Genomic DNA, 57,671 nt, shown 5'->3' on the forward strand with positions numbered 1-57,671 from the left:
CTAAGACCCACAGCGCCGATGGTACTGCATCCGGGAGGATGTGGGAGAGTAGGTCACCGCCGGACAAATTGTGAAGGGTGAGGCCCGTACCAGTGTTGGTACGGGCCTCACCTGTTTAACCCGTCGTTAGTCTTCCGGCGGACCCGGTGCGCAAAATCACGACCCGCCTATACGGGACGAGCCGCTTTAGGCAGACACAGAAGGCCCTGCCGACGACGGCGCTAGCGATTCCAGGATGCCTAGAATCTGGTGCTTCATCCAGATATAGGTTTCGTCGATGAAATGGTACGGCGAAGGGCCCCATTTATGGCTGGTCGTGGACAGTGCCAGCTCTTCCGGGACTGACACCACCCGTATGCCCAGGCTACGCATGTAGGCGTAATACCTGGCGTACAGCTTGTTGGCATGGGAGGCGTCCCAGCCGCGGAACTTTGGTACCACCTCGCCGGTAATCGTGACGTCGGTCCAGGGCACTTCGAAGAGGAGCGCACGGTCCAGGAGGCCGGCTGTTCTGAGCCTGGCGGCCAGGGCATCTGCTGCAGCTTTCCACAGGTTGAAGTGCTCGTCAGTTCCGAACGCAATGACAATGGCCGCCCGGGGGAGCGTTGCGACGAGCCCCGTTTTGGCCAACTCCACCGACTTGGTGATGTATGTGCCTCCGGGAACCCGGTACACCCCGAGTCGTTCGCTCAGGAGGTCGAAGACGAAGAGATCTGTTTTGGGGGCAAATCTGGTGATGCTTGGATGGAGCGAAGATTGCAGGTCGCCACGCACCGACCTGTTTTGAAAGCCTGTGCTTAATGTATCTACGGACAGGATTGTGGTCGCCGGCGATGCGGCGCTGACCAGTGACTGACGGGCGACGTAGTGCACGAGCACGTGGTCGTCTTTCATATGCTCGAATGCGTCACGGGTGACGCAGCCGCCGTAAATGAAGATGTTCGCCACTCTTCTCACTTCCAGATAGCAGGAGGGCAATCCCATCCAGGATTGGCATGGTAGATCAATGCGTGTTCCGGCCCGAAATGCCGTCGGTCACTCACTCCTGACCAACTACTATATGTGTTCGGTTCCAGGCCTACCGCCCGCGTGCTCTCCACGCGCAAAGCCGGTCCCTGTCCACTAGGCTTAGAAGCATGCGTATTGCTCGATTTGTACAGGACAGTGACCCCGCCTACGGCGTGGTTGGCGGAGAAGAAGGCAACGAAGAAATTGCCGTGATCAAGGGAGACCCGTTCTTTTCGGGTGTCCAGCTAACGGGGGAGCGGCACAAGCTCGAGGACGTACGTCTGCTGGCGCCGATTATTCCGCGCAGCAAAGTGGTGGGTATCGGCCGCAACTATGCCGACCACGCTGCGGAGATGGGCAACGACGTCCCTCCCGCGCCGCTGATGTTCCTCAAGCCCAACACCTCGGTCATCGGACCCAACGATCCCGTGGTGCTGCCCTCGTTCTCTGATGAGGTGTCCTATGAAGCCGAGCTCGCCGTCGTCATCGGCCGTATCTGCAAGGACGTCCCGGTCGAACGCGTGAACGAAGTGATTTTCGGCTACACGTGCGCCAATGATCTGACGGCACGCGACGCCCAGCGGACCGACGACCAGTGGGCACGCGCCAAGGGCTTTGATACCTCCTGCCCGCTGGGTCCGTGGATTGAAACCGAACTGGACCCGGAGAACACCGAGGTCCGCGGTTACCTGGACGGCGAGCTGGTGCAGGACGGCAATACGAGTTCGATGATCTGGGGCGTCAAGGAGCTGGTCTCCTACGTCTCCCAGGCCTTCACCCTGCTGCCCGGCGACGTTATTCTCACGGGCACGCCGGCCGGTGTCGGAATCATCAGCGACGGACAGCGCTTTGAGGTCGACATTGAAGGAATCGGCCGGCTGGTAAACACCGTCCGCAGCTGATGCGTCGCGGAGCGGGCAGGGACCGGCATCGGCTTCATGCCGGAGCAACGCCGGCTGCCCTGATATGGTCGGCCGCGCTCCTGGCCGCTCCGTTCCTCAGCTTTGCGCCGGCGCAGGCGCTTCCCTGGGGGCTCGGGGCTGCCCTGCTGTTGGGAGTCTTTCCACCGGTCCTGGTGGCATACCTGAAAAAGCGCAATGACCTGCGCCGGTTCGGTCCGTCGTCGCTGCCTCCGGTAGTGCTGGGCGCGGCCGCGCTGGGCTTTATGCTCCAGCGGCTCATTCTGTGGCTGGACGGGCCGCTGGCGCTTTCCGCAGCCGTGTTTGCGCTGCTGGCGGCCGCTATGGTGCTGCTGGTGGCCAACGCATTCACCGCCTGGTCATGGCTGGATGTCACGCTCGGTGCCGGCATCGTCATGTTCGGGTCGCTGGCCGCGCTGCTCTTCACAGGGCCGGTGGGGACAGCGCTGGCTGCTGCCGTGGTCCTTATACTGCTCGTCGTGATCCTGCGGCGCGCGCGGGCAGGATCTCCGCTGCAGCACCTTGCCGGGGCAGCCGCCGGCACCGCGGCGGGCGGCGGTATCTTCCTTTGGCTCCTCGCCTACGCACGTTAGGCCATGCGTAGAGGCAGAAGAGACTAAACTGGGAAGCATCATGACTAATGCGCCCACACCCTTAGCTGACCTGCCCACCGTTACCGATGCCACGCCCGTGCGCGTGCGTTTCTGCCCGTCCCCCACGGGCACCCCGCACGTCGGCCTGATCCGGACTGCCCTGTTCAATTGGGCCTACGCCAAGCACACCAAGGGCACCATGGTGTTCCGCATCGAAGACACGGATACCGCCCGTGACAGCGAGGAAAGCTACCTCCAGCTCCTCGACGCGCTGAAGTGGCTCGGCATCACCTGGGATGAAGGCGTGGAAGTGGGCGGCCCGCACGAGCCGTACCGCCAGTCCCAGCGGGGTGAGATCTATCAGGACGTTATCGCCAAGCTGCGCGACGCCGGCTACGTCTACGAGTCCTACTCCACGCCGGAGGAGATCGAGGCGCGCCACCGTGCAGCGGGCCGCGATATCAAGCTCGGCTATGACAACTATGACCGCGATCTGACGCCCGAGCAGATCGAAGCCTTCAAAGCCGAAGGCCGTTCCCCGGTGCTGCGCGTGCGGATGCCGGACGAGGACATTACCTTCACTGACTTGGTGCGCGGCGACATCACGTTCAAGGCCGGCACGGTTCCCGACTTTGTGGTGGTCCGCGCCAACGGTGCCCCGCTCTACACCCTCGTGAACCCGGTGGACGATGCCCTGATGGGGATCACCCACGTGCTGCGCGGCGAGGACCTGCTGTCCTCCACACCCCGCCAGATTGCCCTCTACCGGGCACTGATCGACGTCGGCGTCGCCGAATACATGCCGCTGTTCGGACACCTGCCCTACGTGATGGGCGCCGGCAATAAGAAGCTGTCCAAGCGCGATCCGGAGTCCAGCCTCTTCCTGCACCGCGAACGCGGTTTTATCCCCGAGGGCCTGCTGAACTACCTGTCCCTGCTGGGCTGGTCGCTGTCCGCGGATGAGGATATCTTCACCGTGCAGCAGCTGGTGGAAAACTTCGACATCCACGACGTGCTGGCCAACCCGGCGCGGTTCGATTTGAAGAAGGCCGAAGCCATCAACGGCACACACGTGCGGATGCTCGAGGCCGAAGACTTCCGCAACCGGCTGGTCCCGTACCTGCAGCACGCCGGCCTGGTGGGGGAGACGCTGACCGCCCGGGAAGAGGAAATCCTCACCGAAGCCGCCCCGCTGGTCCAGGAAAGGATCACGCTGCTCGGCGAGGGTCCGGACATGCTCGGGTTCCTCTTCAAGGCCGACGACGCCGTTGACGTTGCCGACGACGCGCGCAAGGGACTTCCGGCTAACCTGGCCGAGGTGCTAGATGCGGCACTGACCGCTCTGGACGCAGTGGAGGAGTGGACCGCGGAAAACATCCAGGCGGCACTGCGCCAGGCTCTGGTGGAAGAGATGGGCATCAAGCCGCGGCTGGCCTTCGGACCTGTGCGTACTGCCATTTCCGGACGCCGCATTTCGCCGCCGCTGTTCGAGTCCATGGTCATCCTTGGCCGGGACTCCTCCTTGGCCCGGATTCGTTCCTTCCGCGCCGCCGCGTAGGGACATGAGAATGGCCAGGTCTGTCGACGCGGTGCTGTTCGACATTGATGAAACACTGGTGGACCTGCAGGCTGCCATGGGCACCACGCTCCAGGCAGTCAGTGCGGAAGACCTGGCACATTTCACGGCGGCGGATTGGGACGCGTATACGTCCCTGTTCGCCGCCGACCCGCAAGGTCACTACGACGCTTACCTTGCCGGGCACCTGAGCTTCGCCGACCAGCGGGTGCTCCGGCTGCAGCATGCCCGCGAACGGGCTGGATTGGCACCGCTGGACAGCGATGCCGCGAGGGCCTGGAACGATGCCTATGAGCAGATGCTTCCCCGTCATTTCTGCGCTTTTGATGACGTGGTTCCGCTGCTGGACGCATTGGATGAACGGGGCATCGCCTATGGGGCGGTCAGTAACAACGTCCACGATTACCAGCGTGCCAAGCTGGACGCCGCCGGACTGGAGCGGATCCGGGTGCTGGTTGGCATTGACACCGTCGGTGCCGCCAAACCGGACCCGGCTATCTTCCACGAAGGAGCGCGGCTCGTCGGCAGCCTGCCGGCACGGACGGCGTATGTGGGCGACAACCTGATTGTGGACGCCATCGGCGCGCACGACGCCGGCCTGACGGGCGTCTGGCTGGACCGCACGGACAACCCCTCACCGGTGCGAAGCGGCACCACGGCTGTGCCTACCGGGGTCCGCACTGTCGGGGCACTGGAGGAGGTCCTGGACCTTCTCGGCGAGAGCGATGCCGGGCCCCTATGAAAGGTCTGGGGCCGTTTTGCACATGCCTCAGAACGCGTGTATAGTTATATCTCGTGCTGAGGGGTTGAGCGGCCAGGGAAACCTGGAAACGACTCAACGAAAGCGCATTGGGATATGGTGTAATTGGCAACACAACGGTTTCTGGTACCGTCATTCTAGGTTCGAGTCCTGGTATCCCAGCGGCTACTGATTCTTCGGTGAAAGCTGAAATTGGTATCTAGGCGGAGAGTATGGAATACTCTTCAGGTCGGTTCTTGAAACCGACAAGGAAGTGCACCGGATATTGGCGGGAGCACTGTACACGGCCCCATCGTATAGCGGCCTAGTACGTCGCCCTCTCACGGCGATAACGCGGGTTCGAATCCCGCTGGGGTCACAATGGAAGGTCCTGGACAGAAATGTTCAGGACCTTTTTCTTTAACCAAATCATACAAATACATACGTGACTTAGAACTCTGTATGATGGCAAGGTGCTCGATCAGCACGTCTCGTTCTGCATCAGGAGTTCTCTTTTGATTGATTTTTTCCCACTGCCAACGCCCTATGTTGATTTTGCGATCGTAGCCCTAGCTAGGGAAGACGGAGACATCACGCCGGCGCTTCGCAGATTGGAAGCGCTCGGTTTTTACGTGCGCGTGGTCGGAGATGAAACTACCGGCAGTACCGTTTTTGTCGCAGCATCCAGCCAAGGTGTGAACTCCGATGAATATGGGATCTTTGGAATGTCCGGTATAGGTATGAAAGAACGGGATCTTATTGTCCCGAGTGAGGGCATTTCTCGGGCAGTTTTCGAAAATATTGATCCGGAAACCGGAACATATACAACTTTCGATGTGCGGGCAGGATGCGTAGTTGTCAAAACTGACCTTTTTGGTTATGGTCACAGTTTTACGTCGCAGCATGATGCACTCGCCATCGTGAGCAACAGGCTTCATTTACACAAGATCGTAATGGCGGCCTTTTCACAGAGGATACGTCTCAATCCCGCTGCGGTTATCGCGAACTTTTTTAGTGATCATGGCTTATTCACCCAGCAGTCCGCACTGAAAGAAACACTGATAGACGGCGTCCGTCTCGTCCCGATGTCTAGCGACGTGGTCATCACAAATGCCTCAATTCTGTGGTCTGAAAAAGATGAGTTCGTGCAGGCTGTGGGCCCGCAGAAGAGGTCGTATGCCGAGCTAATCGACGCCGGTACCCAAAAAGTTATCGAGAATAGCCGCGCCGTTGTCAATACTGATCTATTCGATACTATAGTGCTGGACCTGAGCGGGGGTAAAGACAGCCGCCTAGTTTTCGGGGCAGTGACTCGTGTCCCTGGGTGGGAAGAAAAAGCACGAGTGAATACCTCGCGTGTTCCGAACTCTGACGATGTCGAAATAGCGGCAGGCCTTGTGCATGCCTATGGTGCCTCCTATTTCACTGGCGACATGGTGGAACAGCATCCCCTGACTCTGGAAGATAACCTGCGATTCTGGCGTAGCTATTTTTTCGGTGAGTATCATAGAATGGCGGCTGGAGCATGGAGCAATGAAGGTAAGAACCGTACGAGCATAAGTATGGGTGGAGCCAACGGGGAAATATTTCGATCATTCTGGGCCCCTGTTCTTGAACGTCATATAGGTCACGTTGAAGGTACGCGGGAGTTTGCCGAGAGGTTCATAACATCCATAGCGGTCAAAGACCGATATGCACCCGAACAGTTGGGTCAGTTGGTTTCTGCCTTTGCAGAAGAGCTCGAGTCCTATCCCTCTTCTTCTGTGCGTGAAAAGGTCGAAGACCATTATATGTTTAACCGGAATAGATCACATTGCGGACTTCGCGGGTTCACTTTCTATCATGACCGCCTAACTTGGTATCCGCTCCTTTCCGCTGATCTCCTTGCTGCGTCGAGATCACTGAGTTATTCAGAACGTGCGAGTAATCGGGTAATTTACGATGTGCTAGTCGGACTTGATCCTGAACTAGCAACCTTCCGTTTTGATGGCCCCAAAGACCCTTTCGAGGCGCTGCGCGATGAACAGCCCTACCGTGTCGCAGACGAATCAACCGCAGCCTGGGAGGATTCGCAACGTGCGGCCTCAGCGAAGGTTCACGGCCGGCGATCGGGCCGTGAACAAAAAATGGCTTGGCCTGACCTGGCTACATACGTAGCGGCTGAGGCGAGAATGGCGCTGCGTGAGCTTCGCTGTATGGAGCCGAGTATGGCTGACTTGATTCCTCTCGGGTTGGAGGGGCGCTTAGATGAAGCTATGCTGACTCCAAGTATTGGATACCAATTGTCTTCTCGGATTTTGGCGGTCTGGGACGCCGTGAGTCCCGTAGAATTCGATTGAACGGTAGAAGCATGCGGGGCCGGTCTCGCTCTTATATGAAGCTGCGGGAAAAGAGTCAAAATAGGATGTTTTATATGTTCACGTGGGGGTCGAGTTGGAAGCGCCTATGAGCTCGGGATTGACCGGGGATATGCCGATAGCCACTGTTGAAGAAGGGTCCGCGGCCTTCCGTATCCGCGTACCATCGAGCGATGACCATATCGGCAAATATCTCCTTCAATGTGGCGCGTTCTACGAGGCGGAACTGCTACGCGCATTGAAGAGAGTTATAAGGCCTGGGGACACCGTAGTCGATGTGGGAGCAAACATCGGTAACCATACGGTCTTCTTTGCGGGAGTTCTTAAATGCAAAGTCATCGCAGTAGAGCCCGTACCGCTATTAGCGGAGATACTAAGGTCGAACGTTTCCCGGAATAAACTGTCGGATCTCGTGTCGGTCCATCAGGTTGCCTTAGGCTACGAAGAGGCCCTAGCAGAAATAGCGCAGTTCGACGAGAACAATTACGGCGGAACTAGCCTGAGCCTCCGCGTAGATGGAGATATTGAGGTCAAGCCGCTTGACGCCCTCGTTTCCGACACGGTCGGATTGATCAAGATTGACGCGGAGGGCATGGACTATCAAGTGCTACTAGGGGCCCGAGAAGTTCTTGAAAGAGACATGCCCGTTGTTGTCATCGAAGCGATGACCCCTGATGCGGTTGCTCAGATTGAGAGTTTCTTGACTCCACTTGGGTACTCAATATTTGGGGAGTACAACGCCACCCCCACCTATGTCTTTTTCCCAACACGTTCGAGCCAACAGTTGCGTCGCGCCGTCGCATTCCTCGGGCTCACTGTGGCCGAACAGATAGTTACTCAACGCTCGCAGGAGTCGACAATCCGTCAGGTCAGCCGATATGCGGAACGGCTCTCAACTGAGACTTACAATCGCATTATGGCCAAATTGGACGATCAGCGTCCGGCCCCTAGTGCTCAATCTAGGCAGGTCTCTTCGGACAGCGTGACGTCCGCAGTCCTGCAGCTCCGTTTGGACTCGTTGGCCTCGACTCTCGAGATTGAGCGAAAAGCATTTATAGAGCTGTCTGAACAATACAAGGTTGTTACAAGCCGGGCTGAGCGGTTAGAAGGCGACATCAACGCCAGGAGCCGAAGGCTGAAGGGATGGCAGGATCTCGAGGTTGCGGCCAAGTTCCGCGAACAGGAGGGGCTGGAGACCGAATTTCAAGCTCTCACGGGACGTCCCCTCCAGGAAGCGGCTAGCATCGTCCAGCAGCTGCGCACAGAAAATAGCCGGCTCTCAGCATCTCTCCGAATGATTGAAGACGAAAATGCCGATAAAGAAGACGAAGTGCGGAAGCTGATGGTCTCCAGAGGCGAATATGGACGTGAGAATAGAAAGCTCAAACTTCAGCTTGCTGAGATGACAGCAAAGGTTGAGGGACTGCAGCCGGACCACACCAAGCTACAGAGCAATACATCTCGTGCCCCCTCACGACGTGTCCCAGGAGCCCACCGAATTCACGGCATCCTCCGAAAGATCAAGACTAAAATCGCTACCACGGGAAAATAACTTGGCTACCGAAAATGAAAATCTGTCGATAGAACAACTTGGAGCGGAGCTTGCGGCGTCGGAACGCAATGCCGTTCTACTGGCCGAGTTGAACGATCTCAAGGGCCGACTTGGTGCGGCAGCCCGGATCATTGATGCAAAGGATGGAGCCTACGACGCTGAATTGGCACTGCTCCGTGCAGAAAACCATATGCTGCGTGAGGAGTCCAAGGCATTCTCTGGGACGCTAAGCGCCCTAGAGAAGGCCGCGGTACAGTCATGTCCTGATTCAGGCGCGAATTTCGTGGGCAAGTCAAGAAAATCTCCCACCAAAAACGTCAGAAGTCTGCGCGTCGCTGGCATTATGGATGAGTTTACGGGATCGGCTTTCGGGAAGGCCTGTGAGCTATTACAGTTATCCCTCTCAGGCTGGGACGCCCAACTTGAGAAGTTCAAGCCGGATGTACTCGTGGTCGAGTCAGCCTGGCGGGGCAACTCGGGGCAATGGACCGACAAAGTGCACCGCGTCTCGCCTGAGCTGGTGGCGCTGGTGCGCTGGTTTAAGAATGCAGGTCTGCCTACGGTTTTTTGGAACAAGGAAGACCCGGTCCACTACGGATCGTTCATCTCCACGGCGTCGCTTTTCGACTATGTATTTACTACCGATCTTGACTCGGTAGAACGTTACAAGTCCATGCTGAATCACAATAGCGTCTATCTTATGCCGTTCTTCTGTGAGCCTTTGCTTCATTCCCCGGTCCAAGAATACAATCGGCAGCCCACGGCAAGTTTCGCGGGGGCGTATTATGCCCGCTATCCAGACCGCCAAAAAGACTTCGACTCGATTATGACAGGTGTTTCCGCGCTGGGTGATGTTGCGATATTTGATCGCAATTTCGGTAGTGACGACCCTGCATATCTATACCCAGAGAAGTACCGAACAATGATTAAGGGTGGACTGCCATACGCTGACATTGCTAGGTCATACAAGGGATACGACTTTGGCGTAAATTTGAATTCGGTCAAAGAATCACAGAGCATGTTTGCTCGGAGGGTGTTCGACCTTATTCTTTGCGACACTCATGTTGTTAGCAATTACTCACGCGGCCTGCGACTTATGTTTGGTGATTTGGTGATCTCGTCGGATGACGCTGGCACCATCGACGCGTCTATTCAGCAATTGATGGGTAACGACGGTACGGTCCGAGAAAATGCATACGCGGCATACGTCCGTCACCTTGCACTTCGAAAGGTGCTTGCCGAACATACGACAACGTCGCGCCTTGAATATCTCTCTTCCAAGATCTGGCCAGAAGGACCGCAGCGGGCTTTAGGGGGAGTCACAGTCATCTGCCTTGCCAACAGCGTCGATGAGGTGCAGAAGGTTGTTGGACAGTTCGAGAACCAGGTGTGGGCCGAAAAGAAGCTGGTCGTTCTTATCGCTGATGATCTGGATCTCGGATCATGTAGCAAGTCCCGGCAAATACGCTATATCCCGATGAGTACCTCGTCGCTCCGTATCGGCGATTTGAGCGAGACCGCGTACACCGCGTTTTGGGTGTCTGAGGCACATTACGGTTCTCAATATTTGTCAGACGCGATGTACCTCATGCAGCTCGGCGTTTCGTGTGTGGCCCGTGACGGCAGTGATCCGTCTGATCGTTTGGGCCTGAAGTCAGCCTTCAGAAGGCCCTCGTCGTCACTTCTCGCGTCGAGCGTTGTGGCAACACATCATTTTGCTGAGGTAGTGCTTGATACTGCGGAGTCCGCGACTCAGAGGGTAGTAGCGGGTTCAATCCTGGTGGCACCATCATTCGACTTTGCAATGCCGGCACAAGAACTCTTAGACACGCATTTGTGGGACGAGAAGATTAGCCTGGGCATGGCAATCGACGATCTGCTTCGTGCTGCAGAAGAAGTTCCGGTTCAGATGCATGACTATGAGATCTCGAGCGGTATTGCTTCAGATCAGCTGCTGGGTGAATTTCCAGCGCGGGCTATTGCAAAGTCGGTGTGGGTAGATCACTCTGTGAACGGCGCTTTGGTGCGTTCGGAACTCGAAGCTGAAAAGCACGCCTATATCTACGCGCGTACGCCGCTTGACATCGACCAACTTAATCCGGTAAATGAAAGCGTCTCTGTCAACGCTCTGGTTGGCGTTGGTATAATGAGTTCACTAGTCGTCCTGTTTCTAGATGATGCAGGGGCGCGCATTAGTAGTCGGATTCTGGCAGTGAATACTAATCACGAAATTGAGGTGCCGCTAGGGACGGCGCAGGTTCACTTAGGTCTCCGAGTGCAAGGAAGCGGCGTGATGGAGATCCGCGGATTTGCCTTTGCCCCGGTAGAGGCTCCAGCACGCAAAACACCCGTGAAGGTAGCTGGCCGGCATCTGGTGCTCACGAATGTCTATCCCTCCCACGATGATCTGTATAGAAACGCGTTTGTACACAGCCGAGTTCGTAGCTACAGAGCGGCAGGCATTGAACCAGTCGTGTTTTGTCTCAACAGCCGCGGAACTCGAACGAGCTATGAGTTCGAAGGTGTGGACGTGATTGTGGGCGATGAGAGTGATCTGGCTTCCGTCCTGGACGGCAATGATTTTTCGGGCGTGTTAGTGCACTTTCTGGACGCTGCCATGTGGAGTGTCCTTCAGGCGGCGATTCCCCAGGTCCCTGTCATCGTCTGGGTTCACGGAGCAGAGGTACAACCGTGGCACCGGCGGGATTTCAACTTTGAAAACGAAGACCAGCGGACTCAGGCCAAGGCCGCCAGCGAGTCACGAATGACTCTGTGGCGGGACGTATTCGGGAACCTGCACCCTCACCTTCATTTTGTCTTTGTCTCCAAGTACTTTGCATCCGAGGTTATGGAAGATGTAGGCATTGTGCTGCCTAATAACTCCTACTCGGTGATCCATAACTTTATTGACACGGATATATTCGATTACATACCCAAGGATGAAGACGCCAGGTTCAAACTGTTAAGTATTCGACCGTTTGCATCGCGAAAGTATGCTAACGATCTTACGGTTGATGCGATTTTACATCTGCGCGATCACCCGCTATTCGGCTCTGCGCAGTTTAAGATATTGGGTGACGGGCCATTGTTCGATTCCGTGCTGGAGCCATTGCGGTCGCTGGATAACGTCACTATTGAGCGTGGTTTTCTAACTCAAGATTCGATAGCACGTGTCCATAAGGAACACGGAATTTTCCTTACACCGACACGTATGGACTCCCAGGGTGTCTCGCGTGATGAGGCCATGTCCTCGGGATTGGTCCCCGTTACTAACGCTGTAACTGCGATCCCTGAGTTTGTTGACGAAGAATCAGGGATCCTGGCGCCTGGGGATGATGCAAAAGCTATGGCTCAGGGTATAGCGGACCTTTGGGAGGCACCTGAGAGGTTTAAGGAAATGTCTGCTGCTGCTGCGCGAAGGGTGAGACAGCAGACAGCCTTTGACCATACGATGGGTGCGGAGATCAGACTTATACGTCAGATCGACGGACCACAGCTGAAGGGGTAAGCAGCGTTGACATCGACAATTCCTGGACGCCTGGTTGAACGCGATTACAGCAAATGGGGGTCTCGGGTACGCACGTGGGCGTCCTTGAGAGTCTTTGCCGAATCCGGCGAGTGGGGTGAGGGCGTCCACTCTATCTCTCTCGTTGACGGCAATGTCCTGGATGTTTATCTGAGTTCTGCCGTCAATGCCAAATCGGTAGGCCGCACGTTACCCGTCTTTTTTTCGGGGGCTTTGACTAACCGCGAGGGCACTAAACCGCCGTACTTCTCCGGTGCTACTCTAGGTAGCCAACTGGGTGTTCCCTACATGGCAATCTCGGATCCGACTCTGAATTTGTCTGAAGACCTTGGGCTTGCGTGGTATGCCGGCTATGAGGGCGGTAGGGTTCAGGATTCAATTAGGGAACTTTTAGAGTTGCTTTCCGATCGTGCGGCTATGCATCTCCTGCTCATTGGTGGTTCTGGGGGCGGGTTTGCATCCATGTATTATGCAAGTCGTCTAGGAAGCAAGGCATCGGCATTCGTGTGGAATCCCCAGACATCCATTACAGATTATGTGCCCTCGTCCGTTCACGGGTTCCTGAAGGTGGCGCTGCCGAATCATAAGGCCAGTCCTCGAGCTAAAGATGATGTATCCAATCTGTCGGACGCCGGAATTACTTCGAAGAATGTTGATTTCCGCGGACACCGCCTTTTATATCTGCAGAACTACAATGACTGGCACGTAAAGTCTCATCTAGCACCCTACCTAGACTCATCTGGGTTGTCATATAGAGGCAATGGCCTTTATTCGAATTCTTCGAATCAGTCCGTTGTGATATCAGCCTTCGGCGAAGGCCACGCAGTGCCGGAAAAAGCACTGATTGCTTCAGTCATTGGTGAGATGCTGGATCCACAGCGAAGCGTCCGAGTGGTCTACAACAACCTAATTGAACATGGTATTCTCCCCTCTAATTTCAATCGGTTGCCGTTGGACCTCCGTGAAGTATGGCGAGATGCGGTGCCGGTTACCCTCACGGTAAGAGCGAATCCTGCAGGTTCACGCATTGAAGTCGAATTGAACAATTTAGTTGAGGGATTCGGTGGTGTTACCGCTGTAGTGGCGCTCTATAAGGATGGCGTCCGGGTGGCGCTCAGCACGATTGCCAGTGCGACGTTCCGAGTCTTTGAGTGGGTCGAATTCGATACGGTGAAGGCTGACCTGTTTGACGGATTTGGTCATCCTGTGGGTAGTTTATCTACTCGGCCTGGGGCTTCTCCAGTGAGTGTTTGTCCTGACGCGAAAACTCCGCGCGTGTTTATCTACGGTAGCTGTATATCTCGAGATGCTTTTTATGGCGCAGACGGGCCTGAGCTGGTGGATTATGTATCTCGGTCCGCCATGGGAAGTGCATTTTCTGTCCCTCCGGGGAATATTCCGACCGTGGATGTGTCTTTAAATCCAAGCGCTTTTCAACGACGCATGGTGACGTATGACCACGAGAAGTCTCTTGCACATCTTTTAGAAGAGGCATCGTTCGATATCTTGCTAGTTGATTTTATTGACGAGAGGCTGCCGCTTGTTCGAATAAACGGCAGTTATATTACCTACTCGCCGGAGCTCCAGAGATGTGGGTTTACACCCGAGTCCGACGATCTGGTGTTGGTTGGCTCGGATGAGTATTATGGTCTCTTTAAGAAGGGCTTCGAGATGCTACTGCAAAGCGTCGCCGCTGACCGAATTTATGTTAGTCGTGCGTATTGGGCCTCAACTGACGATCGCGGCAATGCTCTTGGTGGCCGATTGGTCGAGTTTCACAACGAGGTTTTGGATCATCTTTACGATATTGCTGCCTCGTATCGGGGCGTTCGATTTATTGAATATTCGAAGGATCACGTCATCGGTGATTCGCTGCATAAGTGGGGACCTTCGCCGTTCCACTACGTTTCAGATTTCTATGACCAGACGCGTAGAGTGCTCCAGGGTAAGTGACCTTCTTGCTGGCGGGCTTCGAGGCGTTTGTTAACTCGGGCCGAGCAAGGGGCAAGTCGGTACGGCCTGGCTGTGACATCCGGCCCGGATAGGGTCGGGGACCGCGAAGGATAAGGATCTGATGTGATTGCGCATCCACTGTGCGTGGGCCAGCTTGGTGAGGCGGAGCTGCTGGAACGGATCTTCCCCAGGCTCGGTCCCACCACCGCCCTCATTGGTCCCGGCGATGACGCTGCGGTGATCGCCGCTCCCGACGGTCGTACGGTGATCTCCATCGACACCCTGGTTCAGGATGCGGATTTCCGCCTGATGTGGCCCTCGGGCTACCGTACCGGCGGATACACAGTCGGCTGGAAATGCGCAGCCCAGAATCTCTCCGACATCAATGCCATGGGTGCTGTGCCCACTTCCCTCGTGGTCAGCCTGACCCTGCCCGGAAGCACGGAGGTCGCGTGGGTGGAGGACCTGGCCAGCGGCCTCGCAGGGGCAGTGACGTCCTTGATGTTCGATACCGGGCGGTGCTCGGTTGTGGGCGGAGACCTCGGCCGCGGCAGCCAGATTGTTGTCACCGCAGCCGTAACCGGTGACCTCGAAGGACGGACACCCGTCCTTCGCTCCGGAGCGCGGCCCGGTGACGTCCTGGGCTTTACCGGAGCGTTGGGGGCCGCAGCCGGTGGGCTGGCAGTGCTGGAGAGCAGTCTGGACTATTCAACCGTCCGGGAAGAGCCGGACCAGCTTCTTGCCACCCTGGTCGCGTCCCAGAACCGGCCGCATCCGCCGATACACCTGGGCCCGCGGGCGGCGGCGGCGGGCGCAACGGCGATGCTGGACGTTTCCGACGGGCTGGTGCGGGACGCCGGCCGGATAGCCCGGGCATCGGGCGTCGGAATTGACCTGGACGCGGAGTACGTCCGTAACCGTGCGGCACTGCTCGCGCCCGCAGCACAGAGGCTGGGAACCGATCCACTGGACTGGGTGCTGGGCGGGGGAGAGGATCATGGCCTGCTGGCCACGTTCCCGCCCGGTGCCGTGCTGCCAAAGGGATTTGTCCGGATGGGCATTGTGCAGGACGGCTGCGGTGTAACGGTAGGCGGCGAGGCGCCCCAGGCCATGGGCTGGGACCACTTCGCCGGCTGAGCTGTGCAGGCCAAACCGATCCAGGCGGTCAGCGCATGATATGCCGCTCCCGGATGCGTCGGGCCAGGGAGTCCAGCTCGTCCCGGGACAGGTCCGGGAGGTGCTCAAGCTCATCCACCAGATCGTTCAGCGAGGTTCGGGAGCGGATTCGGAGCAGTTCATTGTAGAAGCCCACAATGATGCCGGTCAGCAGGGCGACCACCAGGATGCCGTAGAGCGCCACCACTACGGTTATCAGCCGGCCGGCAAAGGTGACCGCTACATAGTCTCCGAACCCGATGGTGGTAAAGGAACTGAAGAGGTACCAGAGGCTGTCCCCGAAATCCGGAATGCCGGGCTCGAACCGGGGCAGCAACAAAGCCGCGGTGCCAAGGGCAATCAGGAAGCCGTAGAGCACGTAATCCGCGTTGGTCACCCGGACAATGTTCCACAGCACGCGCATCCGCTTCATGGTGCCTCCCGTGCATTGGAGGCTCCCAGAATAGGCCTAGTCCGCGTTCTTGCGCAGCGCCTCGGTGAGCTGGGCGCCGGCCTTGGCTACCACTTCGGCGTGGATACGTCCGGGCTGGCGGGTCAGGCGTTCGATCGGGCCGGAAATCGACACAGCGGCGATCACCCGGCCGGACGGTCCACGCACGGGAGCCGAAACCGAGGCAACGCCGGGTTCGCGTTCGCCCAGGCTCTGGGCCCACCCGCGGCGCCGCACGCCGGCCAGCACGGTGGGGGTGAAGCGGGCATTGTGCAGCCCCTCCAGCAGGCGGTCGTGGTCCTCCCACGCCAGCAGGCACTGGGCGGCCGAGCCGGCCTTCATGGAGAGCTGGGTGCCCACGGGGATGGTGTCACGCAGGCCGATGGGCCGCTCCGCTGACGCGACACACACCCGCCATTCACCCTGCCGGCGGAATACCTGCGAGCTTTCGCCGGTGATATCGCGCAGCTGCAGTAATACGGGCCCGGCGGAGGCGATGAGCCGGTCCTCTCCGGCGGCGGAGGCCAGCTCCACGAGGCGTCCGCCCAGGACAAAGCGGCCCTGGATATCGCGTCCCACCAGACGGTGGTGGACCAGCGCCAATGCCAGCCGGTGCACGGTGGGGCGGGCAAGCCCGGTGGCAGACACCAGCTGTGCAAGGGTGGTCGGCCCCGCTTCAAGTGCATCCAGCACCATCGCCGCCTTGTCGATAACGCCTACCCCGCTTGCAGTGTCCATACACTGATACTGCCGTCTCACTATCTGAGATGCAAGTTGAAAAGCTGGACCGCCGGCTCCGTGGGCTGGTTCCCTTAAGGAACGCAGCACAAGATCTCAACGAGGGGTACCGGCATGGCTGAGCATGTAGCAGGCAGGACGCTTGCACAGAAAGTCTGGGATGAGCACGTAGTGCACAAGGGCGAGGACGGCGCCCCCGACCTTCTGTACATTGACCTGCACCTTATCCATGAGGTGACCTCCCCGCAGGCCTTTGAAGGGCTGCGACTGGCCGGCAGGGGGCTGCGCCGCCCGGACCTGACCATCGCCACCGAGGACCACAACACGCCCACGCTGGCCATCGACAAGCCGATCGCAGACCCGGTGAGCCGCACGCAGATTGAAACGCTGCGGGCCAACTGCGCCGAGTTCGGAGTCAGGCTGCATCCCCTCGGGGACGCCGAGCAGGGCATTGTGCACGTGGTCGGCCCCCAGCTGGGCCTGACGCAGCCCGGGCTGACGGTGGTCTGCGGAGACTCGCACACCTCCACGCACGGAGCCTTCGGCGCTCTGGCAATGGGCATTGGAACCTCTGAAGTGGAACACGTCATGGCCACCCAGACACTGTCCCTGAAGCCGTTCAAGACCATGGCCATCAACGTGGAGGGGACTCTGCGTCCCGGGGTGACCTCGAAGGACATCATCCTTGCCGTGATCGCCAAGATCGGCACCGGCGGCGGCCAGGGCTACGTGCTGGAATACCGCGGCTCTGCTATCCGCTCGCTGTCCATGGAAGCACGGATGACCATCTGCAACATGTCCATCGAAGCCGGTGCCCGTGCCGGTATGGTGGCGCCGGATGACACCACCTTCGCCTACCTCAAAGGACGTCCGCACGCACCGCAGGGCCGGGACTGGGACGCCGCCGTCGAGCACTGGAGGTCGCTGGCAACGGATGAAGACGCACAGTTCGACGCTGAGGTGTTCCTGAACGCCGATGAGCTGGAGCCCTTCGTTACCTGGGGAACAAACCCGGGGCAGGGCGTCTCCCTCTCCGACGCCGTGCCTGCCCCGGAGGACTTCGCGGATGAAAACGCCCGTGCCGCGGCCGAACGGGCCCTGACCTACATGGACCTGGCTGCCGGTACGCCCATGAAGGAGATCCGGGTGGACACTGTCTTCCTGGGGTCCTGCACCAACAGCCGCATTGAGGACCTGCGCATTGCCGCCGACATTATCCGCGGCCGGCAGAAGGATCCGGATATCCGCATGATGGTGGTGCCCGGCTCGGCACGGGTGCGGCTGGAGGCGGAGGCCGAAGGGCTGGACCGCGTGTTCAAGGAATTCGGCGCGGAATGGCGTTTCGCCGGGTGCTCCATGTGCCTGGGCATGAACCCGGATCAGCTGGAGCCGGGGGAGCGCTGCGCCTCCACGTCCAACCGGAACTTTGAAGGCCGTCAGGGCAAGGGCGGGCGGACCCACCTGGTCTCGCCGGTGGTGGCAGCCGCCACGGCCGTCCGCGGAACCCTCAGCTCGCCCTCTGACCTGGACCCGCTGCCGGGTGCCGCCGTCGACGCCGTCAGCGCTGCATAGGAGAACCTGTTATGGAAAAGATCACCACACACACCGGCATAGGTGTTCCGCTGCGCCAGAGCAACGTGGACACGGACCAGATCATCCCCGCCGTCTACCTCAAGCGGATCACCCGGACAGGCTTCGAAGACGCCCTCTTTGCCGGCTGGCGGAAGAACGAGGATTTCATCCTCAACCAGGAGCCCTACAGCCGTGGCTCGGTGCTGGTGGCCGGACCGGATTTCGGTACCGGCTCCTCCCGCGAGCATGCCGTATGGGCTTTGAAGGATTACGGGTTCCGCGCCGTCCTCTCCTCCCGGTTCGCCGATATCTTCCGCGGCAACTCCGGCAAACAGGGCCTGGTGGCCGCCCAAGTGGCCCAGGATGACATTGAGCTCATCTGGAAGGTGCTGGAGGAGGCGCCGGGCACGGAAGTCACCGTTGACCTGCAGGCCCGCACCGTGGTCTGCGGCAGCGTCAACGCGCCGTTCGACATTGACGAGTACACTCGCTGGCGGCTGCTCGAAGGCCTGGACGACATCGCGCTGACCCTGCGGCATGAGTCGGAAATCACCAGCTTCGAAGCGCTGCGTCCGTCCTACAAGCCCACCACGCTTCCTGCCCTTTACCAGGGCGTTTTTCCCGGCTAACTGTTCAGCAGGGTACTGCTGATTTGCGCCCCGCCCGGTTTCGTGGGCGTCCCCGGATCTCGATACAATCGATAGGCCCCGCGACGGCGGGGCCTATCTGCTTTCCACTCCGCCAGCCATGACCGGAATCACCCCGGCACGGCCCCTGTCGGGGAGCGGAGTCATTTCAGTAAGTAGGCGCTTCCTCCTATGCTTGGTTGCAGTCTCTTATTGCGTTCGGGGCCAATCTAGTTAAGAAATCAGGTGTTCATGGGTAGCGTCCTTACGATCCGAGGCGGGGTTCCTCTCTCCGGAAAGGTGCCGGTCCGCGGGGCGAAGAATCTTGTCCCCAAGGCCATGGTTGCCGCCCTGCTCGGCAACGGCCCTTCCCTGCTGCGCAACGTTCCGGAAATCAAGGACGTCGAGGTTGTCACATCGCTGCTGAAGCTGCACGGCGTGGAGGTCTCCAAGGACCCCGTCACCGGTGACCTCACCATGGATCCGAAGAACGCCAAGACGGCGGCATCCAAGGACATCGACGCCCACGCCGGGGACTCCCGTATTCCGATCCTGCTCTGCGGACCCCTGATGCACAGCCTTGGCGAGGCATTCATCCCGGACCTGGGCGGCTGCAAAATCGGCGACCGCCCCATTGACTACCACCTGCAGATGCTCCGCAACTTCGGTGCCGTGGTGGAAAAGCGCCCGGGCGGCATTTCCATCTCCGCGCCCAAGGGCCTCACCGGTGCCAAACTGGAACTGCCCTACCCGAGCGTCGGCGCCACCGAACAGGTTCTCCTGACGGCCGTGAAGGCTGTGGGAATCACCGAGCTGCGCGGCGCAGCCGTGGAGCCGGAAATCCTTGACCTGATCGCCATCCTGCAGAAGATGGGCGCCATCATCTCCGTGCAGACGGACAGGGTCATCCGTATTGAAGGTGTCGCAGAGCTGACGGGGTACAACCACCGTGCCCTTCCCGACCGCAACGAGGCCGCGTCCTGGGCCTCGGCGGCCCTGGTCACCAAGGGAGACATCTACGTAGAAGGTGCGGACCAGAAGGACCTCACCGCGTTCCTGAACACCTACCGGAAGATCGGCGGGGCGTTCGACGTCGACGACGGCGGCATCCGCTTCTACCACCCCGGCGGCGCGCTGAACCCGCTGGTGCTGGAAACCGACGTCCACCCGGGCTTTATGACCGACTGGCAGCAGCCGCTTGTCGTGGCGCTGACCCAGGCGGAGGGCGTCTCCATCGTGCACGAGACTGTCTACGAGAACCGCTTCGGCTTCACCGACGCCCTGGTCCGCATGGGTGCCAATATCCAGGTGCACCGTGAATGCCTGGGCAGCGTCCCATGCCGTTTCGGGCAGCGGAACTTCCTGCACTCGGCGGTCATCGCAGGCTCCGTACAGCTGCGCGGTGCCGAAATCGACATTCCGGACCTGCGCGGCGGCTTCAGCCACCTGATCGCCGCGCTGGCGGCCGAGGGCACGTCCCGAGTCACCGGCATCGAGCTCATCAACCGCGGCTACGAACACTTCCAGGGCAAGCTGGAGGGACTCGGCGCTGACTTTGACGTGGCTTCCGGCGTATCCGCCGGACTCCGGTAGCCTGACGCCATGAAGGAATCGAGAAGGTCACGGGTGGTCTTCGCGCTGCTCGCCGGGACCCTGCGCCCGGTGTTTAATGTCTTCCTCAGGAAGCAGTGGCACGGCGCGGAGAACCTTCCCAAGGACACCGGGTTTATTGTCTGCCCGAACCATGTGACTGAAATCGATCCGGTGGTGGTGGGGCATTTCCTCTACAACCAGGGCCACCCACCGCACTTCCTGGCCAAGGCATCGTTGTTCAAGGTCCCCGTGCTGGGCCCGGCGCTCTCGTCCACGAACCAGGTTCCGGTGGAACGCGTGACCGCTGGTGCAGCCGGGTCCCTGGATGCTGCCCGCGAGGCTCTGGCAGCCGGGCGCGCCCTGGTGATCTACCCCGAAGGCACCCTGACCCGCGATCCCGATCTCTGGCCCATGAAAGGCCGGACCGGTGCGGCACGGCTTGCCCTCACCACCGGGGTACCGGTAATCCCCATCGCCCATTGGGGAGACCAGGAACTGCTCCCGCGCTATGCCAAGCGTCCCTCACTCTTCCCGCGTAAACACGTACAGCTGGTGGTGGGCGAGCCGGTGGACCTGTCCGACTTCGCGGACCAGCCGCTGAGTAAGGCCGTCCTGGACGGGGCCACCGACCGGATCATGTCGGACCTGACCGACATGGTCTCCAAACTTCGCGGAGCCGAGCCGCCCAAGGCCCGCTGGGACCCGGTGGCAAACGGCCAGCGGCAGATCGGCCGGTCTTTCGAGACCGGCGGCAACGTCTCCGGCACATCAACCACACACATCAAACCGGAGGCTCCAAAGTGACCGCCCGCAGTGAACACCCCGCCGTTGTCGCCGTCCTGGGCGCAGGAAGCTGGGGTACGGCTTTCGCCAAGATTGCCGCAGATTCCGGTGCCCGCCGCGGCACTGACGTACGGCTGTGGGCCCGCCGCCCCGAAGTGGCCCAGGATATCAACGGACGCCACCGAAACACCCAGTACCTGAAGGACACCGTCCTTCCGGAGAACCTGCGTGCCTCTACCGATCTGGCGGAGGTGCTCACCGGCGCCGATCTGGTGGTCCTAGCCGTCCCGGCACAGTCCCTGCGTGCCCAGCTGCGGGAAGTTGCCGGCCTGATTCCGGATGACGCCGTCGTTGTATCCCTGATGAAGGGGCTGGAGCGGGGCACCGATGCCCGGATGAGCCAGGTAATCGCCGAGGAACTCGGTATGCCGGCAGACCGGATTGCGGTGGTTTCAGGCCCCAACCTGGCCATGGAAATCGCCCGCCAGGAGCCCACTGCCTCCGTGGTGGCCTGCACGGACCTGGACACCGCCGGATGGATTGCCGAAGCCTGCACCGCCCCCTACTTCCGGCCGTACACCAACACCGACGTCGTGGGGACGGAGATCGGCGGCATCGTCAAGAACGTGATCGCCCTGGCCGTCGGCATCTGTGACGGCAAAAAAATGGGTGACAACACCAAGGCATCGGTGATGACGCGGGGACTGGCCGAGACCACCCGGCTGGCACTGGCATTGGGCGGCAGCGCTGAAACCATGTCCGGCCTGGCCGGCATGGGTGACCTGATTGCCACCTGCTCCTCGCCGCTCTCCCGTAACCACACTGCGGGGACCCTGCTGGCCCAGGGCCTGAGCCTCGCCGAGGTCAACGCGTCCATGACGCAGACCGCAGAAGGCATCAAATCAGCCCAGGCCGTCCTGGACCGCGCTACCCAGCTGGGCGTCTACATGCCCATTACCGAAAACGTAGTCGCCGTACTGCAGGGCGCAATTACTGTGGATGAACTGGGCCCGCGGCTGCTGGCCCGCGAACTGAAATCCGAAGGTGTGTCCGCCCAGTGAGTGTTGAATTCCCATCTGCTGCCGCTCCGGCCGGCGCTTCAAACCGGCCGCGCGTAGCCGTGCTCTTCGGCGGCCGCTCCAGCGAACACTCGGTCAGCTGCGTGACTGCAGCGGGAGTGCTGCAGGCCATCGATACCGCCAAGTACGACGTCGTTCCCATCGGCATCGCGAAAAACGGGCAGTGGAGCCTCGTCTCGGCTGATCCGGCGCAGTGGTCCCTGCGCTCGGCAACCCTGCCCGAAGTTCCTGCGTCCGAGGAATCTGTAGTGCTCTCATCCCAGGACAACAGCCGTGAACTGGTGGCCCACGCCCCTGGCAGCCTGCCGCGCAGCCTGGGCCGGATCGACGTTGTGCTGCCGCTGCTGCATGGACCGTTCGGCGAGGACGGCACCCTGCAGGGACTGCTCGAAATGGCTGACGTGCGGTACGTGGGAGCCGGTGTGCTGGCCTCCGCGGTGGGGATGGACAAGCACTACATGAAGGTTGTCTTTGAATCGGCCGGCCTGGCGGTGGGACCCTACGAAGTCATCACCGACCGGCAGTGGCTGCGGGATCCGCAGGCCTGCCTGAACCGTGCAGGTTCTCTCGCCTTCCCGCTGTTCGTGAAGCCGGCCCGGGCGGGATCCTCCATGGGCATCACGCGGGTGACGGATCCGGCGCAGCTGCCGGCGGCCATTGAAGCCGCCCGCCTGCACGATCCCAAAGTTGTTGTAGAAGCCGGGATAGTCGGCCGGGAAATCGAGGTTGCTGTTCTCCAGGGCCGCGGGACGGAAGATCCGCGCACCAGCCAGCCCGGTGAGATCGCCGTCCAGGACGGCGGACACGAGTGGTATGACTTCGAAGCCAAGTACGTTGACGGGACTGCGGTGGAGCTGAGCTGCCCGGCCGATCTGCCGCCGGACATTTCCGCACAGGTCCGCCGGCTGGCCGGAGTCGCCTTCGACGCCGTGGGCGGCGAAGGACTCTCCCGCGTGGACTTCTTCTATACCCCCGGCGGCGAGCTGATCATCAACGAGATCAACACCATGCCCGGGTTCACTCCCATCAGCATGTATCCGCAGATGTGGGCCAAATCCGGGCTGCCGTACACCGAGCTGATCGACGAACTTATTTCGCTGGCACTTGCTCGGCCCACCGGGCTGCGCTAAGACCGGCTCCGGAGCGCGTAGGGCTCCAGTCTTTTAGGGTATTCCTCCCGCTGCAGGTTCCTCTGTTCGGCAGTCCCCGCACGGTTACACTCAGGCCTCTAGGACTGACCGCGGACATGATGCGAGGACCGGACATGATGCAAGGACCCGGCATACGCAAGCGCCTTTCACAGGAAACCACGCCGGCGCCTCCGGAACACGGGCGCCGGCGGATGGGTCTGCGGCGGAAGCGTATCCGCAATACCGCCCTGGCAATGCTGGGTGTGGTGCTGGCCGTAGCTGTCGCCGCCGGAGGATTCCTCTGGTACCTGGGCACTGCCTACGATGAGGGCAGGACCACCATCGCCGGGGCGCTTCCGGTGGATAAACCACCCCGGACAGAAGCCGCAGAGAACGCCCGGAACATTCTCCTGATGGGCAGCGAAACGCGGAACCCGGCCAGTGGGGATGCCACACCGGACATGATGATGCTGCTGCATCTTCCCGGGGACCGCAGCGGTGTCTACGTGCTTTCGATCCTGCCCTACGCCGTGGTGGATGTGCCCGGACATGGCAGCCAGCCGATCGACTCGACCATGAGGCTCGGCGGCGTTTCCCTGACCGTGGAGACGGTGCAGAACCTGTTCAACGTTCCCATCGACCACGTCGCCGTGGTCGACTTCGAGGGCTTCCGCGGCCTGACCAACGCCCTGGGCGGGGTCACATTACATAATGATGCGCCCTTCCACTCCGACGGTCCCGAGGGGGAGTTCTTCGCTGCGGGGCGGATTACGGTTCAGGGGGAGTCGGCGCTGAACTATGTCCGCACCCGGCACACCTTCACCGGTGACAGCGATTCACGCCGGATGAGGAACGAGCAGGCCCTGCTTGCCGGTATCCTTTCCGGACTCCTGGACCGCGGGCAGGTACCCAGCCCGGTGATGATAGGCAATGTGGTCAATGAAATTTCGCCGTACCTCAGCGTGGATGAAGAGTTCGATTCGAGGACGGCAGGGGCACTGGCATTCAGCCTCAGGGAGATCCGGCCCGCGGACATACACATGTACACGCTTCCCGTCCAAGGCGGGGGAGTCTCGGCAGCCGGGCTGCCGGCGGCGGTCCCGGACGCCGCGGCAGTAGCGGACATCACTGCGGCTCTTGCGGCGGATAATCTGGCGGGCTACCTGCCGGCGAGAGCTCCCGCCGGCTAACCGCGATTCCCGGAACTAACTGCCTTCCAGGTCCAAAGTGTCTTCGGGGCTGAGACATTCCCTGGTGGGCTCAATATTGGATACTGCGTTCTGCAGCTGAACCAGCACCGTCGACGAGGCTACTTCATTCGGGTTGAAAATCACTTCGACGGCGGGATCCCGGCCGTAGGTGGTGGCGGTCCACGTTTCTTCGCCTTCGCGCAGGAGCCAGTCCACGCCGTTCACCGTGGCACACTGGTCCGTTGTGGGACCCGGCACGGCAACTCCGCAGCGCAGGATGGCCTTGGACGGGTTGCCCCATGCCGCAGTTGCCTGGCTGTCAGTGTCCCTGAGCTCGTACCCGGCCATTTCCCCGGGCAAGGCAACCATCACGGCAGCACACTCCGGGTTTGCCGCGTCCGGTGCGGAATCGACATCGGCTACCGGAGTGCAGCCCGTCGCCACAGCCGCAACGAGCAAGGACACGGCGGGGAGTGCAGAGAACTTCATGAACCAAGGATATCCGGCATGCGCGGTACCACCGGAATCGGTCCACGGTGGCGGGGTGTATAGACTCATACCGCCCCCGACCTGAGGACACAACGTGAGCGACCATCCATTTACCTTCGACGACTACCCGGAGCAGCGGCCCCGCAAGGGCCGCCGGCCGGTGCGGACCGTGCTGCTCGTGATGCTGAGCCTGGTCCTGGTGGCCGCGCTGGCCGCTGGAGGCTACCTCTGGAACCTGGCACGGACCTTTGACTCCGGTAAACAGGTGATCGCCAATGCGCTTCCAGCGGACAAGCCGGAAAAATCCGAAGCAGCCAAGGACTCGCAGAACATCCTGCTGATCGGAAGTGACAGCAGGGATCCCGCGGCCGGAGACGCGCAGTCAGACACCATGATGCTCCTGCACATCCCGGGGGACCGCCACGGTATCTACGTCACGTCGATCATGCGGGACACCTGGGTGGACATCCCCGGGTACGGCGAGCACAAGATCAACGCCGCGTCGGCCTTCGGAGGCATTCAGCTCAGCGTGGCCACCGTGCAGTCCCTCTTCGATATTCCTATTGACCATGTGGCAGTCATTGACTTCGAGGGATTCAAAGGCCTGACGGAGGCCCTGGGCGGAGTCACCGTAAACAATGAGGTGGCCTTCCAATCTGAAGGAGCGCAAGGAGAGTATTTCGATGCAGGACCCATCCGGATCGAGGGCGATTCGGCATTGAAATACGTCCGCGAACGGTATGCCTTTACTGATGGGGATTACCAGCGGGTTAAAAACCAGCAGGCTTTTCTGTCCGGTCTCATTTCCGGAATCCTGGCCAGAGACACCCTGACCAATCCTGTTCGGATCAACAACATGGTGGGCGAAATTTCCCCCTATCTCCGCGTCGACGAGGAACTTGATGCCGCCGCCGTCGGAAGCCTTGGGCTGAGCCTGCGCAGCGTGCGCTCTGCGGACGTGCACATGTTTACGCTGCCCAATGCGGGAATTGGCACCTCCGCGGACGGACAATCGATTATCATTCCCGATACCGGTGCCATTGCTGACATGGGGGCCGCTCTGGACGCAGACGACGTGGCCGGATATCTGGACACCATCGAGGAGCGGAACTAAGGATCATGAGTAATTTCAGGCAGCGTGCTGCGGCAGCAGGGGCTGCGGCGGTCATCGCCGGGCTCCTTGCGGCAGGTCCGGCTTCGGCAACAGGATCGGAGGAACCTCCCTCCGATCCGGGCGTCACTGCACCACCCCCGGGGGAAGGTGGTCAGGAGCAGCCAGCCGATCCGCCGCCTGTGACGCAGCCTGCACCCCAGCCTGCCCCCGCGCCACCGCCCCAGCAGCCGGCCCCAAATCCGGGTATCCCAGAACCCGCTCCGGTGATCCCGTCGGCTCCGTCCGAGCAGGCTCCGGCGCCCCGAGGAACGGATCCCGCGACCGGCTACCAGGTGGATAACTCCACCGGATACCTCATTCACCCGGACACCGGCTACTTCATTGAACCGGTCACCGGCAATCTGGTTGACCCGGCGACGTGGGAGTACACCGGCCTGGTCTGGGACCCGGAGACCGGAGAGGCCCGCGACCCGAGCGCAGAGCCCTCGCCCACCCCTACTCCCACCCCGTCCGCCACACCGCCAGCTTCCGCTTCACCCTCGTCCTCGCCCAGTGCCACCACTGAGGTTGCCCCCACTGCCACACCCAGCGCTACCCCGCTTTCCGCGGACGCAGCAAATTCCAGCAGCGGAACCGGGTGGGTGGTACGGGGAGGCGTAATTGTCCTCCTTATTGGTGCCGGAGCACTGTATTATCTAAAACTTCGGGGAACCGGCTCGGCCCTTCCGGTCGAGTCAGGTAAAACCAAGGAGTAGACTAGGCTCCGTCTTTCTGTCGTGAAGTGCGCGGCGGTGTTTTTGGTATGGGGGAATATCCGTGCGGGTTCAGTTACTTACCCATTCATATACGCCGGAACATAGCCCGCCCCAGCGCCGCTGGACCCAATTCAACAGGTATTTCCGAAGCCTCGATTGGGAGATTTTAGTTATTACGCCGGTTGCCCACGCACCCAACGGACGGCGGACACTCCCCAAATCCGAAGCCGGCCGTGCTTTCCGCTGGGACGTTGGCATGTTCGGAGAACGGATTCTGCGGGTTCCCTATCTCTGGCACCGCACCACGCGGCTGGGGCGGCTGATGGACCACTGTTTCAGCGCTGCGGCATCAGTAGCGGCCGGCATGCTGACCCGGCGGCCCGACGCGGTCATTGTTACTGTTCCCAGTCTCCCCATCCTTGGCGCCGGATACCTGCTGTCCCGGATTCGACGTGTTCCCTTCGTCGTGGACATGCGCGATGCATGGCCGGATATTGCCCGCGATGCCCGGATTGTCCGGGGAAGTGCCAAAAGCCTGACGGAACGGGCAGTAGTCACGTTCCAGGAACGTGCCGACCTGGTGGTGACCGTGACTTACGGCTTCGCCTCCACGCTGCGGGAACGCGGTTTGAAGAACGTGGCCACGGTTGTTAACGGCGTCGATATTTCGGTACGGGAGTTGCTGCCTCCACCGCCGGAAAAACGGGAGCGGCTGGAGGTGCTTTACCTCGGCAATCACGGTGAAAGCCAACGGCTGGACCTCGTGATACGGGCCGCTGCGCTGGCCCGTGACTACGTCCACCTGACGATGGTGGGCCACGGCGTCCAGCGCCGGCAGCTGATGACGCTGGCGCGGGAACTCAATGCACCCGTGAGCTTCCATGGCCCGGCCCGGCGGCGTGAAGTCATGGAGTACTACCGGGCGGCGGACACCTGCGTGGTGTCCCTCCGCGATGACTGGAAATCCTTTGAAACCACCATCCCGTCCAAGACCTACGAAGTTCTGGCAGTAGGCCGGCACGTCACCGCCGTCGTTCGCGGCGAGGCACGTTCGATCATCGAGGAATCGGGCGCCGGCGACGTTGTGGAGTCTTCCCCTGAATCGATAGCCCAGCTGTGGAAGGAACTTCACGGTGACAGGAGCCGGCTCCTTACGGGTACATCCGGTCGGGACTGGGTACAGGACAATGCCGACGTGGATTCACTGGCGGTGGCCTATGCTGATCTGCTGCGCAGCGTGGCGGGAGGCCGGCCGCAAGCATGAAGTTTCGGACAGCGGCCCGTAATGCCTCCCTGGCGGCAGGCACCGTACTTGAGCATCTGGGCGATGACCCGGTGGTCCTGGGACTGCAGGTGTCCCGACGAATACCCGGCCGGGTGCTGGATCCGTTGGTACGGACAGTGGAAAGAGTTGCCGCAAGGACAGTCCTGGGACCGCTGGCCGCCGTCGTACGGGGTGAAAAGGAAACCGCCGAACGCCGGCTTACCGCGGCCTCATCCGAAGGGGCTGCAGGCCGGCGGGCCCTGCACCTCGCGGACGTTGCTACCGCTGCCGGGTTCGGGGACCTGGCTGACCGGCTCCTTGCCGCAGCGGAACCCGGCACCCGCGGTTTGCCCGGGACGCTCGCGCGCCGCCGATGGTACGACGGCGACATGACCGGTGCTGTGGAGGTACTCGAGTCCGGGAGCCGGGCCGAGCGTAGACAGCAGCGCCGGCTCGCCTCGGAGCTCGCCGTTTTTGAAGGATGGCAGCCGATCCTGGATCCGGTGAAGGGCTACGTGCCGAATCCGGAGACTGTACTGCATATTCTCACCAACAGCCTCCCGCATACCGGCAGCGGTTATGCCCAGCGCACGCACTCAATCCTGAAGGCACAGTCCGAGCGTGGCTGGACGGTCCATGCGGTCACCCGGCCGGGCTACCCCGTGCAGGTGGGCAAGCTGCTGGCACGGGACATAGATCGCATTGACGGCGTCACCTATAACAGGCTGCTGCCTGCGCGGCTGCCCTTTGGCATGCAGCAACGGCTGCAGCAGCAGGCCGAACTGACACTCGCCCTGGCCTTGAAGACGCGGCCGGCGGTTCTGCATACCACCACGCATTTCGTCAACGGACTGGTGACCGCCGCCGTTGCCGAGGCTCTCGGCATTCCCTGGATCTACGAGGTCCGCGGCCAGCTCGCCGACACGTGGTCCTCGACCCGTCCTGAGGAAGCACGCCGCAGCGAACGGTACCGGCTGTTTCGTGCCTGTGAGGCCCGGGTTATGGCACGGGCCGACCTCGTGCCCACGCTTGGCACGGTCATGGCCGGGGAAATCGCGGAAAGCGGATTGGCACCGGAACGGATCCGGCTCCTGCCCAACGCAGTGGGGGAGAGCTACCTCGAAGAACCGCTGGCTGCAGCCGCCGCCCGGCGCCGCCTTGGACTCGATACCGACACGGAATTGATCGGAACGGTCAGCAGTCTGGTTGACTATGAAGGGCTCGATGACCTCATTACTGCCTTTTCGCGTATTGCCGGCCAGCTGCCCAACCTCAACTGCCTGATTGTCGGCGACGGCGCGGCCGGACCCCGGCTGCGGGCGATGGCAGAGGATCTGGGGCTGACGGACCGCGTCATCTTCACCGGCCGGGTGCCCCGGGAACAGGCCCATTTGTACCATCAGGCACTCGACGTTTTTGTGGTGCCTCGGAAGGATTTGAACGTGACACGAGCGGTAACTCCGCTGAAGCCGGTGGAGGCCATGGCCTGCGCACGGCCGGTGATAGCCAGTGCCCTGCCTGCGCTTGAGGAACTGGTCCAGGACAAGGTCACCGGCCTTCTGGTGGGCCCGTCGGACCCCCGGAGCCTGGCTGAGGGGATCAGCACACTGATGGCCGATCCCTCACTGCGCGGGAACCTGGGACGCCGCGGCCGACGGCACGTGTTGGAGACCCGTACCTGGGGATCCGTGGCTGAGTCCACGGTGGAAATGTACAGCGAAGTTGGAGCCGGATCATGACCCAGGCTTCCGCCGACATCGAAGCCGGCAAAAAGACCGTCACTGTCTCGGTTGACCTGCGCAAGGTATCAAGGGTCGGAGCGAAACCGCCCCTGCTGGACTATCTGGTGTCGCTCTGGGACTACCGGCACTTTATGGCGTACGACGCCAAGGCCAGGGTGCAGACCGGCAACAGCCGAGACCGGCTTGGCAGCGCCTGGCTATTGCTGGATCCACTCCTCAACGGGCTGGCGTACTTCGCGATCTTCGGACTTCTGCTGGGAGCCGGACGGGGCATAGAGAACTTCATTGGCTACCTCATCATCGGTATTTTCCTGTTTCAGATGAGCTCCCGTGCCATCCTGAACGGTGCCAAGGTGATCCGGACCAACCGGAACGTCATCCAGGCCTTTAGTTTCCCGCGCGCAACCTTGGCTGTGGCCGTAAACATCCGCGAGCTGCTCGCCAACATACCGGTCCTCATCATGATGTTCCTGCTGGTTATCATTTTGGCGCCTACGGAGGAAATCACCTGGCGGTGGCTGCTGGTGCTGCCCGCCGTCCTTCTGCAGGTCCTCTTCAACCTCGGGGCCGGGCTGATCTTGGCGCCAATGGTGGCCAAGGTCAATGACCTGGTCCACGTCCTCTCCTTTGGAATGCGGTTCTGGATGTTTACCTCCTGCGTCATGTTCAGCATCGAGCGCTACAACAGCGTTCCGTGGCTGAAATCAATGGTGGAAGCCAATCCGCTGTACCTGCTCCTGTCCATCGTGCGCGACTCCGTTCTCTATGCGTCCACACCTGCCTGGCAGAGCTGGGCCGGGCTGGCAGCGTGGGCGCTGGGCGCGCTCATTGTTGGAGTTGTTTTCTTCTGGAAGAGGGAAGAGTCCTATGCCGGAAACGATTGAGTTCGATCGGTTAGCGAGTTCGCCGGCCGTAGTGGTGGACAGAGTCGAAATGACCTATCGCCTTTCCTCAACGGCGTCCAAGTCTCCGTCAGGTGACGTTCCGGAAGGCACTGCGCGGGGTTTGAGGCGCTTCCGGCGGCCTGCATCGTCGGTGAAGGTCCACGCGCTGGCACCTTTGTCCTTTGTGGCCGAACAGGGTGAAGCGATTGGCGTCATTGGCCTCAACGGGTCCGGAAAAAGCACGCTGATGAATCTTCTGTGCGGGAAACTCCAGCCCACGGCCGGGACGGTCTACGCGTCATCAACGCCCACCATGCTCGGGGTTTCGGCTGCATTGGTGCCGGACCTGTCCGGGGCACAGAACATCATGCTCGGATGCCTGGCACTCGGCATGAACCATGCGCAGATCCGGGCCAAATATGAGTCAATCCTTGAACTTTCCGGACTTGAGGAGGCGATAAGCCTCCCGATGCGTTCGTACTCGTCCGGCATGGCATCCCGGCTACGGTTCGCCATTGCGACTGCCATCGACCCCGAAATCCTCATTATTGACGAGGCACTAAATACGGGCGATGACGAATTCCGCGACCGTACCAAACGCCGCATGGACGATCTTCGGGAACAGGCCGGCTGCGTGTTCCTGGTCAGCCACAGCCTCAAGACCATCCAGGACCTGTGCACCCGGGTTATCTGGCTGGATAAGGGCGATCTGCTCTTTGACGGAGATCCCGCCGTGGCGCTTGCCTGGTACCGGCGGTACACCAAGGAACTGGCCAACAAGGACCGTTTCGCAGCCGCCAAGCTGCGCAGACGGATGCTCAAGGACCTGCGCCCCGTAACCATCCAGCCGCTGGCTCCGGGACGGAGGAAGTCGGACGCATGAGCAGACTGATACAGGAAGCCAGAGCAGCCGCGTGGCATTTCCGGCGGAACGGCTTCGAAGGGCTCCGGGAAAACCAGCGACGACTCCGTGGTGAAAAGAACCGCTATAACGGTGCCGTTACTGGCGCGCAGCCGCTGAAGGCGGGCCGCTTCCGCAAACGCCTGCGGTTTGACGCGTATGAGGCGGAGCAGGTTGATCCCCGGCGCGCAGACCTCACAGTTGGGGTGATCCTGGACGAGTTCTCGCTGGCAGCGCTGCAGTTTGAATGGAACCAGGTGGCCCTCTCGCGTGCCGGCTGGCGACGGGAACTCGCTGAGGCTCAGCCGGACCTGATTTTCATCGAGTCGGCCTGGGCCGGAAACGGAGGCCAGTGGCGATATCAGCTTGCCGGCGAATCCGGTCCCAAGGCCGACTTTGTCGAGCTGATGGAGACCTGCCGGTCCCTGGGAATTCCCACGGTGTTTTGGAACAAGGAGGATCCGCCGCATTATTCGGATTTCCTGGAGACCGCGAGGCTCTTCGACTGGGTTTATACCAGCGATTCCGGACGCATTGAGTCCTACATCAGGGATTTGGGCCACGAACGCATTGGTGTCCTCCAGTTTGCGGCGCAGCCGGTCCTGCATAATCCCGTGCGTCCGCGCCAGGGCTGGCATCACCGCGATGTGGCTTTCGCCGGGATGTACTTCGCCCACAAGTATCCGGAACGCCGGGCACAGATGGACGTGCTGTTGGGTGGTGCCCATGACGCCGGTGTGGAAAAGGGAATCGGGTTGGACATCTTCTCCCGGCACGCGGGCCAGGATCCGAACTATCGCTTCCCTGAACCGTTCAGCAAACACGTCGCGGGTTCCCTGGCCTACAACCAGATGCTTACCGCCTATAAGGGTTACAAGGCCTTCCTGAACGTGAACTCCGTTGTTGATTCGCCGAGTATGTGCGCCCGCCGGATCTTTGAAATCACGGCTGCAGGGACATCTGTGGTGAGCACTCCGAGCCTGGCACTGTCCACCCAGTGGGAACCCGGGGAACAGTTCATTGTCACGTCGCGGGAGGAGACCAAGGAAACCCTTCTCGCCATAACCCGGAATCCGCAGCTTTCTGAACGCCAGCTGCATTTGGCCCAGCGGCGGATCTGGTCCGCCCATACATATGCTCACCGGGTTGAATCCGTGGTCGAGGCTGCGCTGCCTGCTGCAACCCGTCCCGTTGCACTTCCGTCCGTGTCGCTGCTTGTGTCGACCATCCGGCCCGACCGTCTGGAAGCTGTTTTCCGGACGGCCGGGGCGCTGCAGGGCCCAAAAACTGAACTGGTGCTGTGTACCCATGGCTTTGAAGCGGACGATGTCGAGGTGAAGCGTCTCAGTCTCCGCTACGGACTGGAAAACGTTGTTGTCTTTACGCGTCCGCGCAGCGAGTCCCTGGGGGAGTGCCTCAACGCCTGTGTGGCCGCCGCCAGCGGGCAGGTGCTCACCAAGATGGATGACGATGATTTCTATGCGCCCAATTACCTGCGCGATCTGGTCCACGCCCTGGCCTATTCCCGCGCCGACGTCGTAGGAAAACAGGCCCACTACATGTACGTTGCAGGGCACGATGCGACGCTGCTTCGATTCGCCGACCGTGAGCACAGATTCACTGCTTCGGTGATGGGCCCCACGATCACCGCCCGTCGGGAAGTGTTTGAGTCAGTTCCATTCACTGCCCTGAACAGGGGTGAGGACACCCGGTTCCTGAACGACATACGGGCGGACGGAGGCCGGATTTATGCCTCCGACCGTTTCAACTACGCACAGTTCCGTGGCTTGAACAACCACACCTGGAAAATTTCCGATACCGCTTTGCTGGCGTCGGGTGACATCCAGTTCTTCGGCAAACCCGATGAACAGATCGCACTATAGGGGAAATGAATATGAAGGAAATCAAGGACGTAGCTGTTATCGGCTTGGGCTACATCGGCTTGCCGACCGCCGCAGTGTTGGCGACCAACGGTTTGAACGTCATTGGAGTTGACGTCAAGGAAGCCAACGTTGAAGCCATCAACCGGGGGGAAGTCCCGTTTGTTGAGCCCGACCTCGGCGTGCACGTTGCAGGCGCCGTCAGTCAGGGAATGCTGAAGGCAACAACGGACACCCCGGTGGCGGATGCCTACATTGTGGCTGTTCCGACGCCGTTTAATGCTGACAGGACTGCCGATCTGTCCTATATCGAAGCGGCGGCCCGTGGCATAGCGCCGCAGCTGTCCGGTGACGAACTCATTATTCTGGAGTCGACCTCTCCTCCCGGCGCCACACGGCACCTGGGCGAGTACCTCGTGGCACTTCGCCCGGATCTGTCTCTGGATCCGGATACCGGGCTGCCGCTCATCCATGTTGCCCACTGTCCTGAGCGGGTACTTCCGGGCCGTGTGATGATCGAGCTCGTCACCAACGACCGCATCATCGGCGGCCTGACTCCGCTTGCAGCCGAGCGGGCGAGGGATCTCTACAGCGTTTTCTGCCAAGGAGGCATGCACCTCACTGACGCGACGACGGCAGAGATGGCCAAACTGGTGGAGAACTCCTACCGGGACGTGAATATTGCGTTTGCGAATGAGCTCTCAGTAATCAGCGACAAGCTGAACATCGATGTCTGGGAACTGATCGAGCTTGCGAACCACCATCCGCGCGTGAATATCCTGCAGCCCGGACCGGGCGTGGGCGGTCACTGCATCGCGGTGGATCCCTGGTTTATCGTGTCGAGCGCTCCCGAGGAAGCCAACCTGATCCGCCAGGCGCGCGAAACCAATGATGCCAAACCGCTCTGGGTCCTGGACCGGGTTGAACAGCTCAGCGCAGGCAAGGCTGCACCGAAGATTGCCGCACTGGGTCTGGCCTTTAAGGCCAACATTGATGACCTGCGGGAATCACCCGCAGTTTCCATCGTTGCCGACCTCAGCACCAGAATGCCGGCCGCAACAATCGGTGTAGTGGAACCACACGTCGCGGAACTGCCGCGCGCACTCGCCAGCTGCGCCAACGTGACACTGGAATCCGCCGAGGACGCTATCGGAGACGCGGACATCGTACTCCTGCTGGTAGACCATGATGCCTTCAAGGCTCTCGACCGCGCCCTGCTCACAGGCCGCGAGGTCATCGATACGCGGGGAATCTGGCGCTAGCCCTTTCACGTACCCATCCCGCTCAACAAAGCCGAAAGACCATGACGCACCACGCAGATGAACAGCAGGCCTTTTCCCCGGCCGAACACGCCAGGCGGCAGCGATATGCAGCCGATATCGATGCGCTTATTGCCGACTACGAACGTGTACTGGCTCAAAGCAAGCGGGACGCCGGGGAACTCCTGTCGCTTGGCAGCGAGTTTCACGACGTGCGCCTGGAGCTTGAGCAGGTTCGTGCGGAACTGCAGGCCTCCAAAGTGGAAGCCCAGCGGTTGCGGAAAACCCTGACTGCTTTGCGGGCATCATCGACGCTGCGGGCAGGAAAGGCAATTACGCTGCCTGTCCGCAGCGTCCGTAAAGCGGTGCAGCAAATGAAGCAGATGGGTGGTACCGCTCTTTTAGCCGGGCGGGTACCCGCGCTCGAAACACCGAGCCCGACAGAAGAGCAGGGCACGCGCAGGGAGCTTCGCGCACTCCAACGTACGTATGTGGAGCGGGCTAACGCGGAGCCTTCCATCCGCAACGTTTTGCAGGCCGTCTCTCACGGTTATTACGTCCTGGGGGACCTCGAAGAACCCGCAAGGCTGGTTCGCCGGCACTTATCTGGCGTTGAAACCCTTACCGGAAGCGATAAGAGGACCGTTGAGGCCGTGCTGGGGATGGCCCGGATTGCGGACCGCCTGCCGCCGCTCGGGCCCCGCCAGCCCAATCCCGGCTATCTGACGGAAAGAGGCCGGATTCTCTATTGCGCCCACAGTACGGGCCACTTCAACAGCAACGGGTATTCGACACGGACGGCAGAGCTCAGCCTGGGTTTGCGGCAGGGCGGAATGGATGTGCTTGTCGCCGCCCGTCCGGGATATCCCTGGGACGCTGCAACCGATGCGCCGGCCCCCGCCACTGAACGTTTAGTCCAAACAATCCGTGGCGTGAAGCATGTTTTTAATCCCGGCCCCAGTTGGACTGACCAAGCCTTGGACCACTACTGGACGGAAGCGACGGACATATATGTCCGTGAAGCCCAGCAGGCGCGTGTCCAAGCGATTCATGCAGCCTCGAACCATGTGACTGCCCTTCCGGCGCTGGCCGCCGCCCGGCGGCTTGGCTTGCCGTTTTCCTATGAGGTGAGGGGGCTGTGGGAGGTTACCGAGGCCTCCGGTAAACCCGGCTGGGAAGAATCCGAGCGTTATCGGCTCGCTGAAAAGCTGGAAAGCCATGTAGCGCGGGCCGCAGACACGGTGTTTGCGATCACGGAGCAGGTGAAGGACGAGTTGGTCCGCCGCGGCGTACATCCTGACCGAATCCATCTCCTTCCCAACGGCGTGGACACCGACAGCTTCACCCCGATGCCGCCGTCCGAAAGGGTGCGGACCAAGCTTCAGCTGCCCGCAGACATCCCTGTGGTGGGCTATGCCGGGAGCCTTGTCCACTATGAAGGCGTAGCTGATCTCCTGAGATCATTCGCGATCCTTAAGGAGCAGGGGGTTGGGTTTCGGGCAGTGATTGTTGGCGACGGTGCTGAGCTGAGCAACCTGCAACGGGAGGCAGAGATCCTGCGGATCGATGATCTCGTAGAGTTCACCGGGCGGGTAAGTGCCCAAGAGGTCGCGGAGTACATCAGTGTTTTTGATGTGATGCCCTGCCCTCGGCGGCGGATGGCGGTTACGGAACTGGTCTCGCCGCTAAAGCCGTTGGAGGCCATGGCGGCCGGTAAGCCTATGGTTCTGACAGATCTGGGCCCGCTGCGGACATTTGCGGGGGAGTCCCAGGAACGTGCCCTCCTGGCCGAACCGTCTAATCCCCAGTCGCTGGCCCAAAATCTCAGGATCCTTCTCGAAGACCCGGAGCGTCGCCTGGAAATGGGGCGGCGGGCAAGGCTGTGGGTGCTCCGCCACCGCAGCTGGTCCACCCTGGCGGGCCGGACAGCGAAGGAGCTCAGTGCCTCTTTCGCCGCCGCGAAGGCCGCTGCTCCCGCCGGCACGTCCCTGCAGCAGGTTACCGCGGGCCTGATTGCCGACACCTTTACTACCGAAGGCCTGCGCCCGGAGGTACTCGTGAACGAACTGCATCCTGATACGTGGCGGACACAGATGCAGGAGCACCCCATTGATGTCCTTTTCGTGGAATCAGCATGGGAAGGCCGCGATGGCGAGTGGCGCCAGAAGGTCGGTTTTTACGACGACGAGCGTTTCGGTCCGTTGCGTGAATTAGTCGATTACTGCGGGCAGAACGCCATCCCGACGATCTTCTGGAACAAGGAGGACCCGGTTCATTTCAACCGTTTCCGGCGTACTGCTGCAATTTTTGACCATGTTTTCACCACTGACGCCAACTGTCTTCGTGATTACGGCGCGGACACGGAAACCCAAACAAAAACCATCGCCTCGCTGCCCTTTTACGCGCAGCCGAAACTTCATAATCCCCTGCCGGCAGACCGTCCGTATTCGCATACCGTTGCCTACGCCGGTTCGTACTACGGTGACCGTTACCCCAAGCGTTCCCAGGAACTTGCAGGGCTGCTCGAAGCTGCCCGGCCGCACGGGCTGACCATCTTCGACCGGCAGCATCTAAACCCGGAAAGCCCGTATCGATTCCCGGGTTCCCTCCGGCCATTTGTCCAGGGCGGCTTGCCGTACCTGGAGATGGTCGATGCTTACAAGAGTCACCCCGTGCACATCAACGTCAACTCAGTAGACGCCTCACCGACCATGTTCTCGCGGCGTGTTGTTGAACTGGCGGCCTCCGGAACCGCCGTGATGAGCGGCAAGGGGCAGGGGGTGGAACGGGTCCTGGCCGGACTGGTCCATACCGTCAGTGAGAGAAACGAGACCAGTGCCCTGCTGGAACGGTGGATGACTGACGAACGGGCCCGGCTCGAGGACGTCTGGCTGGCCTACAGGCTCATTCACCGGGGGCACACCGCGGCACACCGGCTGGCATACGCGTTCAGGTGCGCCGGTCTGATCATCACCGCGCCTGAGCCCTCTGCCTATGCAGTGAGGATCCGAACCGCCAGAGCCGAGCTGCTGCGGAGCCTGGAAGCGCAGACGGTGCGGCCCGCCGTCGTAGTCATCGGGGACGGTTCCTCCGATGCGGATACCACGCTGCCGTGTCTACCGGCAGGCGACGCAACACAGGCGGCCCTTTCAGCGCTCGGTGTCACCTGGACTGCGGAGCTGCCGGACAGAGCGGTGGACCGAACCTTTTTTGAGGATCTGCTGACGGCCGAGTCTTTCGGAGAATGGTCGGAAATTGCCGTCTGCACGGAAATCGCGGGCCTCCACCCCGGTACCGGACTGGCCTCACTTGGGCGGCCTGGCGGGGAAAGCGTCCGGCTGGCCCGGCTTCAGCCGGAGGCAACGGATCGCCCGGCAATGTACTTCCACCGGCCGGGGTCGGTCTCTGCACCCGCCGCGCCGAATCCCGTGGCGGGTCCCGCCGCACCGGCGAAGACCATTTTGGTAGCCGGGCATGACCTCAAATTTGCCGGCGGAATCGTTGAGGAGCTGAAAAAAGCCGGCCACACGGTGATGATTGACCAGTGGCTGGACCATAACCGGCACAACGAGGAGCAGAGCAGGATCATGCTGGCCGCCGCCGACATAATATTCTGCGAATGGACGCTCGGGAACGCGGCCTGGTACTCGCAGAACGTGGGACCACATCAGCGGTTAGTGACCCGAATGCACTCCCAGGAGCTGTTTACCCGATATCCGCAGGCACTGGCTATCTCCAATGTCCAGTCCGTCATTTTTGTTGGCCGGCATGTGGCCGACCGCGCCATCCGCGATCAGGGGATTCCTTCCGACAAGGCGATTGTCATTCCGAATCCGGTGGACACGGCAGGTCTGGAGCTGACGAAGCCCGATGACGCCCGCCACCGTCTCGGGCTGGTCGGAATTGTGCCGGCACAAAAGCACCTCGACCGTGCCTTGGATGTGTTGGCCCTTCTGCGCAAACAGGATCGGCGCTATGAGTTGCACATCAAGGGCAAACGTCCGCAGGATTACCCCTGGATGGCCAACAGGCCCGAAGAAATGGCGTTCTATCAAAAACAGGAGGAGCGCATTGCCAGCGACCCGAACCTGCAGGGAGCGGTTCATTTTGACGGTCATGGGAACGATATGGCCGGGTGGTACCGGAAGGTTGGCGTTGTCCTCTCGGTCAGCGACTTCGAGTCCTTCCACCTGACCTTGGCAGACGGAGGAGCCAGCGGCTGTGTTGCCGTCAGTCTGCCGTGGGCAGGAGCAGACCAGATTTACCCGCCCGACTGGATCCAGCCCGGGATTGGGGACATGGCAGATTACATATTGGATGTGACATCATCCGATGACCGCTGGCGGACAGCGGGGGACGCCGCGAAATCCTTCGTCCAGGAACAGTTCGATCAGGAGAAGATTATTCCCCGCATTCTCGCCACCATTCTGGGATACGAAACGGCGTGACTATCGGCAATGCGTTTGCTCGCTTCGCTGCCCGCATGTCGTCTGCCTTGAGTGCGGTCGAGACACGGGCTGCCGCCAGGGTCCTGTCCGCTCCCTCGGCCGGTCCCAGGAAGCCTGCGGGGAAGAATCGGGCTGGTACGGGGGACTTCACGTTCTCGCTGACCAACGAACCGCTGACATGGTCGATTCCGGCCCGCTACCGCATCGAAGGTCATGGTCACTCGTTCGTGCTGGTGAGCCGGTGGTCACGGCCGGCCGACCTGTTGCTTGAAGCGAACGCGCCACTGAAGCTCCGTTTCGGTACGGAACCTGCGGGTATGTTCTTCAAATACCGCCGCGTTACGCTCGTTGGTGCTCCCGGCACCGAGGTTACTGTACGGATAGGGCACAACCTGGTGGCAGACCGCGGCGTAGGCGCCCCCGGCAGTGGTTGGAAAGTATGGCACGGACCGCGTCAACTCACCTATTTCCTGGAAGAGCCGCTGACAGAGGCAGGCAAAAACAAGCTCTGCGTTGCCTTTTCCGCCATCGGCGCGCCCTATAACTTCACCTACAATTACAGGTCCTCACTGGCCCCTGTGGATTCGTACCGCCTGTACGTGCTTGATGACTTTGGGTCCCGCGGCTCCTACTACTACGCAGACCACCGGGACAGGAACATTTTTTCCGCGGTGCAATCATTCCTGCAGGAACTAGCTGGGAACCTGTCCATCAGCCCTGCGGACATGGTTTTCCTCGGGTCATCGAAGGGAGGCACCGCTGCCCTCGTGCACGGCTTGCGGCTGGGAGCCGGACAGATCATCGCCGGAGCGCCGCAGTGCTTCCCTGGCGCCTATTTACGCGGAGCCGCACCGGAGATCCTGAACTTCATCGCCGGAGACGGCCCGGACGACCCCGCTGAATGGCTTGACCGGATGCTCCCCGACGCCATCGGGAACGTACGGGGAAATCCGGCCATCACCCTGCTCGTCGGGGAGAAGGACAGTCACAGACACGTCCACGTCGAGCCGTTCGTTAAGATGGCTGCCACCGCAGGTCTTCAAACCCGCACCCTGGTTGTCAAAAACGTTTCCCACAAAGATATTGGCCGCGCCTTCGGCCCTTATGTGAAAGCGATCCTGCGCCCCGGCGCGGACCGGGCAGAAAAACTGATCCCTTATCAGCTGGCGCCTCGGGAGGGCGAAGCGAACACAGTCCAGCTGCGGCTGTGGCTCCCAGCCGGGGAGGTAGCCGCGGTTGAGGTATGGACTCCGGAAGAGCGAATCCTTACCGAGGAATTTTCTCCGGAAACATATTTTCAATTCCATGCTCCCGCGGGCCAGTCTGTACGGGCCAAAATCACACGGAGGTGCGAGGCAAAGAGCACAGAGCTCAGCTTCGCTACGGAATGGCTTACGATCCCCGAATAACGGGCCGGGTAAATCTCAGGCTGTAGGGTTTGCGGAAGCCGCAAGGAGGTCCGCATACCTATCCCGGGGCCATGATTGCAACGGCGACCCCCAACCATCCAAGGCCAGATCGATAAAGCGGTTGAGCACCAACCGGTACGGCATATTGTGTCCCTCAGCGAACCTGTCAACCACTAACTGGACATTGCCGTTTGCGGACACCCCGGACCGCGGCTTCATCCCGAGAGCCGCGGCGAACGGCGCCAGGTGTTTCTCCAGATGGAAAGCATCGTCATCGTTCTGGACATATATGACCTGGTAATCGGCTGCTTTATCCGCTCTGGCCCGCGTAACTGCGCTCACCCGGGAGCCCAAAGTATCCAGTGCGGACACGGAATCAAAGCCCGGAAACAGGGTCTGCTGATACTTCGTGACGGCCCTGTTCCAGTACTTCCGGATGGCTGTCTGCGGATTAAAAACGAGGGCACGTGACTCCGGAAGGGACGCAGCAAATGCCAGCGAGGCGAAGCCTCCTCCTGATCCGCCCATAAACAGGACCCGGCGCACGCCCAGCTGATCCGCGATGGCGCTGACCATGCCGCTGAACCTGCGCGTCATGTCGTCACCGGCGTCTCCGGTAAACCAGGCAAGGTCCAGATCCGGATGGGCCTCCAAAGCACCGTCGGCTAGGAAGAGCAGGTTTTCGGGACGCTCCTCCAACGTCGCAAGCCACTCAAAGCGGGGAACCTGGTACTTGCCGCGCGGCAAGGCCCCGTGGCTGATTACCAGCAAGGTGTCTGAGCCGGTGTTTTGGAGAAGGAACCTTGCCTTGAACCGTTCACCCGCCTTCGTCCGCGGAAGAACAACATGTGCCGTGCGTCCGGGAGCAGGATGTATCTGGGAGGGATCGGTCCAATGAAAGATGGGGGCCCTATGCCGTTCATCCCAATTCCAATGCCGGGCGTTGCCGCTGTGGTGATGGTTCGCTCCGGAGGCTGCGGCCAACCGGGCGGAAACCTCGTGGTAGCAGGAATCAAGCAGGTTGAACGGTGCCCGGCCGGAAGCATGCCCCGCGGCAGCGGTGGTTCCGGGAACAGAGACCACGGAAATGCCCAAACTGCGCAGATAGCGGTAGTAGGGCCGCAAGAGGGCGTTCATTTCCTCCGAATCCGGACCGTACCCCAATTCCACGCCGGCGCCGGATTCATCCGTAGAAGCCCACGGCAGGTCCAGAACGTAGGTGCGGGACGTCAGCTCCAGGCCCGCAAGCAAGCCGGCAAAACGGTCGGCTGCTTCCCGCCACAACTCCAAGTGATCCTGCGAGCCAAAGGCCAGGCGGCGGAGCACATCGGCTCCTGCGATCGTGGCCCGGGCCAACTGGGGGGAGTTGGTGAGGAAACTGCCGTCACTCAGCTGGCTGACGCCGAAGCGTTCGTCCGCCAGATCCCAGAGCACCAGGTCGACAGCGCCTGCACTCTTGCGCAGGGCCCCGGGCAGCGACGATGCCGCGTCAGCCTCCACGTGCCCGGCAGCGGAGACCGTCAGCCCCGCGGGCAAACCCAACGTTGCGGCACTGGCCTTGTTCATGGCGCTGATCAATGACTGTCTGGCAACAAAACCTGACCGCTTAACGTCGGACGTGTACGTCGAGACAAGTGCGGAGGCGGCATTGCTGCCGTAAACGAAAACCTGTCTAGGCATACGTGAAATCGGCTGTCCGTGTCCCCAACCCGAGCAGCTGCTCAATCGCCGCGACGGTACGCTCGGCCGCCTGCCCGTCTCCGTAGGGGTTCACTGCATTCGCCATGGAGTCGAAGTAGTCCTGTTCATGCAGCAGGCGGGTCACCTCAGTGACAATGCGGTCTTCATCGGTGCCGATCAGCTTGACCGTACCGGCGATAACCGCTTCCGGCCGCTCGGTGTTTTCGCGCATGACCAGAACGGGCTTTCCCAGGCTTGGAGCTTCTTCCTGCACTCCGCCGGAATCAGTCAGCACCAGATGGGAGATGGAGAGCATCCGGGTGAATTCACCGTAGGCAAGGGGCTCCGTCACCAGGATGTTGGGGCGCCCCTCGATAGCCGGCATTACCGCCTCGCGCACTACGGGGTTCCGGTGGAGCGGCACAACCACGGTGAGGTCCGGTTCAGCATCGGCGATGCGCGCCAGCGCCTTACCGATCCCACGCATGGCCTCGCCCTGGTTCTCGCGGCGGTGAGTGGTGGACAGAAGAATACGGCCGCCGGCAGCAGCCAGCTCCTCGAGCAACGGATCCGTAAACGGCACGTTCTTGTCCACGGTCATAAAGAGTGCATCGATGACACTGTTGCCGGTTACCGCGATATCGGCGGCCGGAATGTTCTCCGCCAACAGGTTGTCCCTGCTGGTGGACGTGGGGGCAAGGTGGAGGCTGGCGATCTGGGAGGTCATTTTCCGGTTCGCCTCCTCCGGGAACGGGGAAAAGAGGTCACCGCTTCGAAGCCCGGCTTCCACATGGACAACCGGAATGCCGTGGTAAAAGGCCGCAATCGCGCCTGCGGTGGAGGTGGTGGTGTCACCCTGAACAACTACGGCATCTGGTTTGTTCACCGAGAACAGCTTGTCCAGACCATCGATGGTTTTGGTGAGAATGCCGTTCAGCGACTGTCCGGGCTCGAAAATGTTCAGATCGTGATCCGGAACAATTCCGAACAATCCGTTGACCTGGTCGAGCATGGACCGGTGCTGGCCGGTAACGGTGACAAAACAGTCCAGGCTGGACGAGGCCTGGAGGGCGGCAACGATGGGAGCCATTTTGATGGCCTCCGGTCGGGTTCCATAAATCGGCATAACGACCGGCATCAAAATTCCCCTAATTACGCTTGACTATCAAAAATTAGTTACCAGTGTAGCCGAAACGGGATTTTAGTCGCGATGGCGGGAATATAGCCTCACATGCCTGGGCTGCCTGTGGGCTAGCCGAAGTAGACCAGAAGTGCCACCAGCCCCGGTACGGAAAGGGCCACGGTGACGCTCAAAATCAGCGCAATGATCCGCTTCTTTTGGTAGCTCCCATCCTTTTTGGGGGAGCCGCCGATGGCTGCGACCGGCCGCCGGCGAGCAGCGCGGGCAGGTTTGACCGCACCATTGGACCTGGTATCCGGTCCTTGCGGCATTTCTCTTAGGTGGCGGGCAGCTGCCACGTCCGGGTACTGCTTGTTAGGCATGTACCAAGCTTTCCATACCCTGGCCGCACTGGGTTCGTAGCGCGCCGGGACGGGCCTACTACCTGCGGCCGCGGGCGCGGCTACCTGAACCGTTGCGGAGGCTACTTGCGCCCTCTATAAGCCGCGGACAACTACGGTCCAAAACCCATAAAACCACGCGTACAGTGGCCCCGATCGCGCCGTTGTGGACTGGCACAACCGCATTCTTCAGGGGGGATGATCATGCGGCTTTTAGTGATGACGCATTCCTATGCACCTGAGCACACACCGCCTCAGCGCCGCTGGACACAGTTCATCCGGTATTTCAGCAGCTTGGGCTGGGACGTGGACGTCATCACCCCGGTAGCGCATGAACCGCACGGCCGGCGGACCCTGGACAGGCGGCTGGCAGGGCGTGCCTTCCGGCGGGACATCGGCAGTTCCGGCGAGCAGATCCTCAGGGTGCCGTATCTGCGGCATCCGGTAACACGCTGGGGGCGGCTGGCCGACCATTGCTTCAGCGCCGCCGCGTCCGTGGTGGCCGGCACGATCAGCCGGCGTCCCGACGTCGTCGTCGTGACAGTGCCGAGTCTGCCGCTGCTGGCCGCCGGGTACCTGGTGTCCCGCCTGAGGCGGGCGCCGCTGGTGGTGGACATGCGTGATGCGTGGCCTGATATTGCCCGGGACGCGAGGATTGTCCGCGGTGCCGGCCGGGGGCTCACCGAACGCGTCGTGTCCGGTTGCCAGGCGCGGGCTGACCTCGTAGTCACTGTTACCTACGGCTTTGCCGAGATTCTCCGCAACTGCGGACTTCACAACGTCGAGACGGTAACCAACGGAATCGATACCACTGTCCGCCCTCTGCTGCCCCCGCCACCGGCAGACCGCGAGCACTTGAACGTTCTTTACCTTGGAAACCATGGCGAGAGCCAGCGGCTTGAGCTGATGATTCACGCCGCGGCCCTGGCCCGTGACTACGTGCACCTGACCATGGTGGGACACGGTGTGGAGCGACGACACCTGATTGCCCTGGCACAACGGCTGGAAGTGCCTGTCACCTTCCACGAGCCGGTCCAGGGCCCGGAGGTTTCGGAGTTTTACCTCGACGCAGACACCTGCGTGGTTTCCCTGCGTGAAGATTGGAAGTCCTTTGACGCGACCATTCCTTCCAAGACCTATGAAGTTCTCGCCGTGGGCCGCCACATCACAGCTGTGGTGAGAGGCGAAGCCCGCCGAGTCATCGAGGAATCCGGGGCCGGAGATGTCGTGGACCCAGACCCGGAGGCTATTGCCGCCTTGTGGAAGGAACTGCACGCAGACCGGACAAGACTGGCAACGGGCACCTCTGGCAGGGACTGGCTTCAGTCACACGCGGATCTGGACGGGTTGTCGCAGACCTACGCCCATCTGCTGCGTGCTCTGACACCACACGGCGGAGCCGCATGAGCGGGGAACACGGCCACGGGGGCAGTTCGCTGGCGACAGTGCCTCCCGCGGAAAACCCGCCCCGGGTCCGGCCGGTGACGCTGACCACCCGCAGGCTGCACCGGGTGGGAGCGCGGCCCGGGTATGCCGAGTACCTCTACCGGATCTGGACCTACCGGCGCTTTATTGCCTATGACGCCAGGTCCCGGGCCCTGAACGGCAACCGCAGGGACCGGCTGGGCAGTGCCTGGCTGATCCTCAACCCCATCCTCAACGGCCTGACCTACTACCTGATCTTCGGCCTGTTCCTGCGGACAGGAGCCGGCATAGAGAACTTTCTCGGGTACCTGATCATCGGTATCTTCCTTTTCCAGTTCAGCGCACGCTCAATCACCAACAGCGGGCGGTCCATCCAACAGAACCGCAATGTTGTCCAGGCCTTCAGCTTTCCCCGGGCCGCACTGCCTTTGGCAGCGAATCTGCGCGAACTCATAGCGGCCATTCCCGTCCTGACCGTCATGCTGCTGCTGGTGCTGCTTCTTCCGCCCACCGAGGACGTCACCTGGAAATGGCTATTGATTTTTCCTGCCGTTGCCCTCCAATGGACCTTCAACCTGGGCATAGGGCTGATCCTCGCCCGGATTATTTCCAAAACGAACGACGTGGTTCATCTGCTCGGATTCGCCCTTCGCGCCTGGATGTACGCAAGCGCAGTCTTTTATTCCTATGAGCGTTTCATCGACCACCCGGTGCTGTTGCAGGTGGTGCAGCTGAATCCGCTTTTTAAGGTCCTGGATATCGTGCGCGACTGCCTGCTCTACAATCAGCTGCCGTCCTGGCAATCGTGGGCCGTTCTGGGCGGCTGGTCTGCGGGAACCCTGATTGTGGGCAGCATCTTCTTTTGGCGCGCAGAGGAGACATACGGCCGTGGATGACCTTATCTCCGAAGCTGATCTGTGCGTCGCAGTGGACGGTGTGAGTATGCAATACCGCGTACCCTCCAGCGAGCGCAGCCCGGAGCGCCCGCGGGGCATCAGCGGGCAGATCCGCCGGGCAGCCGGCAAACAGCAGCTGGTAACCGTACGTGCCCTGAACTCCTTTTCGATGCTTGCAGGGAAAGGCGAGTCCATCGGCATCGTAGGACGTAACGGATCCGGAAAAAGCACCCTCCTGAAGCTCATCAGTGGACAGGTGCCGCCGGACAGCGGTGCCGTATATGCCTCCAGCACTCCCGTGCTGCTGGGAGTGAATGCGGCGCTGGTGCCGGAGCTGTCAGGGGATCACAACGTGGTGCTCGGCTGCCTCGCGATGGGGCTGACCGAGGAGCAGATAGCCCAACGTTTTGACTCGATCGTGGAACTGTCCGGCCTGGAAAAGGCGATTCACCTGCCGATGCGTTCCTATTCCAGCGGTATGGCCTCCAGACTGAGGTTCGCCATCGCCGCCAGCATTGACCCCGAGATACTGCTGATCGACGAGGCGCTGAACACCGGCGATGCGCAGTTCACCGACCGCAGCCGCCGGCGCATGGATGAACTGCGTGCCAACGCAGGCTGCGTCTTCCTGGTGAGCCACAGCCTGAAGACCATCACCGGCATGTGTACCCGTGTGCTGTGGCTGGACCAGGGGGATCTGCTGATGGATGCAGCGCCGGATGACGCGGTCAAGGCGTACAGGGAGTTCACCAAGGCGCTCGCAGATGAAAACAACCAACGCGCAGCCGCACTCCGTCAGGAAGCCCTGGACTCCCTGACCGTCGCCCGGGTTCTCGAGCCCCCGGCCGGCAGGCGCGGGAGAGGAAAGCACTAGATGATCACTTTGCAGGGATTCCGTACCGCTCTTCGGCCCCCGGGTCCTGACGGAGGCCTGCGTGCCCTTGCCCGCTCCCTGCACCCCGCGCTGAACGCAACCCTGCGCCGGATGGCCACGCCCGGACCCCGGGACGCCGACCTGCTGAGCGTCATCATTCCCATGCACAATGTCGCACCGTACCTCGACCGGTGCCTCCGCAGCATCATCAGCCAAACCTACCGGCGGCTCGAGATCATCCTGGTGGATGACGGGTCAACGGATGCAACTGCGGCAATCGCTGCCGGGTATGCACGGTATGACCGGCGCATCCGGATGCTTCGCCAGCCGCACCGGGGAAACGGAGAGGCCCGCAACACGGCTATCGCAGCAGCCCGCGGCCGGTTCCTCACCTTCGCAGACGCCGACGACGTTGTTCCCCCAGGAGCGTATGCAGCTATGGTGCAGAACCTGCTCAGGACGGGCTCGGACTTTTGTGTGGGCTCCTACGGCAGGATCCGGGGCAGCAAACGGAGCCCGGTCCGTCTTGCCGATGGTCTGCACGCCCGGCCCCGATTGGGGACCACGCTGGCGGAGTGTCCCCGGATACTGGATGACGTCTTTTTGTGGAACAAGGTTTTTGTGCGCGACTTCTGGGCCCGGGAGGTAGGCCGGATCCCGGAGGGGGTGCGGTATGAGGACCAGGAAACCACTGCCAGGGCATATCTCCGCGCTGCTTCATTCGACGTCCTCACCGAGGGCGTGTACTGGTGGCGGATTCGTGAAGACGGCTCCTCACTGACCCAGGGCAAGCACCGGACGGAGGACCTGAGGGACCGGTTGGCGGTGACCCGCTCCGTAGCCGCCCTGCTGCACACCGAAGCGCCCTCCTTTGTGCTGGCCCATTGGTACGGCCGCCTGTTGGGAGTTGATCTGATCCCGTACATAGAACAGATCCCCGACGCACCTGACGAGTACTGGCAGATGCTCAGCTCCGGGATCAGGGAGTACCTGGCCGCCGGAGAAGAGTTTCTCTCCGGTACTGACCCGCAGTCCCGCGTCCTGCTGCACCTGACGGCCGGCGGCCACCGGGACGATGTTCGCCGGGCCGTCATCGACAGGATCAATAACGGGACGGCCAGTCCGCTGCGTTTTGATGCCGGACGGATCTTCGCGCAGCCGTTGCTCTTGGATGCCGTGAATGCGCCAATAGGACGGGAGCTGCTCGAGGTTATGCCGGAGCAGCTGGAGATGGTGGCTGTCCTTGATGCCCCGCTGCCTGCCACCGGGGAAACAGCAACGGTTCACGGCTTCGCCTACCTGCGCAACGTGGACCTGCGTACCACCCCACTCGTCCTGACAATCGAGGTTGCTGTGAGCGGCGGAGTACCCCGGCAGGAGGTTCCGGTCCGGAGGTTTTCAAACCCGCAGATCGACCTTCTCTCCGGAGACCGGAACTGCAGCTACGCTGCCTCGGCTTTCTCGGTAGAGCTCGGTCTGCCGCTTCCTCAGGAGCTGACAATCCGGCTGGAGGTGGACGGGCATCGCATTGAATGCACCGTTCCGGTTCCGGCTCCGGACAGCGGACCAGGCGACGGAGCCGACGGCGGACCAGGCGACGCTCCCCGCCCCGCTCCCGTGAGCGGGAAGCGGGCTCCTCTGGTCACGCGGTTCAGCGTCCATACCCGGGAAGGGGCGGATGAACTGCGGTTCGAGGTAGCCAAGGCGCCGCCGGGTGTCGCGTTTGCGCTGGTAACCGCCCGGCATCGGCTTCCTGCCAAGGTGCAGGCGATGCCGGGCGGGAGTCTGCTGCTGCGGGTACCCCTGACCGTGGAGTCCTGGGATGCCAAACTGTCCGCACCGCCGTCGGGGTCCTATACGCTGCGCTGGAATTCGGCAGGCCGGGCCGCAGGACCGGGAGACCCGGCCGTCCCGGCAGGAGAATCAGCGCTGCGGGGCCTCACACCGATACTGCTCCCGGCCTGCCGCGTCCGCGGCACGCGAACCGATTCAGGGGCCATGGCGGTCACCCTCGGAGCTCCCCTCACCGATGATGAGGCCGGAACATTCCACCAGTACCGGCTGCGGCGTGCCGCGTTCACCTGCCCGAAGCCGGCATCACACGGCATGTTTTTTGAAAGTTTCGGAGGGAAAAGCTGCACCGACAGCCCCCGGGCGATCTCGGATTACCTGGCAGAACAGGGCTTCGACGAGCCGATCTACTGGTCCGTAGCGGACCGCTCCGTACCGGTGCCCGCCTATGCTGTGCCGTTGCTGCAGGGGACGGCGGACTGGTATGACAAGCTCTCAACCACGTCCCGGCTGGTCAACAACAACAACTTTCCCTGGTATTTCCGTAAGTCACCGGGGCAGTTCTATCTGCAAACCTGGCACGGAAAGCCGCTGAAAAAGATCGGGCGGGACATCCCGCAGCGCCTGCTTGCCCTGTCCTATCGGGACCTGATGGAACGCGAGGCGCAGTGGTGGGACCTGCTCCTGGCACCGGATGAGAGGACCGGCTCCATCCTGTGCCGGGCACTCGGATATACGGGGGAGGTCCTTGCTTCCGGCTACCCCCGCAACGAGGCATTGCTCGGCACGGATACCCGGGTACGAACCCGGGAGCTGTTGGGAATCCGCCCCGGGCAGAAGACCATCCTGTACGCACCCACATGGAGGGACGCAGCGCGTGACGGCACGGGGCGTCCTGTCTGGGCCGGCTTTCTCGAGGTGCAGGAAGCGAGCCGGCTTCTCGGGCCGGACTACGTGTTCCTCATCAGGGGCCACCATAACGTCGCTGCCCAACGTCGGATCGAGGACCATCCGCGCGCACTGGACGTTACCGACTATCCGGAAGTGAATGACCTGTACCACGCTGCGGACGCCTTGGTGACTGACTACTCATCGACGCTTTTCGATTACGAGATGCTCGGGCGGCCCACGTTCATCCTGGCACCGGATCTGGAGGAGTTCAGCCGCTCGAGGGGTCTGTATCTGGACCCTGCATCGGACCTCGCCCACATCCCGTTGGCGACGACGACGGCGGACCTGGCCGATGCGCTGCGGCACGGTCTTACCGTACGGCCCCGGGCAGGCGAAGCAGCACCCCTTGTGCCCGGTGAAAGCACAAAGTCCGCCGCCGATGCGCTGCTGGCCCATGTTCCGGCAGGAGTCCAACCAAATGACTGGAGACAAGATGGCTAAGGGCCGGTTCTCCCTTGTAATAGCGCTGTACAACGCTGCCGAATACCTGCCGGCCTTCCTGGAATCCCTGCGGACCCAGACCTATCCGCTCCGGGACCTGGACATAGTGGTGGTCGACGACGGTTCCACGGATGACTCGGCGGATCTGGTGGAGCGCTGGCGGGGAAACCACCACGCGGGACTGCGGCTGATCCGCCAGGACAATGCCGGCCCCGGAGCAGCCCGAAATGCGGGGCTGCGGCGGGCGGGAAACGAGTGGGTGACCTTCTGCGACCCGGATGATGTTTTTCATCCCGGATACTTCTCAGCGGTCGCGGATTTCCTCTCAGGCGACGTGAACGGCTCCGCCCAGCTGCTGGCGACACGGCTCGTGCAGTTCCGCGACGGCACAGCGGCAGTGAATCACTCCCACCCCCTGGGCAGGAAATTCCGCCTTGGCAACGTCCTGGTGAACCTGGACGCAAACCCGGAGTATATCCAGCTCCACGGGCCTACCGCCTTCCTGAAGCGGGCCGCCCTGCAGGAACACGGGCTGTGGTTTGACGAGCGGATCCGCCCCAAGTTCGAGGATTCGAACCTTATTGGGCGTTATCTCGCCGCCGTGGAGGCCCCTGTCCTCGGCATAGTGGCCAGTGCCAGGTATTTGTACCGCCGCAACCGGCGCAACGGGGCGTCACTGGTGAAAGGCGCCTGGGGGGATCCCCGTGCGTACAACGAGCTTCCCCGGTACGGCTACCTCGGCATGCTCTCCGACATCCGGGAGCGGCTTGGACGGGTGCCGCACTGGGCCCAGTACATGGTGCTCTATGACCTGGTGTGGCTGTACGTCGATGACAAGCGGATGCACAGCCAGACCGCCGGCGCCACGCCGGAACAACGGGAGAGCATTCACCGGCTGCTCGAACAGATCATTGAGCTGATCGACGAGGACGTTATCCGGACGTTCAGCGTGGTCAGCCAGGGCTGGATTTTCCACAACATCCTGCTCAGCTATTACAAGAAGGACCACAACCCGCTCATCCAGGAATGGGAGCGGGATGAGCACCGCGGTACGGTGCGTTTCTCCTACCTGTTTCAGGGCACCTGTCCCGAGGAGAAAATCTACCTGCGGGGTGCCCCCGTTGTTCCGGTGGCGGCCAAAACCCGGGAGCACCGGGTGGTGGGAAAAACCCTTATTAGGGAACGGATTCTGGTCCTTCCCGACGACGGCGTTCCCGACATTGTCCTGGACGGCACCCCTGCGCAAATCACCTCGGACCGGGGCGTTCCGCTGCAGGAAGGGCGCGTACCCGAACAGCAACCCGGTTTTCAGCTCCGACCACCGGCGGTGCCGGTTAAGGGCGGACAGTGGTACGGAAAAGGTGTGTGGTCCGCTGTTGGCATTCAGGTTGGCAGGTTCCGGGCCAATCGCATCCTCCGCAGAGCCCTCACCGGCGCGGGCCCGCTGGAGGAAATACGGGACAGCGCCGTGCGTTTGCTCAAGCGGGCACGGAGGCGCCGAAGCGCAGCCGTGCGTGCAAAGGCGGACCATCGGCTGGTGGAGCGTGCCGGACGGGAACCAGCGGTATCCAGGTACAAGGATGCATGGCTGCTCATGGACCGTGTAGACCGCGCCGACGATAACGCGGAACATCTCTACCGGTATCTTCTTCGCGAACGCCCGGATATCAATGCCTGGTTTGTCCTTAACCGGACCAGCCGCGACTGGGACCGGCTGGCAGCAGATGGCTTCCGGCTGGTCGCGTACGGCTCCGATGAACTGGTCCTTCTGGCGCTCAACGCGTCCTTCCGGATCTCATCCCATTTGAACGCCAACATTGAATATCCGGTGAGTAGGCGGCGCTACGGGGCGGGCAACAGCCGGTTTGTTTTTCTGCAGCACGGGGTCATCAAGGATGACATGTCCAGCTGGCTGAACCTGAAGAACATATCCCTCATGATCACGGCTACGCATGCCGAACATGAATCCATCGCCGGTGACGGCAGCCTCTATAAACTCACGCCCCACGAGGTGAAGCTCATCGGCTTTCCGCGCCATGACAGCCTGCGGAGGGCAGCCGACGCGGTTCCGCTGCAGCGCCGCCGCCGGATCCTGATGGCACCGACCTGGCGGGAGTACCTGCGGGACGAACTGGCTGGTGCGGATTCCGCCGCCGGGCGGGTGGAGCGGTTTGAACAGAGCGAATTCGGCCGGAACTGGCTGCAGGTGCTGCGCTCGCCGAAGCTACGGATGCTGTGCCTGGAGAAGGGGTACGAAGTGGTGTTCCTCCCACACCCCGAACTTGAGTCCATGGTTCCCCTCCTGAACCTGCCGCCCCATGTCCGTGCAGCTGCCTATTCCGAGATCCGGGTGCAGGATCAGCTCGTACAGGCCCACACCTTGGTGACCGACCATTCTTCCCTGGCATTCGACGCCGCCTATGCCGGGACGAAGCTCGTCTACTTCCAGTTCGACGGCGACGAAATCTTCGGCGGCGGGCATGTGTACCGGAAGGGGTACTTTGATTACGGCCGCGATGGTTTGGGACCGGTGGTAACCCGGGCCGGGGACGTCGTGGAGGAACTTATCCGGGCTGACGGGTTGCCCAGGGAAGCACGGTTTGAAGACCGCGTGCGGGGAAGCTTCCCGCACTGGGATTCACGCTCCTCCGCCCGTACCACATCCGCCATCGAAGACCTGTGGCTGTCTGTTTCAGCCGGGACCGAATAGCCGTGGTCAGGGCCGGAGCGCGGGTACATCGACTGGTTGCCGGGATGCGGCGGCGCGGTAAGGCCCTGGTGTCGCCGAACAGCTCACCCCGGGGTCCGGCGCCGGCACTGCTAAGTGTGGTCCTGCTTCCCGGTGGAAGTGAGCCAGAAACAGCCGCAACGCTGACGGCCCTCCTCGCCCAGAAGTACCGGCCAATGGAGTTGCTGGTTGCTGCGGCCGGGGGCGGCCGCGGGGAGGCACTGAGACAGGCCGCAGGGACGGACCCGAGGGTGCGGATGGTGGCTCCCGGAAAGAACGGACAGCTGCAGGCCTGCCTCCGGGCGGCGGGCGGAAACGTTGTGGTCCTGGTCGAACCCGGCGCCCGGCCGGACGCCGGCCTGTACGGCGGCATGGTTGCCGCACTCGCGACGTCGGAAGCAGGTTTTGTCTCGGCGGCGCCGCGAAGCACGTCCGGACCCGGGAGGCCCGCGGCGTTGCTGCAGGCATCCGGCCGAACGGGACTGCGCCTGACCGACGTCCCGTCCGCCGTCGCCGATTCGGCCCTCTGGAACAAGGCCTACCGCCGGACCTGCCTGGATCGGATCACAGCCGATCTTCCGGCCAACGCCTCGCCCATGGACATAGCCGTTAGGGGTTACCTGCGTGCCGATTCCTTCGACTATCTCGGGATCCCCGGCGGACGCGGGCCCAAAGCGCCGGCTGCGTCGGCTGCCCGGTTGGGTGAGGACCTGGCCGCCTGCATCCGCATCGCGCCTCTGCTGGCCACCGAGGCGGCGGGGGAGTGCCGCGGCTTTTGGTACGCCGCGGGACTCGGTTCCCGATGGCGGACTTACCTCAGGGACGTTCCTCGCTCCGGGCCTGAACACTGGCAGCTTGTCCGGCAGGCAGCAGCATTGCTGACTGCAACCAGCGGAGGGCTTGACCGGTTCCGGCTCCATGACCGTGTGCTCGCAGCGCTCGCAGCAGCGGGCGACCGTGCCGGCATCGACATCGTCCTTGCAGAATTGCAGGACCAGGGGCCAGGCTACCGCGTTCTGGCTGACGACAGCGCCTATTACGCCGTCCCCACCTACCGGCCACTGCTTAACGAACGGGTGGAACCCGGCATGTTTCGTCTGCACGCGGCTGATCTGCAGATGCGCTCCCTGCTGCGCGGTTTTCGCTGGGACGGGGATGTCCTGGAACTGAGCGGGGCGGCATATGTCGAGGGACTGGACACCCGGATCTACCCTGCGCTGATCCGCGCCGAACTTGTGGACCGCTCCACTGATCAGCGATATCCGCTTACTGTGCTGCAGTGTGCGGATTCCGCGATCGATGAAAAAGCCGGGGACCGCTTCAACACCTACGCCGGCGCCGGATTCTCCATCCGGCTGGACACCGGTGACCTGCTTCGTTCAACGGAGCCAGGCCGCGGCCGGGAGTGGTACGTGGGAATCTCGATGGATATCGGCGGGATTCACATCGCGGACCGGCTCCAGGGAAGAGACGAGGACCTGGTGCCGCGCCGGCTTCCATTGGGCCCGGCGGTGGGGGAGCGCCGCATTGCCGGGCTCATGGACGCGGTGCACGGCCTGCGGCTGGCCGCTGTTTCCTACCGGTTTCTGGTCGATGATGTGCGTGCGGAAGGCGAGACGCTGCGGGTACATTTCGCCGGAGCGATGCCGGAACGGGTACACCTGCAGCTGCCGGACGGTGGATGGGCCGGATGCAGGCGATGCCCGGATCAGCCGGGAACCTTTGTTGTGGAGCTGGCAGGCATTCAAACGGGGCCGAAAGCCCGGGAATCCATCTTCCCGCTCCGCGCCGGTGCCGGTTCCGGCCAGTTCCAATATGCGGGCTGGACAGGAACCGACGAGGAGCTGGAATCCCGGAGGTCAGCGGACGGCTTCCAGCTCCGGACCACAGGTTACGGATTCCTTTCCGTCATTCGGCCGGCTGCCCGCGCCGCCGTGACCGGCTGGACTCTGTGCCTGAGCGGTGAGCGTTTAAGCATCAGCGGCCACTGGCTGGACAGCCATAAGGACGGAACCGGGGAAATCGTCCTGGCGGGACCCCACGAACTGATCCGGCCGCAACATGTGGACACCAGCGAGAACGGGCACTTCCTGGCCGAATATGACCTCCGTCGGGACCTCTGGGGGGCCGGAAAAGCGTGGCCGGAGAGCGGCACGTACCGCCTGGTTTCGCAGTCCGGAGATGGCGGCACGCCGGGGCCGGTTTCCGTAACCGCGGGTTTGGCGCAGAAACTCCCCATGGACGCATCACGGAGTTCTGTCCGCGTGGCTGCTCCGGCGAGCGGAACCGGTGAACCGTTTCGCCTCCGAATACTGTCTCCGCTCGGCCCCGAGGAACGCGGACTCTATAACCGTCAACGCCTCGTCGAGTCCTATGCGGCGACCACTGCACCTTTGGTCAGCGCCGTTTTCTTCGAGAGTTTTGCCGGCACATCAGCCACGGACAATGTTCGAGCCGTCTGCCGGGAAATTGCCGCCAGATACCCGGAGCTGCGGCGGTACTGGTCCGTTGCGGACTCGTCGGTCATTGTCCCGGCAGGTTGCACGCCCCTCATCCGGTTCTCCAAAGAGTGGTTCCGGATGCTGGCGACGGCGCAGTATCTCATCAACAACAACACCTTTCCGGTCTTCTTCCGCAAACGTCCGGGGCAGATCTACGCACAGACGTGGCATGGAACGCCCTTGAAACGGATCGGCTTCGACACACCCGCAACCAGGGTGACTCCTTCGTACCGGCGCACGCTGGAACGTGAGCCCCAGAGCTGGGACGTGCTGCTTGCCCAAAGTCCCTACGCCGCGCAGACCCTGGCGTCGGCATTCAGGTACCCCGGGCCTGTCATTACAGCGGGTTACCCGCGCAACGATCCGCTGCTGCACGAGGATGCCCCGGCCCGACGAATGGCGATCCGCAGCAGCCTCGGTATTCCCGCGTCCAGTATGGTCCTGTTGTACGCACCGACCTGGCGGGATACGGCACGGACCCGCGGAGACAAATTCGCCGTGGTAAATCACTTGGACATTCCCGAACTGGGGGAGAGGCTTGGCCGCGACTACACGTTTCTGTTCCGGGGACATCACAACGTCGCTGCCCAGCGCGGCACCAATACCGGCGGGGCGCTGGACGTCACGGCTTACCCCGAGATCACGGACCTATACCTCGCTGCCGACCTGCTGGTCACTGACTATTCCTCGGTGATGTTCGATTTCGCCGTGACGGGCAAGCCCATCTATCTGCTCGCACCGGACCTGGACGAATACCGCGATGTCATCCGCGGCTTTTATTTCGATGTCACTGCGGAAAGACCTGGCCCCCTCGCCAGCACCTCCGCCGAACTCGCCTCACACATCGCATCCCGGCTGGCGCGGGGCTACCCGGACTTTGCCCGCCGGTATGCCCCCCTGGACGACGGGCAGGCGACCTCTCGGTTTGTAGACAGTATCTTCGGCAATCGGTCCCGCTGACCGTGCGCCAAAACTACGTAAATGCAGGCACCGGATTTACTCTTGCGCATTCCCGTTGCACATGTATTCTTCCCACCGGGGGGCCGCAGAGGGGCCATACGGCGGTATAGCTGTCAGTTTTGGAACGGCATTCCCTTCGATATCTTCCCGAGGGACAGGACAACCAAAAATGACTGTGCAAACCGTAATTCTCGCAGCAGGCATGGGAACCAGATTGGCACGCCCCCATCCCAAGTCTTTAACGGAATTAAATGACGGCCGTACAATCATGCGGCAACAGGTCGAGAACCTCCAGGGTGCATTCGGTGAGCAGCTGCGCCTGACCATTGTTGTCGGTTACAAAATGGATGAAATCATGAACCATGTGCCCGATGCATCGTTTGTTTACAACGAGGCATTTGCGCGCACGAATACCTCAAAAAGCCTGCTCAAGGCATTACGCAGTTCAGTCGAAGGTTGCGGCGTCCTATGGATGAATGGCGACGTCGTCTTTGAGCCCGGGATGTTGGAATACCTTTATAACCTGGTTGCCGATGACAGATCGTTTATAGCCGTGGATACATCATCGGTCTCCGAAGAAGAGGTCAAGTACACAATCGACGAGCACGGCTTCATTAACAGTCTGTCCAAGAGGGTCGAGAACGGACTGGGCGAAGCCATCGGCATCAACTATGTTTCCTCCGCCGACAAGCACTCGCTGATCAGCCGGCTGGGGCTCGTCCCGGATGACGAGTACTTCGAACGGGGAATCGAGCTGGCCATCGCCGAAGACGGCGCCCGGTATCTGCCGGCGGACATCAGCAGCTTCTATGCCGTGGAAGTTGATTTTGCCGAGGACCTCGTACGGGCCAACGAGCGCATAGCCATTGCGAAATCCGTCCCGGCCTAGGCGCTCCCGGGGTTGGGGCAGAGGCATCGTGGGACTTCGAGTGGGGGAAAGATGATTGGATGGCAGGCGGTCTACGCGCACGCTTTAAACCTGGAAAAGAAGAATGACTGGACCGGGGCGGCCGACGCGTACACCCGCCTGATGCAGGGCGGTGAAGAGAACAACCCGAAAGTGGTGTTTAGGCTGGGGCATGCCTTGTTCCGGTTGGAGCGGCTCGACGAAGCACTTCCGCATCTCCGGCGGGCAGTGGATCTGAACCCCGGAAACGCGTCCTGGCACTACCGGCTGGGGTTTGTCCTGGAGAGGCAAAAAAAATACGGCGATGCAC

Annotated in this window: 41 protein-coding genes and 2 tRNA genes (1 of these 43 running past the window's edge); 36 read left to right on the plus strand and 7 right to left on the minus strand. The window is 61.5% G+C overall.

What is annotated here, in order from left to right; genetic code table 11:
- Positions 1-186: 186 nt before the first annotated feature.
- Complete coding sequence (locus QWJ37_RS06610) at positions 187-948, minus strand: DUF6270 domain-containing protein (protein ID WP_290244845.1); 762 nt, start codon at positions 946-948, stop codon at positions 187-189.
- Positions 949-1,136: 188 nt separating this feature from the next.
- On the opposite strand from QWJ37_RS06610, the gene QWJ37_RS06615 reads away from it, so the two are divergent.
- The 11 genes from QWJ37_RS06615 to thiL all read left to right on the plus strand — a co-directional run bounded on the left by QWJ37_RS06615 (position 1,137) and on the right by thiL (position 15,361).
- Positions 1,137-1,910: a fumarylacetoacetate hydrolase family protein gene (locus QWJ37_RS06615; RefSeq protein WP_227927595.1), complete on the plus strand. Its 774-nt coding sequence runs from the start codon at positions 1,137-1,139 to the stop codon at positions 1,908-1,910.
- A complete protein-coding gene (locus tag QWJ37_RS06620) occupies positions 1,910-2,521 on the plus strand; it encodes a hypothetical protein (protein ID WP_290244846.1) in 612 nt (203 codons plus the stop codon). Before QWJ37_RS06615 ends, QWJ37_RS06620 begins: the two co-directional genes overlap by 1 nt.
- Before the next feature lie 40 nt (positions 2,522-2,561).
- Positions 2,562-4,079 (plus strand): glutamate--tRNA ligase, encoded by a 1,518-nt coding sequence (gltX, locus tag QWJ37_RS06625; RefSeq protein ID WP_290244847.1) that lies wholly within the window; start codon positions 2,562-2,564, stop codon positions 4,077-4,079.
- A 10-nt stretch (positions 4,080-4,089) separates the two neighbouring features.
- Positions 4,090-4,839 carry an HAD family hydrolase gene (locus QWJ37_RS06630; protein ID WP_290244848.1) on the plus strand — a complete coding sequence of 250 codons (750 nt, stop codon included), beginning with the start codon at positions 4,090-4,092 and terminating at the stop codon, positions 4,837-4,839.
- Positions 4,840-4,947: 108 nt separating this feature from the next.
- Positions 4,948-5,019, plus strand: a tRNA-Gln gene (locus QWJ37_RS06635).
- A gap of 123 nt (positions 5,020-5,142) precedes the next feature.
- Positions 5,143-5,215 (plus strand) — tRNA-Glu (locus tag QWJ37_RS06640).
- 94 nt (positions 5,216-5,309) lie between these two features.
- Complete coding sequence (locus tag QWJ37_RS06645; protein ID WP_290244849.1) at positions 5,310-7,175, plus strand: hypothetical protein; 1,866 nt, start codon at positions 5,310-5,312, stop codon at positions 7,173-7,175.
- A gap of 106 nt (positions 7,176-7,281) precedes the next feature.
- Positions 7,282-8,745: an FkbM family methyltransferase gene (locus tag QWJ37_RS06650; protein WP_290244850.1), complete on the plus strand. Its 1,464-nt coding sequence runs from the start codon at positions 7,282-7,284 to the stop codon at positions 8,743-8,745.
- Position 8,746: 1 nt separating this feature from the next.
- Positions 8,747-12,253, plus strand: a complete 3,507-nt coding sequence (locus tag QWJ37_RS06655) for a glycosyltransferase (RefSeq protein WP_290244851.1) — start codon at positions 8,747-8,749, stop codon at positions 12,251-12,253.
- 6 nt (positions 12,254-12,259) lie between these two features.
- On the plus strand, positions 12,260-14,224 hold the full coding sequence (locus tag QWJ37_RS06660; RefSeq protein ID WP_290244852.1) for a DUF6270 domain-containing protein: 1,965 nt from the start codon (positions 12,260-12,262) through the stop codon (positions 14,222-14,224).
- Between the two features lie 123 nt (positions 14,225-14,347).
- Positions 14,348-15,361 (plus strand): thiamine-phosphate kinase, encoded by a 1,014-nt coding sequence (gene thiL / locus QWJ37_RS06665; RefSeq protein ID WP_290244853.1) that lies wholly within the window; start codon positions 14,348-14,350, stop codon positions 15,359-15,361.
- Positions 15,362-15,389: 28 nt separating this feature from the next.
- Here thiL and QWJ37_RS06670 read toward each other — a convergent pair whose 3' ends face one another.
- A complete protein-coding gene (locus QWJ37_RS06670) occupies positions 15,390-15,812 on the minus strand; it encodes a potassium channel family protein (RefSeq protein WP_290244854.1) in 423 nt (140 codons plus the stop codon).
- Positions 15,813-15,848: 36 nt separating this feature from the next.
- Positions 15,849-16,568, minus strand: a complete 720-nt coding sequence (locus QWJ37_RS06675; RefSeq protein ID WP_227901426.1) for an IclR family transcriptional regulator — start codon at positions 16,566-16,568, stop codon at positions 15,849-15,851.
- 114 nt (positions 16,569-16,682) lie between these two features.
- Between QWJ37_RS06675 and leuC the strand changes: the two genes are divergently transcribed.
- The 7 genes from leuC to QWJ37_RS06710 all read left to right on the plus strand — a co-directional run bounded on the left by leuC (position 16,683) and on the right by QWJ37_RS06710 (position 24,541).
- Positions 16,683-18,140, plus strand: a complete 1,458-nt coding sequence (gene leuC / locus QWJ37_RS06680) for a 3-isopropylmalate dehydratase large subunit (protein ID WP_290244855.1) — start codon at positions 16,683-16,685, stop codon at positions 18,138-18,140.
- Between the two features lie 11 nt (positions 18,141-18,151).
- Positions 18,152-18,769: a 3-isopropylmalate dehydratase small subunit gene (gene leuD, locus QWJ37_RS06685; RefSeq protein ID WP_290244856.1), complete on the plus strand. Its 618-nt coding sequence runs from the start codon at positions 18,152-18,154 to the stop codon at positions 18,767-18,769.
- A 249-nt stretch (positions 18,770-19,018) separates the two neighbouring features.
- The gene (murA, locus tag QWJ37_RS06690) at positions 19,019-20,359 is read left to right on the plus strand and encodes a UDP-N-acetylglucosamine 1-carboxyvinyltransferase (protein WP_227901429.1); all 1,341 of its coding nucleotides are present in this window, start codon (positions 19,019-19,021) and stop codon (positions 20,357-20,359) included.
- A 9-nt stretch (positions 20,360-20,368) separates the two neighbouring features.
- A complete protein-coding gene (locus QWJ37_RS06695; RefSeq protein WP_290244857.1) occupies positions 20,369-21,163 on the plus strand; it encodes a lysophospholipid acyltransferase family protein in 795 nt (264 codons plus the stop codon).
- Positions 21,160-22,203: an NAD(P)H-dependent glycerol-3-phosphate dehydrogenase gene (locus QWJ37_RS06700; protein ID WP_290244858.1), complete on the plus strand. Its 1,044-nt coding sequence runs from the start codon at positions 21,160-21,162 to the stop codon at positions 22,201-22,203. Before QWJ37_RS06695 ends, QWJ37_RS06700 begins: the two co-directional genes overlap by 4 nt.
- Complete coding sequence (locus tag QWJ37_RS06705; RefSeq protein WP_290244859.1) at positions 22,200-23,351, plus strand: D-alanine--D-alanine ligase family protein; 1,152 nt, start codon at positions 22,200-22,202, stop codon at positions 23,349-23,351. The genes QWJ37_RS06700 and QWJ37_RS06705 overlap by 4 nt, the downstream gene beginning before the upstream one ends.
- A 134-nt stretch (positions 23,352-23,485) precedes the next feature.
- On the plus strand, positions 23,486-24,541 hold the full coding sequence (locus QWJ37_RS06710; protein ID WP_290244860.1) for an LCP family protein: 1,056 nt from the start codon (positions 23,486-23,488) through the stop codon (positions 24,539-24,541).
- Positions 24,542-24,556: 15 nt separating this feature from the next.
- On the opposite strand, the gene QWJ37_RS06715 is transcribed toward QWJ37_RS06710, so the two are convergent.
- A complete protein-coding gene (locus QWJ37_RS06715) occupies positions 24,557-25,030 on the minus strand; it encodes a DUF3515 domain-containing protein (protein WP_227901434.1) in 474 nt (157 codons plus the stop codon).
- A 94-nt stretch (positions 25,031-25,124) separates the two neighbouring features.
- On the opposite strand from QWJ37_RS06715, the gene QWJ37_RS06720 reads away from it, so the two are divergent.
- The 10 genes from QWJ37_RS06720 to QWJ37_RS06765 all read left to right on the plus strand — a co-directional run bounded on the left by QWJ37_RS06720 (position 25,125) and on the right by QWJ37_RS06765 (position 40,686).
- Positions 25,125-26,144, plus strand: coding sequence for an LCP family protein (locus tag QWJ37_RS06720; protein WP_290244861.1), 1,020 nt, complete (start codon positions 25,125-25,127; stop codon positions 26,142-26,144).
- Between the two features lie 5 nt (positions 26,145-26,149).
- A complete protein-coding gene (locus QWJ37_RS16175; protein ID WP_356881567.1) occupies positions 26,150-26,899 on the plus strand; it encodes an OCRE domain-containing protein in 750 nt (249 codons plus the stop codon).
- Between the two features lie 61 nt (positions 26,900-26,960).
- Positions 26,961-28,163 (plus strand): glycosyltransferase family 4 protein, encoded by a 1,203-nt coding sequence (locus QWJ37_RS06730; RefSeq protein WP_290244863.1) that lies wholly within the window; start codon positions 26,961-26,963, stop codon positions 28,161-28,163.
- Positions 28,160-29,902, plus strand: a complete 1,743-nt coding sequence (locus tag QWJ37_RS06735; RefSeq protein ID WP_290244864.1) for a glycosyltransferase — start codon at positions 28,160-28,162, stop codon at positions 29,900-29,902. Before QWJ37_RS06730 ends, QWJ37_RS06735 begins: the two co-directional genes overlap by 4 nt.
- Positions 29,899-30,789 carry an ABC transporter permease gene (locus QWJ37_RS06740; protein ID WP_227901439.1) on the plus strand — a complete coding sequence of 297 codons (891 nt, stop codon included), beginning with the start codon at positions 29,899-29,901 and terminating at the stop codon, positions 30,787-30,789. The genes QWJ37_RS06735 and QWJ37_RS06740 overlap by 4 nt, the downstream gene beginning before the upstream one ends.
- Before the next feature lie 49 nt (positions 30,790-30,838).
- Positions 30,839-31,672, plus strand: a complete 834-nt coding sequence (locus QWJ37_RS06745) for an ABC transporter ATP-binding protein (protein WP_227901440.1) — start codon at positions 30,839-30,841, stop codon at positions 31,670-31,672.
- On the plus strand, positions 31,669-33,573 hold the full coding sequence (locus QWJ37_RS06750; RefSeq protein WP_290244865.1) for a glycosyltransferase: 1,905 nt from the start codon (positions 31,669-31,671) through the stop codon (positions 33,571-33,573). The genes QWJ37_RS06745 and QWJ37_RS06750 overlap by 4 nt, the downstream gene beginning before the upstream one ends.
- Positions 33,574-33,584: 11 nt before the next feature.
- Positions 33,585-34,832 (plus strand): UDP-N-acetyl-D-mannosamine dehydrogenase, encoded by a 1,248-nt coding sequence (wecC, locus tag QWJ37_RS06755; protein WP_290244866.1) that lies wholly within the window; start codon positions 33,585-33,587, stop codon positions 34,830-34,832.
- Between the two features lie 41 nt (positions 34,833-34,873).
- Positions 34,874-39,277 (plus strand): glycosyltransferase, encoded by a 4,404-nt coding sequence (locus QWJ37_RS06760; protein WP_290244867.1) that lies wholly within the window; start codon positions 34,874-34,876, stop codon positions 39,275-39,277.
- Positions 39,274-40,686, plus strand: coding sequence for a hypothetical protein (locus QWJ37_RS06765; RefSeq protein ID WP_290244868.1), 1,413 nt, complete (start codon positions 39,274-39,276; stop codon positions 40,684-40,686). The genes QWJ37_RS06760 and QWJ37_RS06765 overlap by 4 nt, the downstream gene beginning before the upstream one ends.
- A gap of 15 nt (positions 40,687-40,701) precedes the next feature.
- Here QWJ37_RS06765 and QWJ37_RS06770 read toward each other — a convergent pair whose 3' ends face one another.
- The 3 genes from QWJ37_RS06770 to QWJ37_RS06780 all read right to left on the minus strand — a co-directional run bounded on the left by QWJ37_RS06770 (position 40,702) and on the right by QWJ37_RS06780 (position 43,869).
- Positions 40,702-42,366, minus strand: a complete 1,665-nt coding sequence (locus QWJ37_RS06770) for a DUF6270 domain-containing protein (protein WP_290244869.1) — start codon at positions 42,364-42,366, stop codon at positions 40,702-40,704.
- The gene (gene wecB, locus QWJ37_RS06775; RefSeq protein WP_290244870.1) at positions 42,359-43,504 is read right to left on the minus strand and encodes a UDP-N-acetylglucosamine 2-epimerase (non-hydrolyzing); all 1,146 of its coding nucleotides are present in this window, start codon (positions 43,502-43,504) and stop codon (positions 42,359-42,361) included. The genes QWJ37_RS06770 and wecB overlap by 8 nt, the downstream gene beginning before the upstream one ends.
- A 113-nt stretch (positions 43,505-43,617) precedes the next feature.
- Entirely contained in the window at positions 43,618-43,869 is a 252-nt protein-coding gene (locus QWJ37_RS06780; protein ID WP_290244871.1) for a hypothetical protein, read from the minus strand.
- Positions 43,870-44,106: 237 nt separating this feature from the next.
- Between QWJ37_RS06780 and QWJ37_RS06785 the strand changes: the two genes are divergently transcribed.
- From QWJ37_RS06785 to QWJ37_RS06820, 8 genes are all read left to right on the plus strand, one after another.
- Positions 44,107-45,294 (plus strand): glycosyltransferase family 4 protein, encoded by a 1,188-nt coding sequence (locus tag QWJ37_RS06785; protein WP_290244872.1) that lies wholly within the window; start codon positions 44,107-44,109, stop codon positions 45,292-45,294.
- On the plus strand, positions 45,291-46,208 hold the full coding sequence (locus tag QWJ37_RS06790) for an ABC transporter permease (protein ID WP_290244873.1): 918 nt from the start codon (positions 45,291-45,293) through the stop codon (positions 46,206-46,208). The genes QWJ37_RS06785 and QWJ37_RS06790 overlap by 4 nt, the downstream gene beginning before the upstream one ends.
- Positions 46,201-47,082 (plus strand): ABC transporter ATP-binding protein, encoded by an 882-nt coding sequence (locus QWJ37_RS06795; protein WP_290244874.1) that lies wholly within the window; start codon positions 46,201-46,203, stop codon positions 47,080-47,082. Before QWJ37_RS06790 ends, QWJ37_RS06795 begins: the two co-directional genes overlap by 8 nt.
- The gene (locus QWJ37_RS06800) at positions 47,083-50,265 is read left to right on the plus strand and encodes a CDP-glycerol glycerophosphotransferase family protein (protein WP_290244875.1); all 3,183 of its coding nucleotides are present in this window, start codon (positions 47,083-47,085) and stop codon (positions 50,263-50,265) included.
- Positions 50,243-52,975 (plus strand): glycosyltransferase, encoded by a 2,733-nt coding sequence (locus tag QWJ37_RS06805; RefSeq protein WP_290244876.1) that lies wholly within the window; start codon positions 50,243-50,245, stop codon positions 52,973-52,975. The genes QWJ37_RS06800 and QWJ37_RS06805 overlap by 23 nt, the downstream gene beginning before the upstream one ends.
- A 194-nt stretch (positions 52,976-53,169) precedes the next feature.
- Entirely contained in the window at positions 53,170-56,454 is a 3,285-nt protein-coding gene (locus tag QWJ37_RS06810) for a CDP-glycerol glycerophosphotransferase family protein (RefSeq protein ID WP_290244877.1), read from the plus strand.
- Between the two features lie 169 nt (positions 56,455-56,623).
- Positions 56,624-57,343 carry an NTP transferase domain-containing protein gene (locus tag QWJ37_RS06815; RefSeq protein ID WP_290244878.1) on the plus strand — a complete coding sequence of 240 codons (720 nt, stop codon included), beginning with the start codon at positions 56,624-56,626 and terminating at the stop codon, positions 57,341-57,343.
- A 51-nt stretch (positions 57,344-57,394) separates the two neighbouring features.
- On the plus strand, positions 57,395-57,671 hold the beginning of the coding sequence (locus QWJ37_RS06820; RefSeq protein ID WP_290244879.1) for a CDP-glycerol glycerophosphotransferase family protein. 3,470 nt of this gene lie beyond the right edge of the window; only the first 277 of its 3,747 coding nucleotides appear in the window; its start codon is at positions 57,395-57,397; its stop codon lies beyond the right edge, outside the window.

The organism is Arthrobacter sp. YD2 (assembly GCF_030410475.1).
GTDB classification, from domain to species: Bacteria; Actinomycetota; Actinomycetes; order Actinomycetales; family Micrococcaceae; genus Arthrobacter_B; species Arthrobacter_B zhangbolii.

Coding starts and splice junctions, on each gene's coding strand:
- QWJ37_RS06615 (WP_227927595.1), top strand. CDS start 1,137: ATGCGTATTGCTCGATTTGTACAGGACAGTGACCCCGCCTACGGCGTG.
- QWJ37_RS06620 (WP_290244846.1), top strand. CDS start 1,910: ATGCGTCGCGGAGCGGGCAGGGACCGGCATCGGCTTCATGCCGGAGCA.
- gltX (WP_290244847.1), top strand. CDS start 2,562: ATGACTAATGCGCCCACACCCTTAGCTGACCTGCCCACCGTTACCGAT.
- QWJ37_RS06630 (WP_290244848.1), top strand. CDS start 4,090: ATGGCCAGGTCTGTCGACGCGGTGCTGTTCGACATTGATGAAACACTG.
- QWJ37_RS06650 (WP_290244850.1), top strand. CDS start 7,282: ATGAGCTCGGGATTGACCGGGGATATGCCGATAGCCACTGTTGAAGAA.
- QWJ37_RS06670 (WP_290244854.1), bottom strand. CDS start 15,812: ATGAAGCGGATGCGCGTGCTGTGGAACATTGTCCGGGTGACCAACGCG.
- QWJ37_RS06675 (WP_227901426.1), bottom strand. CDS start 16,568: ATGGACACTGCAAGCGGGGTAGGCGTTATCGACAAGGCGGCGATGGTG.
- leuC (WP_290244855.1), top strand. CDS start 16,683: ATGGCTGAGCATGTAGCAGGCAGGACGCTTGCACAGAAAGTCTGGGAT.
- leuD (WP_290244856.1), top strand. CDS start 18,152: ATGGAAAAGATCACCACACACACCGGCATAGGTGTTCCGCTGCGCCAG.
- murA (WP_227901429.1), top strand. CDS start 19,019: ATGGGTAGCGTCCTTACGATCCGAGGCGGGGTTCCTCTCTCCGGAAAG.
- QWJ37_RS06695 (WP_290244857.1), top strand. CDS start 20,369: ATGAAGGAATCGAGAAGGTCACGGGTGGTCTTCGCGCTGCTCGCCGGG.
- QWJ37_RS06710 (WP_290244860.1), top strand. CDS start 23,486: ATGATGCAAGGACCCGGCATACGCAAGCGCCTTTCACAGGAAACCACG.
- QWJ37_RS06715 (WP_227901434.1), bottom strand. CDS start 25,030: ATGAAGTTCTCTGCACTCCCCGCCGTGTCCTTGCTCGTTGCGGCTGTG.
- QWJ37_RS16175 (WP_356881567.1), top strand. CDS start 26,150: ATGAGTAATTTCAGGCAGCGTGCTGCGGCAGCAGGGGCTGCGGCGGTC.
- QWJ37_RS06735 (WP_290244864.1), top strand. CDS start 28,160: ATGAAGTTTCGGACAGCGGCCCGTAATGCCTCCCTGGCGGCAGGCACC.
- QWJ37_RS06740 (WP_227901439.1), top strand. CDS start 29,899: ATGACCCAGGCTTCCGCCGACATCGAAGCCGGCAAAAAGACCGTCACT.
- QWJ37_RS06745 (WP_227901440.1), top strand. CDS start 30,839: ATGACCTATCGCCTTTCCTCAACGGCGTCCAAGTCTCCGTCAGGTGAC.
- QWJ37_RS06750 (WP_290244865.1), top strand. CDS start 31,669: ATGAGCAGACTGATACAGGAAGCCAGAGCAGCCGCGTGGCATTTCCGG.
- wecC (WP_290244866.1), top strand. CDS start 33,585: ATGAAGGAAATCAAGGACGTAGCTGTTATCGGCTTGGGCTACATCGGC.
- QWJ37_RS06760 (WP_290244867.1), top strand. CDS start 34,874: ATGACGCACCACGCAGATGAACAGCAGGCCTTTTCCCCGGCCGAACAC.
- QWJ37_RS06770 (WP_290244869.1), bottom strand. CDS start 42,366: ATGCCTAGACAGGTTTTCGTTTACGGCAGCAATGCCGCCTCCGCACTT.
- wecB (WP_290244870.1), bottom strand. CDS start 43,504: ATGCCGGTCGTTATGCCGATTTATGGAACCCGACCGGAGGCCATCAAA.
- QWJ37_RS06780 (WP_290244871.1), bottom strand. CDS start 43,869: ATGCCTAACAAGCAGTACCCGGACGTGGCAGCTGCCCGCCACCTAAGA.
- QWJ37_RS06785 (WP_290244872.1), top strand. CDS start 44,107: ATGACGCATTCCTATGCACCTGAGCACACACCGCCTCAGCGCCGCTGG.
- QWJ37_RS06790 (WP_290244873.1), top strand. CDS start 45,291: ATGAGCGGGGAACACGGCCACGGGGGCAGTTCGCTGGCGACAGTGCCT.
- QWJ37_RS06800 (WP_290244875.1), top strand. CDS start 47,083: ATGATCACTTTGCAGGGATTCCGTACCGCTCTTCGGCCCCCGGGTCCT.
- QWJ37_RS06805 (WP_290244876.1), top strand. CDS start 50,243: ATGACTGGAGACAAGATGGCTAAGGGCCGGTTCTCCCTTGTAATAGCG.
- QWJ37_RS06810 (WP_290244877.1), top strand. CDS start 53,170: ATGGAGTTGCTGGTTGCTGCGGCCGGGGGCGGCCGCGGGGAGGCACTG.
- QWJ37_RS06815 (WP_290244878.1), top strand. CDS start 56,624: ATGACTGTGCAAACCGTAATTCTCGCAGCAGGCATGGGAACCAGATTG.